The sequence below is a fragment of the Burkholderia sp. Bp8992 genome (assembly GCF_003853705.1).
Taxonomy (GTDB): Bacteria; Pseudomonadota; Gammaproteobacteria; order Burkholderiales; family Burkholderiaceae; genus Burkholderia.
Window position 1 is genome coordinate 1 of the sequence record NZ_QTQI01000001.1, and the last position, 56495, is coordinate 56495.

Annotated in this window: 50 protein-coding genes, 2 pseudogenes and 1 riboswitch (1 of these 53 running past the window's edge); of the genes and pseudogenes, 29 read left to right on the top strand and 23 right to left on the bottom strand. The window is 67.4% G+C overall.

The features are described 5' to 3' along the window. Nucleotides 1–1202, bottom strand: a pseudogene (locus tag DIE03_RS39030) (hemagglutinin); the annotation flags it as partial. Between DIE03_RS39030 and DIE03_RS39035 the strand changes: the two are divergent. Continuing rightward, nucleotides 1165–2322 (top strand): hypothetical protein, encoded by a 1158-nt coding sequence (locus DIE03_RS39035; protein WP_409364407.1) that lies wholly within the window; start codon nt 1165–1167, stop codon nt 2320–2322. The pseudogene DIE03_RS39030 and the gene DIE03_RS39035 overlap by 38 nt on opposite strands. A 428-nt stretch (nt 2323–2750) precedes the next feature. Here the strand turns inward: DIE03_RS39035 and DIE03_RS39040 are convergent. The 7 genes and pseudogenes from DIE03_RS39040 to DIE03_RS00035 form a co-directional block, all read right to left on the bottom strand. Further along, nucleotides 2751–2885 (bottom strand): annotated as a pseudogene (locus DIE03_RS39040) (ESPR domain-containing protein); the annotation flags it as partial. An 18-nt stretch (nt 2886–2903) separates the two neighbouring features. Then, a complete protein-coding gene (locus tag DIE03_RS00010) occupies nt 2904–3584 on the bottom strand; it encodes a tetratricopeptide repeat protein (RefSeq protein ID WP_185658070.1) in 681 nt (226 codons plus the stop codon). 718 nt (nt 3585–4302) lie between these two features. Continuing rightward, on the bottom strand, nt 4303–5739 hold the full coding sequence (locus DIE03_RS00015; protein ID WP_124446293.1) for an efflux transporter outer membrane subunit: 1437 nt from the start codon (nt 5737–5739) through the stop codon (nt 4303–4305). Between the two features lie 17 nt (nt 5740–5756). Then, on the bottom strand, nt 5757–7331 hold the full coding sequence (locus tag DIE03_RS00020; RefSeq protein ID WP_124446295.1) for a DHA2 family efflux MFS transporter permease subunit: 1575 nt from the start codon (nt 7329–7331) through the stop codon (nt 5757–5759). 13 nt (nt 7332–7344) lie between these two features. Beyond that, nucleotides 7345–8439, bottom strand: a complete 1095-nt coding sequence (locus DIE03_RS00025; protein ID WP_124446297.1) for an HlyD family secretion protein — start codon at nt 8437–8439, stop codon at nt 7345–7347. Between the two features lie 64 nt (nt 8440–8503). Further along, complete coding sequence (locus DIE03_RS00030) at nt 8504–8935, bottom strand: MarR family winged helix-turn-helix transcriptional regulator (RefSeq protein ID WP_124446299.1); 432 nt, start codon at nt 8933–8935, stop codon at nt 8504–8506. A gap of 81 nt (nt 8936–9016) precedes the next feature. Next, nucleotides 9017–9937: a LysR family transcriptional regulator gene (locus DIE03_RS00035; RefSeq protein ID WP_124446301.1), complete on the bottom strand. Its 921-nt coding sequence runs from the start codon at nt 9935–9937 to the stop codon at nt 9017–9019. 91 nt (nt 9938–10028) lie between these two features. Between DIE03_RS00035 and DIE03_RS00040 the strand changes: the two genes are divergently transcribed. From DIE03_RS00040 to DIE03_RS00050, 3 genes are all read left to right on the top strand, one after another. Beyond that, nucleotides 10029–10457 (top strand): MarR family winged helix-turn-helix transcriptional regulator, encoded by a 429-nt coding sequence (locus DIE03_RS00040; protein WP_124446303.1) that lies wholly within the window; start codon nt 10029–10031, stop codon nt 10455–10457. 173 nt (nt 10458–10630) lie between these two features. Beyond that, on the top strand, nt 10631–11878 hold the full coding sequence (locus DIE03_RS00045) for an aconitase X (protein ID WP_124446305.1): 1248 nt from the start codon (nt 10631–10633) through the stop codon (nt 11876–11878). Further along, nucleotides 11871–12320 carry an aconitase X swivel domain-containing protein gene (locus DIE03_RS00050; RefSeq protein WP_124446307.1) on the top strand — a complete coding sequence of 150 codons (450 nt, stop codon included), beginning with the start codon at nt 11871–11873 and terminating at the stop codon, nt 12318–12320. The genes DIE03_RS00045 and DIE03_RS00050 overlap by 8 nt, the downstream gene beginning before the upstream one ends. A 21-nt stretch (nt 12321–12341) precedes the next feature. On the opposite strand, the gene DIE03_RS00055 is transcribed toward DIE03_RS00050, so the two are convergent. From DIE03_RS00055 to DIE03_RS00065, 3 genes are all read right to left on the bottom strand, one after another. Further along, a complete protein-coding gene (locus DIE03_RS00055; protein ID WP_124446309.1) occupies nt 12342–12944 on the bottom strand; it encodes a hypothetical protein in 603 nt (200 codons plus the stop codon). After that, complete coding sequence (locus DIE03_RS00060) at nt 12941–13402, bottom strand: hypothetical protein (RefSeq protein ID WP_260434765.1); 462 nt, start codon at nt 13400–13402, stop codon at nt 12941–12943. The genes DIE03_RS00055 and DIE03_RS00060 overlap by 4 nt, the downstream gene beginning before the upstream one ends. Before the next feature lie 178 nt (nt 13403–13580). After that, nucleotides 13581–14663 (bottom strand): AraC family transcriptional regulator, encoded by a 1083-nt coding sequence (locus DIE03_RS00065; RefSeq protein ID WP_124446311.1) that lies wholly within the window; start codon nt 14661–14663, stop codon nt 13581–13583. A 75-nt stretch (nt 14664–14738) separates the two neighbouring features. Here DIE03_RS00065 and DIE03_RS00070 point away from each other — a divergent pair, with 75 nt between their 5' ends. Continuing rightward, on the top strand, nt 14739–16772 hold the full coding sequence (locus tag DIE03_RS00070) for an NADPH-dependent 2,4-dienoyl-CoA reductase (protein WP_124446313.1): 2034 nt from the start codon (nt 14739–14741) through the stop codon (nt 16770–16772). 184 nt (nt 16773–16956) lie between these two features. Here DIE03_RS00070 and DIE03_RS00075 read toward each other — a convergent pair whose 3' ends face one another. Together DIE03_RS00075 and DIE03_RS00080 are read right to left on the bottom strand one after the other, a co-directional pair. Continuing rightward, entirely contained in the window at nt 16957–17361 is a 405-nt protein-coding gene (locus DIE03_RS00075) for a DUF2471 family protein (protein ID WP_124446315.1), read from the bottom strand. Nucleotides 17362–17498: 137 nt separating this feature from the next. Beyond that, a complete protein-coding gene (locus DIE03_RS00080; RefSeq protein WP_124446317.1) occupies nt 17499–18392 on the bottom strand; it encodes a LysR family transcriptional regulator in 894 nt (297 codons plus the stop codon). A gap of 86 nt (nt 18393–18478) precedes the next feature. Here DIE03_RS00080 and DIE03_RS00085 point away from each other — a divergent pair, with 86 nt between their 5' ends. Further along, a complete protein-coding gene (locus DIE03_RS00085) occupies nt 18479–19258 on the top strand; it encodes an NAD(P)H-dependent oxidoreductase (RefSeq protein WP_124446319.1) in 780 nt (259 codons plus the stop codon). Between the two features lie 140 nt (nt 19259–19398). Here the strand turns inward: DIE03_RS00085 and catC are convergent, their stop codons facing one another. From catC to DIE03_RS00100, 3 genes are read right to left on the bottom strand one after another with little or no spacing between them, the layout of a single operon-like run. Then, nucleotides 19399–19689, bottom strand: a complete 291-nt coding sequence (gene catC, locus DIE03_RS00090; protein ID WP_057924112.1) for a muconolactone Delta-isomerase — start codon at nt 19687–19689, stop codon at nt 19399–19401. Between the two features lie 43 nt (nt 19690–19732). Continuing rightward, nucleotides 19733–20635 (bottom strand): catechol 1,2-dioxygenase, encoded by a 903-nt coding sequence (gene catA / locus DIE03_RS00095; RefSeq protein ID WP_124446321.1) that lies wholly within the window; start codon nt 20633–20635, stop codon nt 19733–19735. 32 nt (nt 20636–20667) lie between these two features. After that, nucleotides 20668–21801, bottom strand: a complete 1134-nt coding sequence (locus DIE03_RS00100; RefSeq protein ID WP_124446323.1) for a muconate/chloromuconate family cycloisomerase — start codon at nt 21799–21801, stop codon at nt 20668–20670. Nucleotides 21802–21892: 91 nt separating this feature from the next. Between DIE03_RS00100 and DIE03_RS00105 the strand changes: the two genes are divergently transcribed. Next, on the top strand, nt 21893–22783 hold the full coding sequence (locus DIE03_RS00105; RefSeq protein ID WP_124446324.1) for a LysR family transcriptional regulator: 891 nt from the start codon (nt 21893–21895) through the stop codon (nt 22781–22783). Between the two features lie 105 nt (nt 22784–22888). Here the strand turns inward: DIE03_RS00105 and andR are convergent, their stop codons facing one another. Continuing rightward, nucleotides 22889–23854, bottom strand: a complete 966-nt coding sequence (gene andR, locus DIE03_RS00110) for an anthranilate 1,2-dioxygenase regulatory protein AndR (protein ID WP_124446326.1) — start codon at nt 23852–23854, stop codon at nt 22889–22891. Nucleotides 23855–24067: 213 nt separating this feature from the next. Between andR and andAc the strand changes: the two genes are divergently transcribed. The 5 genes from andAc to DIE03_RS00135 all read left to right on the top strand — a co-directional run bounded on the left by andAc (nt 24068) and on the right by DIE03_RS00135 (nt 28768). Beyond that, nucleotides 24068–25339: an anthranilate 1,2-dioxygenase large subunit AndAc gene (gene andAc / locus DIE03_RS00115; protein ID WP_124446328.1), complete on the top strand. Its 1272-nt coding sequence runs from the start codon at nt 24068–24070 to the stop codon at nt 25337–25339. A 15-nt stretch (nt 25340–25354) separates the two neighbouring features. Beyond that, complete coding sequence (gene andAd, locus DIE03_RS00120; RefSeq protein WP_006479528.1) at nt 25355–25831, top strand: anthranilate 1,2-dioxygenase small subunit AndAd; 477 nt, start codon at nt 25355–25357, stop codon at nt 25829–25831. Between the two features lie 16 nt (nt 25832–25847). Next, nucleotides 25848–26174, top strand: coding sequence for an anthranilate 1,2-dioxygenase ferredoxin subunit AndAb (andAb, locus tag DIE03_RS00125; protein WP_124446330.1), 327 nt, complete (start codon nt 25848–25850; stop codon nt 26172–26174). Then, entirely contained in the window at nt 26164–27384 is a 1221-nt protein-coding gene (gene andAa, locus DIE03_RS00130; RefSeq protein ID WP_124446332.1) for an anthranilate 1,2-dioxygenase system ferredoxin--NAD(+) reductase, read from the top strand. Before andAb ends, andAa begins: the two co-directional genes overlap by 11 nt. A 97-nt stretch (nt 27385–27481) precedes the next feature. Further along, entirely contained in the window at nt 27482–28768 is a 1287-nt protein-coding gene (locus DIE03_RS00135) for a DUF445 domain-containing protein (RefSeq protein ID WP_124446334.1), read from the top strand. A gap of 48 nt (nt 28769–28816) precedes the next feature. On the opposite strand, the gene DIE03_RS00140 is transcribed toward DIE03_RS00135, so the two are convergent. Both DIE03_RS00140 and DIE03_RS00145 read right to left on the bottom strand, forming a co-directional pair. Then, entirely contained in the window at nt 28817–29116 is a 300-nt protein-coding gene (locus DIE03_RS00140) for an addiction module antidote protein (RefSeq protein ID WP_124446336.1), read from the bottom strand. A 3-nt stretch (nt 29117–29119) separates the two neighbouring features. Then, the gene (locus tag DIE03_RS00145) at nt 29120–29437 is read right to left on the bottom strand and encodes a type II toxin-antitoxin system RelE/ParE family toxin (RefSeq protein ID WP_409364405.1); all 318 of its coding nucleotides are present in this window, start codon (nt 29435–29437) and stop codon (nt 29120–29122) included. A gap of 367 nt (nt 29438–29804) precedes the next feature. Between DIE03_RS00145 and DIE03_RS00150 the strand changes: the two genes are divergently transcribed. The 12 genes from DIE03_RS00150 (at nt 29805) to DIE03_RS00215 (ending at nt 46262) form a co-directional block, all read left to right on the top strand. Continuing rightward, nucleotides 29805–31445, top strand: a complete 1641-nt coding sequence (locus tag DIE03_RS00150) for an acetolactate synthase large subunit (protein WP_124446340.1) — start codon at nt 29805–29807, stop codon at nt 31443–31445. A gap of 29 nt (nt 31446–31474) precedes the next feature. Then, nucleotides 31475–32908 (top strand): aldehyde dehydrogenase family protein, encoded by a 1434-nt coding sequence (locus DIE03_RS00155; RefSeq protein ID WP_124446342.1) that lies wholly within the window; start codon nt 31475–31477, stop codon nt 32906–32908. 234 nt (nt 32909–33142) lie between these two features. Further along, nucleotides 33143–34726 carry a Na+/H+ antiporter gene (locus DIE03_RS00160; protein WP_124446344.1) on the top strand — a complete coding sequence of 528 codons (1584 nt, stop codon included), beginning with the start codon at nt 33143–33145 and terminating at the stop codon, nt 34724–34726. 481 nt (nt 34727–35207) lie between these two features. Further along, nucleotides 35208–36341, top strand: coding sequence for a hybrid sensor histidine kinase/response regulator (locus DIE03_RS00170; RefSeq protein ID WP_124446348.1), 1134 nt, complete (start codon nt 35208–35210; stop codon nt 36339–36341). Nucleotides 36342–36464: 123 nt separating this feature from the next. Beyond that, the gene (locus DIE03_RS00180) at nt 36465–38141 is read left to right on the top strand and encodes a methyl-accepting chemotaxis protein (protein WP_124446350.1); all 1677 of its coding nucleotides are present in this window, start codon (nt 36465–36467) and stop codon (nt 38139–38141) included. Further along, nucleotides 38138–38650: a chemotaxis protein CheW gene (locus DIE03_RS00185; protein ID WP_124446352.1), complete on the top strand. Its 513-nt coding sequence runs from the start codon at nt 38138–38140 to the stop codon at nt 38648–38650. Before DIE03_RS00180 ends, DIE03_RS00185 begins: the two co-directional genes overlap by 4 nt. Then, nucleotides 38647–40047: a protein-glutamate O-methyltransferase CheR gene (locus DIE03_RS00190; protein WP_124446354.1), complete on the top strand. Its 1401-nt coding sequence runs from the start codon at nt 38647–38649 to the stop codon at nt 40045–40047. Before DIE03_RS00185 ends, DIE03_RS00190 begins: the two co-directional genes overlap by 4 nt. A 46-nt stretch (nt 40048–40093) precedes the next feature. After that, nucleotides 40094–40801: a chemotaxis protein CheW gene (locus DIE03_RS00195; RefSeq protein WP_124446356.1), complete on the top strand. Its 708-nt coding sequence runs from the start codon at nt 40094–40096 to the stop codon at nt 40799–40801. Further along, the gene (locus tag DIE03_RS00200) at nt 40798–43107 is read left to right on the top strand and encodes a hybrid sensor histidine kinase/response regulator (protein ID WP_124446358.1); all 2310 of its coding nucleotides are present in this window, start codon (nt 40798–40800) and stop codon (nt 43105–43107) included. Before DIE03_RS00195 ends, DIE03_RS00200 begins: the two co-directional genes overlap by 4 nt. Next, a complete protein-coding gene (locus DIE03_RS00205; protein ID WP_124446360.1) occupies nt 43104–44123 on the top strand; it encodes a chemotaxis response regulator protein-glutamate methylesterase in 1020 nt (339 codons plus the stop codon). Before DIE03_RS00200 ends, DIE03_RS00205 begins: the two co-directional genes overlap by 4 nt. A gap of 49 nt (nt 44124–44172) precedes the next feature. Beyond that, nucleotides 44173–44276, top strand: a riboswitch (Fluoride riboswitch). A gap of 79 nt (nt 44277–44355) precedes the next feature. Then, on the top strand, nt 44356–45597 hold the full coding sequence (locus tag DIE03_RS00210; protein ID WP_124446362.1) for a voltage-gated chloride channel family protein: 1242 nt from the start codon (nt 44356–44358) through the stop codon (nt 45595–45597). Nucleotides 45598–45677: 80 nt separating this feature from the next. After that, a complete protein-coding gene (locus DIE03_RS00215; RefSeq protein ID WP_124446364.1) occupies nt 45678–46262 on the top strand; it encodes a hypothetical protein in 585 nt (194 codons plus the stop codon). An 18-nt stretch (nt 46263–46280) separates the two neighbouring features. Here DIE03_RS00215 and DIE03_RS00220 read toward each other — a convergent pair whose 3' ends face one another. Then, a complete protein-coding gene (locus tag DIE03_RS00220) occupies nt 46281–46994 on the bottom strand; it encodes a riboflavin synthase subunit alpha (RefSeq protein WP_124447247.1) in 714 nt (237 codons plus the stop codon). A gap of 211 nt (nt 46995–47205) precedes the next feature. Further along, on the bottom strand, nt 47206–49068 hold the full coding sequence (locus DIE03_RS00225) for an ABC transporter ATP-binding protein (protein ID WP_124446366.1): 1863 nt from the start codon (nt 49066–49068) through the stop codon (nt 47206–47208). Nucleotides 49069–49567: 499 nt separating this feature from the next. Between DIE03_RS00225 and DIE03_RS00235 the strand changes: the two genes are divergently transcribed. Then, nucleotides 49568–50449 (top strand): Dyp-type peroxidase, encoded by an 882-nt coding sequence (locus tag DIE03_RS00235; RefSeq protein WP_124446368.1) that lies wholly within the window; start codon nt 49568–49570, stop codon nt 50447–50449. Nucleotides 50450–50553: 104 nt separating this feature from the next. Here the strand turns inward: DIE03_RS00235 and DIE03_RS00240 are convergent, their stop codons facing one another. Together DIE03_RS00240 and DIE03_RS00245 are read right to left on the bottom strand one after the other, a co-directional pair. Further along, a complete protein-coding gene (locus DIE03_RS00240; RefSeq protein ID WP_124446370.1) occupies nt 50554–50955 on the bottom strand; it encodes an OsmC family protein in 402 nt (133 codons plus the stop codon). 58 nt (nt 50956–51013) lie between these two features. Further along, nucleotides 51014–51961: a LysR family transcriptional regulator gene (locus DIE03_RS00245; protein WP_124446372.1), complete on the bottom strand. Its 948-nt coding sequence runs from the start codon at nt 51959–51961 to the stop codon at nt 51014–51016. A 485-nt stretch (nt 51962–52446) separates the two neighbouring features. Here DIE03_RS00245 and DIE03_RS00250 point away from each other — a divergent pair, with 485 nt between their 5' ends. The 4 genes from DIE03_RS00250 to DIE03_RS00265 form a co-directional block, all read left to right on the top strand. Further along, a complete protein-coding gene (locus DIE03_RS00250; protein WP_124446374.1) occupies nt 52447–53511 on the top strand; it encodes a helix-turn-helix domain-containing protein in 1065 nt (354 codons plus the stop codon). Continuing rightward, nucleotides 53460–54776 (top strand): Nramp family divalent metal transporter, encoded by a 1317-nt coding sequence (locus DIE03_RS00255; RefSeq protein ID WP_124446376.1) that lies wholly within the window; start codon nt 53460–53462, stop codon nt 54774–54776. The genes DIE03_RS00250 and DIE03_RS00255 overlap by 52 nt, the downstream gene beginning before the upstream one ends. A gap of 81 nt (nt 54777–54857) precedes the next feature. Beyond that, the gene (locus DIE03_RS00260) at nt 54858–55448 is read left to right on the top strand and encodes a phosphatase PAP2 family protein (protein WP_124446378.1); all 591 of its coding nucleotides are present in this window, start codon (nt 54858–54860) and stop codon (nt 55446–55448) included. A gap of 427 nt (nt 55449–55875) precedes the next feature. Then, on the top strand, nt 55876–56495 hold the 5' portion of the coding sequence (locus tag DIE03_RS00265; RefSeq protein ID WP_185658072.1) for an SDR family oxidoreductase. The gene runs 169 nt beyond the window's last position; only the first 620 of its 789 coding nucleotides appear in the window; its start codon is at nt 55876–55878; its stop codon lies beyond the right edge, outside the window.

The window sequence follows — 56495 nt, forward strand, 5'->3', positions numbered from 1 at the left end:
GCCCCGAGGGTACTGTTGGTCGTGGTCAGGCTTGTCGACAGCGAGCTCACGCCGCTTTGTACCGTGCTGATACCGACCGCAGCCGACGTCGACAGACTCGCCACGTTGCTGTTCGTGATGTTCAGGCCCGTCGACAACGAGCTGACGTTGCCGTTGGTCGCATTCAAGCTGGTCGACAGCGATCCGACGTCGGTCGACTCCTGCGTCGACAGTGCACCGAGGGTGCTGTTGGTCGTGGTCAGGCTCGTCGACAGGGAACTCACGCCGCTTTGCGCCGTGCTGATGCCGGCCGCGGCCGACGTCGACAGACTTGCCACGTTGCTGTTCGTCGTATTCACGCTGGTTGACAGCGATCCCACGTCGGTCGATTCCTGAGTTGACAGCGCCCCGAGGGTGCTGTTGGTCGTGTTCAGGCCAGTAGACAGGGAGCTCACGCCGCTTTGTGCGGTGCTGATACCGACCGCGGCCGAGGTCGACAGGCTTGCCACGTTGCTGTTGGTCGTGGTCAGGCTTGTCGACAGGGAACTCACACCGCTTTGTGCGGTGCTGATACCGACCGCGGCCGAGGTCGACAGGCTCGCCACGTTGCTGTTCGTCGTATTCACGCTGGTCGACAACGAGCCCACGTCTGTCGACTCCTGAGTCGACAGCGCACCGACGGTGCTGTTAGTCGTGGCAAGGCCCGTCGACAGGGAGGTCACACCGCTTTGCGCCGTGCTGATACCGACCGCAGCCGAGGTCGACAGACTTGTCACGTTGCTGTTCGTGACGTTCAGACCCGTCGACAACGAGCTGACGTTGCCGTTGGTCGTATTCAGGCTGGTCGACAATGAGCCCACGTCTGTCGACTCCTGCGTCGACAGCGCACCGAGGGTGCTGTTGGTGGTGTTCAGGCCCGTAGACAGGGAGCTCACGCCGCTTTGCGCGGTGCTGATACCGGCCGCGGCCGACGTCGACAGACTCGCCACGTTGCTGTTGGTGGTATTCACGCTGGTCGACAGCGATCCGACGTCGGTCGATTCCTGGGTCGACAGTGCACCGAGGGTGCTGTTGGTCGTGGTCAGGCTCGTCGACAGGGAGCTCACGCCGCTTTGTGCGGTGCTGATGCCGGCCGCAGCCGAGGTCGACAGGCTTGCCACGTTACTGTTGGTGGTGTTCAGTCCCGTGGACAACGAGCTGACGTTGTCGTTGGTCGCATTCAAGCTGGTCGACAACGATCCGACATCAGTCGATTCCTGGGTCGACAGTGCCCCGAGGGTGCTGTTGGTCGTGTTCAGACCCGTCGACAGCGAGCTGACGCCGCTTTGCGCCGTGCTGATGCCGGCCGCGGCCGACGTCGACAGACTCGCCACGTTGCTGTTCGTGACGTTCAAGCCCGTCGACAACGAGCTGACGTTGCCGTTGGTCGTATTCAGGCTTGTCGACAGGGAGGTAACGCCGCTTTGTGCGGTGCTGATGCCGGCCGCAGCCGAGGTCGACAAGCTCGTCACGTTGCTGTTCGTGGCGCTCAGGCCCGTCGACAACGAACTGACGTTGCCGTTGGTCGCATTCAAGCCGGTCGACAACGAGCCCACATCGGTCGACTCCTGGGCCGACAGCGCTCCGAGGGTACTGTTGGTCGTGTTCAGACCCGTCGACAGCGAGCTGACGCCGCTTTGCGCCGTGCTGATGCCCGCCGCGGCCGACGTCGACAGACTTGTCACGTTGCTGTTGGTGGTGTTCAGGCCCGTCGACAACGAGGTCACACCGCTTTGTGCCGTGCTGATACCGGCCGCGGCCGAAGTCGACAGGCTTGTCACGTTGCTGTTCGTGGTGCTCAGGCCTGTCGACAACGAGGTCACGCCGCTTTGCGCCGTGCTGATCCCCGTCGAGGTCGAAGTCGACAGGCTGGTCAACTTTCCGTTCGTGGTGCTCAACCCCGTCGACAACGAGGTTACGCCGCTTTGTGCCGTGCTGATCCCCGCCGAGGCCGAAGTCGACAGGCTCGTCACGTTGCCGTTCGTCGTGCTCAACCCCGTCGACAGCGAGTTCACGCCGCTTTGCGCCGTACTGATCCCCGCCGCAGCCGAAGTCGACAAGCTCGTCACGTTACTGTTCGCCGTACTCAACCCCGTCGACAGCGAGTTCACTCCACTTTGCGCCGTGCTGATGCCGGTCGAAGCCGACGTCGACAAGCTGAAAAGCTGCGAGCCGTTAACCGCATCCGTTGACGTCGATGTCACGGTCCCGGCCGTAACATTGATGATCTTGCGCGTTGCCAGCGTACCGCTGCCAGCGCCCACGCTCACCACGTTACTCTGCCCCCCGTCGGTGCTACCGTAACCCAAAGCAACGCTGTTTGACCCAGTGGCCGTCACACTGCCGCCGATTGCCACCGAGTTTTGCCCAGCGCCGGTCGCACCGTAGCCGATCGCGACGGTGTTGGACGCACTGACTCCAGCGCCGGCATTCACGCCCAACGCCACGTTTCCGTTTCCGGTCAAGTTCTGCCCGGCGCCTGCTCCAATGGCCGTGTTGTAGTCCCCCGCGAGACCGTTCCCCGAATTGGCCCCGACTGCCGTGTTGTAACCGGCGCTGACTACGCTACTGCCTTGTCCGCTGTGATATCCGTAGAACGTGCTGTTGCTCCCGCTTGCCCCAACGCCGTTGCTCACACCACTTCCACAAATGTTGCTGTTGCTGCCGTTCTGGCAGGTGCCGTCCGCCCACCCCACCTGCGACAAAGACATGCACGCACCGGCCACCAACGCCGCAGCCGCCGCCGCACGCACCCGCCGCACCGCCCGGGTTCGCCCGCCTGACTTCCCCTGTCCGGCCACGCACTCCGCGACAGCAATCATCTGATTCAGCCGCTTGCTGAAAATGCACTTGTAAATCTTGTTCATGTTGTCCCCCAGTTCTCATCAGCGCCAGTTCGCGGAGAGCGCTTGCAGACAGGTTCCCCAGTCCGCGCGCGCTTCTTGCCTGTATGTCACGACATCGGGATACCAGGCGGTGTCGCCAAACCACCGCCAATCGGCATGCTTTTGCAAAAGCACATGTGTCTTCAGTCCAAGCGCACCCGCAAGATTGGCGCTCGACGTACACACCGACACGATTTCATCCAGACACTGCATTGCCGCTGCAGTCCGGCTGAAGTCGGTCAAGAAATGAGAAAGATCGGTAACGGGCAAATCGGGCACGCCGGCGAGAACTGCGCCATGTTCGGCGGGCATCAGCGAATAGAAGTGCACACAGCCAATGACTTTCAGATGCGCAACGGCCAGGTCGTAGCGAATCTGCGGATCAAGAGGCGCGAGCGCGGCGGCCCGCGTGAACTCATCGAGCGCCTCGCGTGGTCGGCCACCTTGGTTCAATGCCACGCCCAGGAGCAGATGCAGGAAGCCACAGCCCTGATCGACAGAGATGGCCTGCCTCGCGCACTCGGCACTTTGCTCGAAGTGCCCGTCATTCAAAAGTTGCAACGCTCGCTGCGACAGTGCCGCGGTGCGCGTTGACCGGCCGGGCTCGACTTCCGCTGTCGCACCAGAGGGAAGCGGCAATACGCCGGTGATGCACGCCAGCCTTGAAGGTGGCGAATGCAAGTCTTCTCTGCATTTCATACGTCCCCCCGAACACGTCGTGAAGCGAGTTCTCACCGCGCGCGTGAGCGCGGCTCAATCAACGTGTGCGGAGGGGTGATACGAGAAGGCAGCCGCAAGGCAGCCATAGCGTACTTGGACATGATTTCCCCGATCTGCGTTTTGGTCGTTCGTTGCCTGCACTGGGCTCTACGGCCGTGCGGCTTGGATGTGTGCGAAACACGTGAGCAAGGAGTGGACCAGCACGCGGTGGCTCAATGACCACGAGGCCGAGCGATCGACAGGCGATGTGAGACAACGTTCGGACCCCAGCGTTGTTTCAGTTCTGAAACGCCAGAAGGACGCACCGATTCGCCAAGTCCCGCGCGCAGCAAGGAAACACACGTACGGCGCGGCTTTGCGTCGACGGCAGGCATGGGATTCCTGTGTACCCCGTTGCTGTGATTTATCTAGGAATGTTTCAATCGTGCAACCTGCGGCCGGGAACGATGCCGTGTGGGGTAATCGTCCTGTCCGGGCATGTGTGTGACCCGCCCGGGGGAATTTTCGGACCGGTTGAAACCGAGAGAATGGCTTCCAATGGGGAAAAGGAAGTCATGAGGAAGAGCCGGTTGCCGAGGAACAGATGGTCGCCAGGAATGTGCTCGGCCCGATCCTCATCGGGCGGCTGGCGAGCGGCGCGCCGGCAAGTGTCGAAGCCGGCGCCGTATCGTGATTCCGCTCAGTTCTTCGCCACGGCCTCCACCTCCGGCCCGCCCGCCGCGTCATTCCGGCTCCACCCACCCCCAAGCGACCGATACAGCGCCACCGCCGCCAGCGCATGCTCGCGCTTGACCTGATTGAGCGAATCCGAATCCTGCAGATACACTTCCTGCGCCGACAGTACATCCAGAAAATCCGTCGCGCCGCCCTTGTAGAGCTGATTCGCCAACCCGAGCGCCTTGTCCGACGCGGAAAGTGCGCTACCCAGCTTCCGCGTCGCCTCATCGGAGCTGACGAGATTCGCGCGCGCGTCCTCGACTTCCCGCAGCGCCTGCAGCATCGTCTGCCGCAACCCGAGTTCCGACTCGCGCATCCGGCTTTCGCTCTGCGAGATATCCGCCGTAATCCGCCCCGCATTGAAGATCGGACTCGTCGCGCTCAACGCCGCGCTGAACAGGTTATCGGTCAACGTCGGCAAGCCGAGATACGACGCCGCCAGAATCCCGTCCGTCAGGTTCAACGAGAACTTCGGATACCGCTCGGCCCTCGCCACGCCCACTTGCGCCGCACGCCGCTCGACTTGAGCGTAGGCAGTCAGCACATCGGGCCGCCGCAGCAACGCCTGCGAAGGCAACGTCCCCGGCGCGCCGACCGGCGGTGCGGGAATCTCGCCAGCCTGCGCCAACACGAGCCGATCGACCGATTCCGGCGTGCGCCCCGAATACACGGCAATCAGATTGAGCTGATGCGAGATCTGCGCCTGCGTCGGCGGAATCCGTGCTTCGAGCGCATCGAGCTGGTTCTGCGCACGGGTCACGTCGAGCTCAGTCGACAACCCGAACGCCTGCCGCTTGCGCGTGAGCTCGAGCGCATGCTGCCGGATCTTCACGTTGTCCTGCAGGATCTTCAATTCCTGCTGCGCCCAGCGCAGATCGACATACGCGGATGCCGCATCGGCCGCGAGCGCGAGCCGCATCGCATCTTCCGCATGCTTCTGTCCGACAAGCTCCGCCTGAGCGGCCAGCAGATCGAGCCGTTCACCGCCGAACACATCGGGCGACCAGCTGAGCGCGAGCCCGGCGCCAGCCTGCCGCACATAACCGAGCGGCGGCGGCGTGTTCTGCCGCGCGTCGGCCGCATGCGCGGTCGCGTCGAGTTCGGGCAGCAGCACCGCGCGCTTCTGGACGGTCAGCGCCTGCGCCTGCTTCACGCGTTCGGCGGCGGCCTGCAGATCGAGGTTGCCGTCGAGCACGGTCGCGATCAACTGGTCGAGCACGGGGTCGTGGAATTGCGCCCACCACGCGGCCGCGTCGATGCCCGCGCGCGGCACGTCGGTATCCCAGGCAGCAGGTGCGAGCGTTTGAACGGATTCGTTCAGCGCCGGATGCTGCGCGGGCTGCACCGCGCACCCGGCGGCGAATGCACTGACAGCCAGCGCGAGAAGTAGCTTTTTCATGATGAAGGACCTTGACCTCAGTGCGCGTCCGGCGGCGGCGCGTTGAACGTAATGGGTTTGGAAAACACGACGGCAAGCAGCGCGACGACGAAGCACAGCGACAGCGCGTAATACGCGTCGGCATAAGTGAGCGTCAGCGCTTCGCGATAGATCAGCCGATGCAGGTTCGCGAGCCCGGCCTGCGCGGTATTCAGCGTGTTGCCGGCCACCGAGCCCCAGTAGGCGGCCTGGCGATCGAGCAGCGACGCGACCTGCGGTTCGCCGGCGCTCACGTGCTCGTTCAGCCGCAGGTAGTGGAAATTCAGCCGGTCGTTGAGCATCGTCGCGCTTACCGCGATGCCGATCGCCCCGCCGAGGTTGCGCATCAGGTTGAACAACCCGCTCGCCGATTTCAGCCGCGACTGCGGCAGCGAGCCGAGCGCCATCGTCACGATCGGCGGCACGCTGAATTGCTGGCCGATGCCGCGCAGTGCCTGCGGCAGCAGCAGTTCGCGCCAGCCCCAGTCATGCGTGATCGGCGTGTACAGATAGCAGCCGAGGCCGAAGCAGATCAGCCCGAACACGAGCAGCGCACGCAGGCTGAAGTAGCGCGCGGCGAATGCATACGCACAGAGCGCGAGCAACTGGAACGCCCCGACCGACAGCAGCGCGATACCGATCTGCAGCGAGCTGAACGCCCGCACCTGCGCGAGAAACAGCGGCGTGAGGAACACGGTCACGAAGATCCCGATGCCGGTTACGAACGACAGCAGGCTGCCGATCCCGAAGTTGCGCACGGCGAGGGCGCGCAGGTCGACGATCGGATCTTTCGCGGTCAGCGCATGCACGATGAACAGGAAGCCGCAGATGCCGGAGATCCACGCGCAAATCACGATCGCATCGTCGCCGAACCAGTTCTTGCGCGGGCCTTCCTCGAGCACGTATTCGAGGCAGCCGAGGAAGCCCGACATCAGCACGATGCCGAGATAGTCGCCGCGCTTGATGAGGCTGAGGTCGGGCTCGTCGATATGCACGTAGCGCGGCACGAGCGCGGCCACCGCGATACCCGGCACGAGGTTCAGGTAGAACAGCCAGTGCCACGACCATTGGTCGGTGATCCAGCCGCCGATCACGGGGCCGATCGCCGGCGCGAGCGACGCGAGCGCGCCGATCGTCGTCGACGCGATCAGCCGCTGCTTGCCGGGAAACAGCACGAACGCGGTAGTGAACACGGTCGGGATCATCGCGGCGCCGAGCGCGCCCTGCAGCCCGCGAAACAGGATCATCGAGTTGATGTCCCACGCGAGCCCGCACAGCATGCTCGTGATCGTGAAGCCGACGGCCGATGCGACGAACAGCCAGCGCGTCGACATCACCTTCGACAGCCAGCCCGACATCGGGATCACGATGATCTCGGCGATCAGGTAGGCCGTCTGCACCCACGACAGCTCGTCCTGGCTCGCGGACAGCCCGCCGCCGATGTCGCGCAGCGACGACGCGACGATCTGGATGTCGAGCGTCGCCATGAAGAAGCCGACGCACATCAGCGCGAACGCGAAGACGCGCTGCCGGGTCGGTTGCGACGCGGGGTCGCCGGAAAACGCGGTGGTCATCGTCGGCTCCCGCTCAGTTCTTGTGATCGGTATGCACGGTCACGACCGCGGACAGGCCGGGGCGCAGCACGTGCTCGATGCCGGGCTGCGGATCGAGGTGCACGCGCACGGGCACGCGCTGGACGATCTTCGTGAAGTTGCCGGTCGCGTTCTCGGGCGGCAGCACGCTGAAGGTCGCGCCGGTCGCGGGCGCCAGGCTGTCGACGCGACCGTGCAGTTTCGTGCTCGACGCATCGAGCGACACGTCGACGCGATCGCCCGCATGCATCTTGCGCAACTGGTCTTCCTTGAAGTTCGCATCGATCCACAGCCCGGAGGCCGGCACGACCGTCAGCAGCGGCACGCCGACGTTCGCGAGCATGCCGACGCGGCCCGTGCGGTTGCCGACGTAGCCGTCGACCGGCGAGCGGATCGTCGTGTATTCGACGTTGAGCGCCGCGACGCGCTGCGCGGCCAGCGCGGTGTTCACGCGGGCCTGCGCATCGGCGAGCTGCGCGCCGAGCACGTCGAGTTGCCGCTTCGCTGCAAGCAGCGCGGCGTCGCTGCGTTCGACGGCCGCGCCGGCCTTCGAATAGTCGGCGTCCGCGCGCTCGACGATCTGGTTCGACACGGCGTCGGATTTGACGAGCTCGCGGTAGCGCACGCGGTCCGATGCGGCGCGCGTCAGTTCGGCCGACGATGCGTTCTTGTCCGCCGCATGCTGGCCGATCACCGCGAACTGCAGTTGCTGCTTCGCTTCGAGTTCGATCACGGCGGAGCGCGCGCTGTCGACTTCGGCGGTCGCCTGTGCGAGCTTCGCGTCGTAGTCGCGCGCATCGAGCTGCACGAGCACGTCGCCGGCCTTCACGCGCTGGTTGTCGGTCACGAGAATCCTGTCGACGAAGCCGTTGACCTTCGGCGCGAGCACCGTCACGTCGCCGCCGACATACGCATCGTCGGTGCTCTCCTGGAAGCGCAGCACGAACAGCCAGTCGAGCATGGCCGCGGCCACGACGACGACGGTGACGCCTACCGCGATGCGCATCCACGGCACGCGCCGCAGCTGCTTCGCGGGCCGCTCGGTTGTGGCTGCTTCGCGTGACGAGGCAGCGTCTTGGGTCGTATCCATCGATTCACCTATGTATATGCACTTATCAAAACGATCGACGGCATCGCGTCGATCGGGGAAGGGGCTAGCGTTCCGGCAGGTTGTGCGTGATCCGGAACAGTTCGTCTCTGAGGCGGGCCGCCTGCGCAGGCCCGAAGCGCCGCTCGAACGCTTCCTGCGCGGCGAGCCATTGCACGTGCGCGTCGGCGACCTTCGTTTCGCCGTGCGCGGTCAGCGCGAACGTCTGGCCGCGGCACGGCGGTTCGGTCCGGCCCGTCACCAGCGCCGCGCCGACGAGCGGCTTGAGCGCGCGCAGCAGCGCGGTGCGTTCGATCACCAGCACGTTCGACAGCGTCGCCATCGTCAGGCCCGGCCGCTCGCGCAGCAGCGCGAGGATGCTGTACTGCGACGGCGTCACGCCCGCCTGCGACAGATAACGTTCGTAGAACTGCGAGATGCGGCGCGCGGCTTGCCGGACCGCAAAGCAATCGTCGTCGGTGAGGGTGATCTTGTGCATGTGCACATGTTAGGGCGCAGGGCGCCGCGAAGCGATGGGCGGGGCAGGATCAGATTGGTGTCGTGGCTGTACCAATCGCCGTCAGGCGGCGGCCGGGACGATCCAGCCTTCGCGGTCGCAATAGGCGGCCGTGTAGTCGATGAACGCCTTGACCTTCGCGGGCAGCAGCAGGCGGTTCGCGTACGCGAGCTTGATCTCGACGGACGCGTCGACGAGGTCGGCGTCGGCCAGCAGCTGCACGAGCGCGCCCGACGCGAGTTCGGTCTCGACGAGCGTTTTCGGGACGACGCCGATGCCGAAGCCGTGCATCGCCATTTCGCGGTTGAAGACGGGACTGTTCGACGAGACGTCGAAGCGGAACGGCACGGTCAGCAGGTCGCCGTCGACGCGGAACGTCAGCGCGGGCCGGCGTAGCGACGGCGACATCGGCACGAACAGATGATCGGCGAGATCGGCCGGCGTTTCGGGGCGCGCATGTTCGCGCAGGTAGGCCGGCGTCGCGACGATCACGACCGGAATGCGCTCGACCAGCCGCACGACGGTCGATTCGCTCGTCAGCATGTACGGCACGACGATGCCGATGTCGTAGCCTTCGCCGACGAAATCGACCGGGCGCTCGGTCAGCGTGACGTCGAGGCGCACCTTCGGATGCGCGCTCTTGAAGCCGGCGATCAGCGGCACGAGCCGGTTCAGCGCTGCCGTCGTGTGCGCGACGAGGCGCAGCAGGCCTTCGGGCTCGCGCGTTTGCGTCTGGGCTTCGACTTCGAGCGCGTCGAGTTCGTCGAGCACGGCCGCGCAGCGTTCGTAGATGCGCTCGGCCGTTTCGGTCAGCGACACCTGGCGCGTGGTCCGGTGCAGCAACCGGCTGCCGAAGCGCGCCTCCAGGTCCGCGACCGCCCGCGACACGACCGGCCGCGCGAGGCCGTGCATGTCGGCGGCGCGCGTGAAGCTGCGCATCTCCACCACCGACCGGAAGATCCGCAGCTTGTCGATGTAGTCCATGTCCGTCTCCTTGACGCGATGGCCGGCCGCGAGCCGTGTTACGGCGGAGTGTACATTGACTTTATGCATATGCACATATAAATTGACGAACATGAACGACACCTCGATTGCCCAAGCGTGCCACTGCCTCGCGCTGCGTCAGGCGGCGCGCTTCGTCACGCAACTGTATGAGCGGCATCTGGCCCCGGTCGGCGTCACGCCCGCGCAGTTCTCGATCATGGCGAATCTCACGCGCCAGCCCGGCCTCCTGATGAGCGAGCTTGCCGACATGCTCGTGATGGACCGCACGACCTTGCTGCGCGCGCTGAAGCCGCTGCAGCGCGATGGTTTCGTCGCGACGGCCGCGTCCGAGCACGATGCGCGCGCGCATGCGCTGCACCTGACGAAGCTCGGCGAGCGCACGTTCGCGCAGGCGAAGGTGGCGTGGCAGGCGGCGCAGGACGAATACGAGACGCAGTTCGGCAGCGATCGTGCGAAGGCGTTGCGCGGTGAGCTGTTCAGCCTGACCGCCGAACGCTAGGCGAACTGGAGCGGAATTCGAGCCATTGGCCAGGTTGCAGGCCTTCGATGGCATGAATTGGTTTTCAAACTGTCCGGATCGACGATAATCTGGACAGTTTTTACTTCCAGTTGTAGAGTCCTCTGACGGATTTCACGGGCCGGCGGCGCCGCCCGAGTCACGAGGAGCAACCGATGCTGCAGTTGAGTGACCGCGATGACGCGATGTTGCGCGGGGATTTCGGCGATGGCGTCGCGCGCGCGATGCGGATCGTCGCGCGTACGGCGCAGGTGATGTCCGCGCCGCACCTGATCGACATCACGTCGGCTCATATCGACGGCTGCTTGTATCACGGCCAGACGAGCCTCGACTTCGTCGAGTATTTCGTCGACACCGGCGCGCAGGTCGCGGTGCCGACCACCCTGAACGTCGGGTCGCTCGACCTGATCCATCCCGAGCTGTACCACGGCGATCGCACGATCCAGCGCGATGCGCAGCGCCTGATGGACGCGCACCTGCAGCTCGGCTGCGAATCGAGCTTCACGTGCGCGCCGTATCAGCTGAAGAAACGTCCCGCGAAAGGCGAGCAGATCGCGTGGGCGGAATCGAATGCGATCGTGTTCGCGAACTCGGTGCTCGGCGCGCGTACGAGCCGGTATGGCGACTTTCTCGACCTGGCCGCCGCGATCACCGGGCGCGCGCCGTATGCGGGGCTGCATGTCGAAGCGAACCGCGCCGCGCGGATCGTGTTCAACGCGCCGGACTTCAGCCGCCTGGCATCGCGCGACATCTATTTCGCGGCGCTCGGCCTGCTGATCGGCAGGATCGCGGGCGCGGTCGTGCCGGCGATCGTCGGGCTGCCGGCGGACACCACCGAAGACGAACTCAAGGCGCTCGGCGCGGCGGCTGCATCGAGTGGCGCCGTTGCGCTGTTTCATGCGGTAGGCATCACACCGGAGGCGCCGACGCTCGACGCCGCGTTGCATGGAGGCGCGGCGCAACGCGCGGTCGACGTCGCGATGGCCGATCTCGACGAGATTCGCCGCACGCTGAACCACGGTGCGGCAGGCGACGCACTCGTCGCGGTAGCGCTCGGCACGCCGCATTTCTCGCTGGCCGAATTCCGCACGCTCGACACGTTGCTCGATGCATTCGACGGCAAGCCGGCCTGCGATTTCTACGTGAACACGAGCCGCTTCATCCTGTGGGAGCTGGAGGAGGCAGGCCTCGCCGGCAAGTTCGCCGCGCGCGGCATCCAGATCGTCGTCGATACCTGTACGTACATCACGCCGGTGATGAAGCAATTGTCGGGACTGGTGATGACCAATTCGGGAAAGTGGGCGTCGTATGCGCCCGCGAACATCGGCGTGACGGTCGCGTACGGCAGCATGCGCGAATGCGTGCGGTCGGCGTATGAAGGCAAGGTGCGATTCGATGACTGAAGCGACGGGCAGGCAATTGACGGGCGACACGCTCGTGCCGGGCAGCGCGTGCGCGCGCGCGTTCGTCCTCGACAAGCCGCTCAGCTTCTGGGGCGGCTACGACTCGGGCGCGGGCAGGATCGTCGATCGCGGGCATCCGCAGGCCGGCGCGAGTCTCGCCGGCAAGGTGATGGTGATGCCGCACGCGAAGGGCTCGAGTTCGAGCAGCAGCGTGCTCGCGGAAGCCGTGCGCAACGGCACGGGGCCGGTCGCGATCGTGCTGAAGGAGCGCGACCTGATCATCTCGATCGGCGCGATCGTGGCGGCCGAGCTGTATGCGATCGCGGTGCCGGTGGTGTGCGTGAGCGATGACGTGTACGACACGATCGTCGCCGCGACGGGGGACGTGCGGATCGAGGCGTGCGAGGGGGATGGCGGCGCGCGGATCTGCGTCGACCTCTGACGCGTCGTGCGCCGGATCGTCTCAGATGAAGCGAATGTGCGGCGTTGCTTCGGTCGAGAGCGACAGGGCGCGCCGGGCAGCATTCATCTCGCGCTTGCCGCCTGGCTGCCTGAGCCGCCGGATCTCGGGCCACAAGATCGCGCCGAACACCGTGCGCAGGATCGTGCTCAGCAGGAGGAGGGCGATCGTGGCGCCGCCGAACCATGTGGCTATTTCCAGCACGCTGTCCGTGCTGCGTTCCATCGCGGACACGAGGCAGGCGGTGGTGGCCATGGCGACCAGCATGCCGATCGTGACGACAACATCCATGCGGGCAGCCGCGACTTTCGCGGGGCGAACGAGATACACCGAGCCGTCGGTTGCGTTGCGGATAGCGTAGATGGCGCGGCGATCACGACCTTGCGTGTAGGCGACGGTCAACCGGTCGCCCGCGACGATGAACACGCTTTGCGTGCTGTTCGTCCTGAGCGTGAGCGGTACGTCGACCGTGTCGAGCTGGAGCGCAATTTCCTCGATGCTTTGCTTGGTCGTGCCGAGATTGTTGCTCCAGACCTCGGTACGGATCGTTGTCTGGCTGACCGACGTCACGCAGCCGGACACAATCTGCATGGTGTGATCGTTCATCCGTTGCTCCGTTCGACTGTGAAGCCGGCCGGTTCGCCTTGCCACTTTTCCTGGGCTTCGCGCCGCTGGGGCCGGAAGGCCAGCTCGCAGAGGCCGGCGATCGCGAGCAGGGTGCCCAGCAGACTGATGATGCCCACGACCAAGGTCACCGCGCCGACGAACGCCCAGCCCGATTTGAAGACGGCGCCGTCGATCAGCAGGCTCAGCATGAAGATGCATGACGCCCACGTGAGCAGCGACAGGTTGCTGCTCTTCTGCCCGAGCGCATCGTAAGGAGCGATTGCCAGATCGTTGCTCCTGATCCACGCGATCTGGTGCCGGCCGCGATCGTCGAAGGTGCACGCGCGCACGGTCATCCCGGGCTTCAATCGACCGATCTGCTTGAATGCCTCTGCGTCGATATCGTCGGCGGCGATGAAGTAGCACGTGCCCTGCATCGTCAGGCGATAAAGCGGCACCTTCTTGGTCTCGGACGCGACACGAATGAGGTTGGTGTCGATACGGTCGATCGTCGATTCGATCAGGGTGGTGTGATTGGGCATGGGACGGGAGAGTAAGCCGGCCGGCGCCGCTTTGGCGTGGGATTGATCATACCGATTAAATCGCAGGTCGACACCACGTACCTGCTGCTGCGCGTCATTCGCGGGCCGGCCCCGCGGCCGCTTCCCGGAACGCGCTCGGCGTCTGCCCGGCCCAGCGCCGGAACGCGCGCGTGAAGTTCGCCGGGTCGGTGAATTGCAGACGTTCGGCGATGGTCTTCAGGTCGAGATCCGACGCCGCGAGCAACTGCTTCGCGTCGCGAAACCGCGCTTCGTCGAGCAGCTGCCGATAGCTCGACCCGGCTTCTTCCAGCCGGCGCCGCAGCGTGCGCGTCGATACGAGCAATGCATCGGCGAGCGTGTCCGGCCCCGGGTAATCGCCGGCGGCGCGCGCCAGCTCCGCACGCACGCGCTCGACCAGATCGCCTTCCTCCTGCCGCACCTGCGCATATTCGCGTTCGACCTGCACCAGCGCCTGCCGGTGCGCGACTTCGTCGGCGAGCGGCAGCGGCCAGTCGAGCACGTCGTGCGCGATCCACAGCGCGTTGGCCGCGCAGCCGAATTCCACCGGCGGCAACTGGTCGCGATAGCGCGCGAAATACACGGGCTCCGGCCACGCGAACTGCAGCCTGATCGGCGGCGACGTGCGCCCGGCCCATTGCGAGATGTTCTGCGCGAGCCCCGTCAGCACGAATTCGAACATCACGTGATGCTGCAGCACGGGGCTGGCCTGCACGCCATGCAGTTCGAGCGTCGCACCGTGTTCGTCTTCCGCATAGGTCAGCCGGTACTGGCGGTTGCGCATCCGGAAGTAGCGCTGCGTGACGGACAGCGCTTCGCGGATGTCTCGCGCGGTCAGCGTCGCGTAGCCGAGAAAGCCGTGCACGGTCGGTTTCAGCAGCAGCCCGAACGCGAGCCCGATGCCCGGATCGCCGCCGATCTCGATCGCATTGAGCACGAGCCGCCCCCATTGCGACGGCGCGACGCGCGCGTCCGGTTCGGCCAGCACCGCATCGCGCAGGCCCGTGCCGGCGCGCACGGCGGCCAGGTCGACGCCGCGCGCGGCCAGCGCCTGCAGCAGCAGGCGCGTATAGGCAACCGGAATCGTCGGCCGGCGCAGCCCGAGGCGGTCTTTGGCGAGGGGGGAGGTCATGTCGTCTTGGCCGGAAATGACAAGCATTATGGCTGTTTGCCCCCTCACGCTCAAGGCGGCGCGCGCCTACGATGGCAGGCATCGCTTATGGGCTCGACCATCATGACAACCGCCTTTCCCCACCTGCTCGCGCCGCTCGATCTCGGCTTCACCACGCTGAAGAACCGCGTGCTGATGGGCTCGATGCACACGGGCCTCGAAGACAGCCGCAAGACGCTGCCGCGCCTCGCCGAATATTTCGCCGAACGTGCGCGCGGCGGCGTCGGCCTGATCGTGACGGGCGGCTTCGCGCCGAACGTGGCCGGCTGGACCAAGCCGTTCGGCGGCACGCTGATGACGTCGGCGGCGGCGCGCCGGCATCGCGAGATCACGGAGGCCGTGCACGCGGAGGACGGCAAGATCGCGCTGCAGATCCTGCATACGGGCCGCTACGGCTACCACCCGTTCGCGGTCGCGCCGTCGAAGATCAAGTCGCCGATCTCGCCGTTCGCACCGCACGAGCTGAGCGCACGCGGCGTCGAGCGGCAGATCCGCGCGTTCGTGCGCTGCGCGAAGCTCGCACGCGAAGCCGGCTACGACGGCGTCGAGATCATGGGCTCCGAGGGCTACCTGATCAACCAGTTCATCTCGATGCATACGAACAAGCGCACCGACCAGTGGGGCGGTTCGTACGAGAACCGCATCCGCCTGCCGATCGAGATCATCGAGCGCACGCGCGAAGCGGTCGGCCGCGATTTCATCCTGATCTACCGGCTGTCGATGCTCGACCTGATTCCGGACGGCAGCGACTGGAGCGAAACCGTGCAGCTCGCGAAGGCCGTCGAGCGCGCGGGTGCGACGATCATCAACACGGGGATCGGCTGGCACGAGGCGCGCGTGCCGACGATCGCGACGTCGGTGCCGCGCGGCGCGTTCGCGTGGGTGACGAAGAAGATGAAGGGCGAGGTCGGCATTCCGCTCGTGACGACCAACCGGATCAATCGGCCGGAAGTGGCCGAGCAGATTCTCGCGGACGGCTGCGCGGACATGGTGTCGATGGCGCGGCCGCTGCTCGCCGACGCCGAATTCGTCGTGAAGGCCGCGCAGGGCCGCGCCGACGAGATCAACACCTGCATCGGCTGCAACCAGGCGTGCCTCGATCACGCGTTCAAGAACCGAATCGCGTCGTGCCTGCTGAATCCGCGCGCGTGCCACGAGACGGAGCTGAAATACACGCCCGCGCAGCAGCCGAAGCGCATCGCGGTGGTCGGCGCGGGACCGGCCGGGCTTTCGTGCTCGACCGTGCTCGCGCAGCGCGGCCATCACGTCGACCTGTTCGACGGCGCAGCCGAGATCGGCGGCCAGTTCAACATGGCGAAGCAGGTGCCGGGCAAGGAAGAGTTTCATGAAGCGCTGAGCTACTTCGGCCGCCAGGTCGAGCTGACCGGCGTGAAGCTGCACCTGAACCGCCGCGTCGACGCGAGCGACCTGATCGCGGGCGGCTACGACGAGATCGTGCTCGCAACCGGCGTCGCACCGCGCGACCCGAAGATTCCGGGGCAGGACGGGCCGAACGTGCTCAGCTATATCGACGTGCTCGCGGGCAAGCAGCCGGTCGGCCGGCGCGTCGCGGTGGTCGGCGCGGGCGGGATCGGCTTCGATGTCGCCGAATATCTGGTGCAGGACGGCGAGTCGCCGGCACTCGACCTGGACGAATGGAAAGCCGAGTGGGGCGTGACCGACCCGGCCGCGACGCGCGGCGGCGTGACGCGTGCGCAGGTGTCGGCACCGGCGCGCGAAGTGACGCTGCTGCAGCGCAAGCCAGCGCCGCTCGGCAAGGGGCTCGGCAAGACGACCGGCTGGATTCACCGCGCGACGCTGAAGATGAAGCAGGTGAAGATGATCGGCGGCGTGAACTACGAGCGAATCGATGCGCGCGGGCTGCATGTGTCGTACGGCGAACAGCGCACCGATCACAAGGTGATCGAAGCCGATACGATCGTGCTCTGCACGGGGCAGGAGCCGCAGCGCGCGTTGCTTGCGCCGCTGCAGGCGGCCGGGCGCTCGGTGCACCTGATCGGCGGCGCGGAACTGGCGGCCGAACTCGATGCGAAGCGCGCGATCGATCAGGGCGCGCGGCTGGCGGCGCGGCTGTAACGGGCGGTCATTGCGAGGGTCGCTCGGACGGTAGTCGCGTGGTGATGACCGGCTTGAGCGACGGTTCGCGGCTCGCCGCCGGATGCGCCGATTCACGCGTGCCGGACTGCAGCGGTTCGCAGCGCCACCGCGCAACGTGGCGGCGCGAACCTCGCACATCGCGACCGCGTTCGACCGGCGCGGCTCAGGCCGCTTCGGCCCGCTCTTCCTCTTCCGCCTCGAGCATCGCCTTGACGATCAGGTAGACGGCCGGCAGGTCGTCGTCGTCGCGGCGCCAGTCGACCGGTTCCTCGACGTCCGCGGCGACCAGCCTGCTGTCGCGCAGCCGGATGAACGCGTCGACGACGGTCGGATCGTTGCGGTTCAGGAAACCGGCGTTCGAGAACGCCAGCTCTTCGACGTTCAGCAACGCCTGCCAGCTCATCGTGCGGACGGCCGCCGGATGGGTGCGGCGGCGCAGGCCCAGCGCCCGCTGCGCGGGGCCGCCGACGACACGCTGCAGATCGACGACCGCCCGCTGCGCGGCGCGCTCGAAGTGGACGGGATTGAAGCCGGGTTGCTCGGGATCGAATGCGGATGACTGGAACATGGTCGCCTCACTAAAGACCGTCTCGGGATGACGGAATTCGGGTCAAATGACGCAGAAACACTGTAAATATATACAGTGATTGGCGGACTTTCAAGCCCCCGATGACAGTAAATGTCAGCCGCGTCGCGACCGGCGTGTCAGACCGCCGCCGCGATCGTCTCCCGCAGCCACCGATGCGCCGGATCGCGATGCACGCGCTCGTGCCACAGCATGGACATTTCATAGCCGGGCACCTCGACCGGTGCGTCCACCACGCGCAGCGCGGGCACGTCGCGCACCAGCCGCTCGGGCAGCATCGCGACGAGATCGGTGCTCGCGACGGCCGACATCACGAACAGGAAGTGCGGTACCGACAGCACGACACGCCGCGCGGCACCGACCTTCGCGAGCACTTCGTCCGTCACGCCGAAGAAGCCGCCGCCGTCGGGCGACACGATCACGTGCTCGAGCGTGCCGAATTGCGCGAGCGTGGGGCGCCGCTTCAGCTTCGGGTGACCGGCGCGGCCGATCAGCACGTAGCGCTCGATGAACAGCGGCAGGCGCCGCATGCCCGGTGGCGACCCTTCGGTCGTATGAAAGGCCAGGTCGATGCCATTTCGTTCGGCATCCTGCTCGATGCGCGGCGGCACGAGTTCGACGACGGCCAGCCGCGTGCCAGGCGCGGTCGAACGCAGCGTGCGCAGCGCGGGCAGCACGATCGTCGATTCGCCGTAGTCGGTCGCGGCCACGCGCCACGTGTTCGTCGCGGTGGCGGGATCGAACTGCGTGGCCGGAACCACCGCGCGCTCGACGGCTTCGAGCGCATCGCGCAACGGCTCGCGCAGCGCTTCCGCGCGCGCGGTCGGCCGCATTCCGCGCGGCCCGGGCAGCAGCAGCGGATCGCCGAACACGTCACGCAGTTTCTGCAGCTGCACGCTGACCGACGGCTGCGACATGTTCAGCTTCTCGGCCGCGCGCGTGACGTTGTGCTCGGCGAGCAGCACGTCCAGCGTGACGAGCAGGTTCAGATCGAGCCTTCTGAGATTATTCATGGCTATACCTGGAATATCAGGAATTCATTTCAAATATACCGTCGGAGGCCGCATCCTGCAGTCATTCAATCCACGGAGTGACGAAGATGAATGTGCTGATCGTGTATGCCCATCCCGAACCGCGTTCGCTGAACGGCGCGCTGCGCGATTTCGCCATCGCGCATCTCGAAGCGGCCGGCCACACGGTGCAGGTGAGCGACCTGTATGCGATGAACTGGAAGGCGGTGCTCGATGAGAACGACGTGACCGATCGCGCGCCCGACGCGCGGTTCGATCCGTCGCTCGATTCGAAGCGCGCGTTCGCGGCGGGTACGCAAAGCGAAGACATCGCGCGCGAGCAGGACAAGCTGAAGTGGGCCGACGCGGTGATCCTGCAGTTCCCGCTGTGGTGGTTCTCGATGCCCGCGATCATGAAGGGCTGGTTCGAGCGCGTATATGCGTACGGCTTTGCGTACGGCGTCGGCGAGCATTCCGATACGCACTGGGGCGACCGCTACGGCGAAGGGATGCTGGCCGGCAAGCGGGCGATGATCGTCGTCACGACGGGCGGGTGGGAGCCGCACTACAGCCTGCGCGGCATCAACGGGCCGATCGACGACTTGCTGTTCCCGATCCAGCACGGCGTGCTGTATTACCCGGGGTTCGACGTGCTGCCGCCGTTCGTGATCTACCGGACGGGCAAGATGAACGGCGCGCGCTTCGACGAAACACGCGCGGCGCTCGGCCGGCGGCTCGACGATCTGTGGACCACGCCGCCGATTCCGTTCCGCCGGCAGAACACGGGTGACTACGAGATTCCGGCGCTGACGCTGAAGGACGAGATCGCGCCGGGGAAGGTGGGGTTTGCGGCGCATCTGGCCGCATGACGGTTGCCGTGTACGCCGATGCGCGGCGACACGGATGACCGTCGCCGAATGCAAAGCGGCACGGGCGGCCTGCGAGACATCGCCGGCCGCCCGTGTCGTGCTGTTCGCGGCCGCTGGTCACGGCCGCGCTTCATCGTTGCTCAGCGATCGTCTTCCCGCACCGACGACGGATGCCGGCACAGCGCCCGCACCTCCATCTCCATGTACGGAAACAGCGGCAGCTGGCTCAGCAGGTCATGCAGTTGCTGCACGCTCTCGACGTCGAAGATGCTGACGTTCGCATACTGCCCGGCGATTCGCCACAGATGGCGCCAGACGCCTTCGTTCATCAGTCGCTGGCACATCGCCTTTTCTTCCGCCTTCAGCGTGGCTGCCTTGACCGGATCCATGTCCGCCGGCAGGCGAACGGTCATTTCCACATGAAACAGCATCCTGCACTCCTTGAGTTGTCGAGTCGTCGAACGGGAAGGGCGCTCAGGCCTGTGCGCGTGCCCGCTCGACTTCGCTGCCCGGCACGTCCTGCTTTTCCTTGATCAGCGAGAAATCGAAGTCGATCAGCGCGAACTGCCCGTCGACGCCATACGGCTTGCCTTCCGCGCCTTCCGCTTGCTTGACCGGCGGGATCAGCCCGTCGCGCGTCGCGAACGCGAAGTCGTCCCACAGATGCGGATCGCCGTCGATGTTGATCTGCGTCGTCAGCTTACGATAACCGTCCGCCGAAACGAAGAAGTGAATGTGCGCCGGACGATGGCCGTGGCGGCCGAGCTGGTCGAGCAGTTGCTCGGTCTTGCTGCCCGGCGGCACGCTGTAGCCGACCGGCAGCACGCTGCGGAAGCTGTAGCGGCCGTCGGCATCGGTGCGGATCGAGCGGCGCAGGTTGAACGCGGGCTGCGATTGGTCGAAATACGAATAGTTGCCCAGATGGTTCGCATGCCATACCTCGACGAGCGCGTTCGCGAGCGGCGCGCCGTCATGGCCGAGCACCCGGCCGCGCATGACCAGCGTCTGGCCCGGATCGGTGCCGTCGTCGAGACGCGCATGGCCGACCGATTCCGGCGCACCGGCCACGTACAGCGGCCCTTCGATCGTGCGCGGCGTGCCGCCCTGGATGCCGGCCTTCTCCTCGGCTTCGTCCATCCGCACGTCGAGGAAGCGCTCGAGGCCGAGGCCCGCGGCGATCAGCCCGAATTCGCGGCCGGCTTCGTTCAGGTAGTTCAGCGCGGTCCAGAACTCGCTCGGCTGCACGTCGAAGTCCTCGATCGTGTAGCAGATGTCCTTCACGATCCGGTTGACGATCGCGCGCACGCGCGGGTTGCCGGGTTTCTCCGCGGCGTCGTCGAAGGTCTTCAGCAGTGCGTCGATGGCTTGCTTGTTCATCTGTGTCTCCGGTTTCGGTTGTCGTGTGGGGATCAGCGGGCGTCGCGTCGCATCCGTTCGATGCGGGCCCAGTCGAAGGTGATGCCGAGGCCGGGCGTCGCCGGCAGATGCAGCTTGAAATCCTGGTAGCGCAGCGGCTCGACGAGGATTTCCTCGGTGAGCAGCAGCGGGCCGAACAGCTCGGTGCCCCATTTCAGCGAGTCGAACGTGCTGAACAGTTGCGCGGACGCCATCGTGCCGGCCGCGCCTTCGAGCATCGTGCCGCCGTACAGTTCGATGCCGGCCGCCGCCGCGATCGACGCGACGCTCGCCGCGCCCTGCAGGCCGCCCGACTGCGCGATCTTCACCGCGAACACGTCGGCCGCGCGGTCCTGCGCGAGCGCGAACGCATCGACGGGGCCGTGCAGCGCCTCGTCGGCCATGATCGGCACCTGCGCGAGCTGCGTGAGTCGCTTCAGCCCCGCGCGGTTGGTCGCGGCGATCGGCTGCTCGACGAGGCTCACGCCGGCTTCCGCGAACCGCGCACCGGCCCAGATCGCGTCGGTTTCGCTCCACGCCTGGTTCACGTCGACGCGCACGTCGCCGCGCTCGCCGAGCGCGCGCTTGATCGCGACCACGTGGGCTACATCGTCGGCGACCGCGTTCGAGCCGATCTTCAGCTTGAACGCGCGGTGGCGGCGCGCGTCGAGCATCGCTTCGGCTTCTGCGATGTCGCGCTGCGTGTCGCCGCTCGCGAGCGTCCACGCGACATCGACCGCATCGGTCCGGCGGCCGCCGAACAGTTCCGACAGCGGCACGCCCAGGCGCTGCGCCTGCGCGTCGAACAGCGCGGTTTCGAGCGCGCACTTCGCGAAACGGTTGCCCTGGAACAGCTTGCGCGCACGCGCCAGCGCGGCACCCGGACGCGTCGCGTCCATGCCTTGCAGCAGCGGCGCGAAGTAGGTGTCGATGTTGACCTTGATGCTTTCGGGGCTCTCCTCGCCATAGGCGAGGCCGCCGATGGTCGTCGCCTCGCCGACGCCTTCGATACCGTCCGTGCATCGAACACGAACCAGCACGAGGGTCTGGCAGTTCATCGTCGCGACCGACAATTTGTGGGGCCGGATCGTCGGAACGTCGACGAGCAGCGTGTCGATGCGTTCAATGGTGGCGGCAGTTGCTATCATGCGATTCCTCCTGTTGGTGCACATGGTAGGAATTCCCGCCCCGCGTCGTCCAACACTCTTTTCGACTACTTCCATACCTTTGAGGCATGAAATGGAATTGCGTCAGCTCCGCTACTTCATCGCCGTCGCCGAGGAAATGAACATCACGCGGGCGGCGGAGCGGCTGCACATGACGCAGCCGCCGTTGAGCCGCCAGCTTCAGGCGATCGAGGACGAGATCGGGTTGCCGCTGTTCGAGCGCGGCGCGCGGCCGCTGAAACTGACGGATGCGGGGCGCGTGTTCTATGCGCAGGCGAAGCGCCTCGTCGACCAGGCCGACGAGCTCGGCCCGCTGACGCGGCGGCTCGCGCAGCTGTCGGAGCGGATCGTGATCGGCTTCGTGCCGTCGACGCTGTACGGCGCGCTGCCGGACGTGATCCGCGCGTTTCGCGAGGCGCAGCCGGACGTCGAGCTGTCGCTGATCGAAATGTTCACGCTCGAGCAGCTCGGCGCGCTGAAGGGCGGGCGGATCGACGTGGGGTTCGGCCGCCTGCGCTTCGACGACGACCAGCTGGTGCGCGAGGCGCTGATCGAGGAAAAGCTGATCGCGGCGCTGCCGGTCGGGCATCCGCTCGCCGATCCGGACCGGCCGCTGACGCTCGCGGATCTCGCGAACGAGACGATGATCGTCTACCCGAGCACGCCGCGGCCGAGCTTCGCCGATCAGCAGCTGTCCGCGCTGCGCGACGGCGCGGTCGTGCCGGCGGCCGTTCACGAGGTGCGCGAGCTGCAGACGGCGCTCGGGCTCGTCGCCGCGCAGGTGGGCGTGTCGCTGGTGCCGGAGAGCGTGGAGGGCGTGCGCGTGCGGGGCGTCGTCTACCGGCGGCTGCCGGAGCCGGCCGCAACGTCGCCGATCATCATGAGCCGCCGGCTGCACGGCGAAAGCGCGGCCACGGCGGCGTTCTGCGCGATTGCGCGGGAGATGATCGTACCGGCAGCCTGAATTGCAACTAACGGCCTATTTCGGCGTGCACCGCCGAATTCGGAAAGGATGGTGCGACTAGATGGCCTTCCGGCTTCTGCCGCAGCCGGCTGGCAAGCCTGACGGTCAAGGCTGGCGCTGCGCGTCGAGCGTCTCCGACGGCGATTCACCGAATTTCTCCCGATACGCGATCGCGAACCGCCCGAGGTGCGTAAACCCGCAATCGAGCGCGACATCGGCGATCCGGCGGTCGGACGCCGCGCCGCGCAGCAGTTCGCGCGCATGGTCGAGCCGCGTCGCGCGCAGGTATTGCATCGGGCTCATCCCGCGGAACTGCAGGAACGCGTCGCGCAGCGTGCGTTCGGGCACGTTGGCGGCCTGGACGATATCGGCGAGCTGCAGCGGTTGCGCGTAGCACGCGTTCACGAACTCCTGCGCACGCCGGACGAAGCCCGGCGCCGGGTCGCGGTGCGACGCGTGCGGCACGGACGGCGGATGGCCTTCGATCAGCAGGTCGATCAGCAGATGCTCGAGCTGCGACGCGACACGCGGGTTCGCGTTCGCGCGTTCGAGCAGCTCGGGCGACCGCGCGACGAGCATCAGCTGCTGGCGCCACGCGGAAAGCGCGGCGTCGCTGACGTGCAGCACGGGGTCGAGCATCGCGCGCGGGTCGCCGGTCAGCGAACCGACGGTCGCCGCGTCGATGCGCAGCACGAATTGCTCGCAATCGGCCGACAGCACCGCATCGAAGCGCTCGCCGGGCGCGCACAGCACGCCGGTCTGGCCGTCGACGCCGAGCTGGCGCCCCATCGCGCGCACCTCGGCCTGGCCGGACAGGCAGAACATCAGCAGGTAATAGCCGTCGACCGCGTCGACCTGCACGCGCATCGCGTCGCCGAACGCGATCGTGCCGATTCCGAGCCCGCCCAGCTTGACGAAATCCATGTGCGACGCGCCGTGCACGCGGCCGTTCGGCAGCAGCGCATGCGGCTGCATCACGCGCGAGATGCGCTCGCGCGTCTCGTCGAGATCGCGGGATTCGAACAGCCGGTGCGCGCGCAGCGCGAGCGGCTCGAACGACGTTGGGGACATGGGCCTCAGCCTTGGTATGGGCGACGTGCGCTTCGATCCGACGAATGGGTCGCGATCGTGCGCCGGGTCGCGTGTGCCGTCATGCTAGCGCAGAAATCCGCCGAAAGTGGATATTGCGCCGCCGCAATCGCACTTTCCGGATAGACGGCGAATATTAGCTTTTCAAAAATCGGCTCCATGCATTCAACGCAACGGATCGACAAGGAGTCCGACATGGAGCAGACAGAATCGCCCGTCGTTTTCGCCGCGCGCGGCGACACATCCGACGTGACCTTTCCGCACGACGACGGTTCGCGCGTGCCGTACAAGGTGTTCAGCTCGCGTGCGGTCTACGATCGCGAGCAGGAGCGCATCTTCCGCGGGCCGACGTGGAACTTCGTCGCGCTCGAAGCCGAAATCCCGAAGGCCGGCGACTTCAAGAGCACGTTCGTCGGCGACACGCCGGTGGTCGTCACGCGCACCGAGGACGGCACGCTCTCCGCGTGGGTGAACCGCTGCGCGCACCGCGGCGCGCAGGTATGCCGCAAGTCGCGCGGCAACGCGAGCTCGCATACGTGCGTGTATCACCAGTGGAGCTTCGACAACTCGGGCAACCTGCTCGGCGTGCCGTTCCGGCGCGGCCAGAAGGGGATGACCGGGATGCCGGCCGACTTCGACCCGAAGCAGCACGGGCTGCGCAAGCTGCGCGTGGACAGCTATCGCGGGCTCGTGTTCGCGACCTTCAGCGACGAGGTCGCGCCGCTGCCAGAGTATCTCGGCGAGCAGATGCGCCCGTGGATCGACCGCATTTTCCACAAGCCGATCGAGTATCTCGGCTGCACGCGCCAGTATTCGAAGTCGAACTGGAAGCTGTACATGGAGAACGTGAAGGACCCGTATCACGCGAGCATGCTGCACCTGTTCCATACGACCTTCAACATCTTCCGCGTGGGGATGAAGGCACGCTCGATTCCGGATGCGAACCACGGGCTGCACAGCATCATCACGGTGACGAAGACGAACGACGACACGTCGGCCGCGTACAAGCAGCAGAACATCCGTTCGTTCGACGAGGGCTTTCACCTGGAGGACGAATCGATCCTCGATCTCGTGTCGGAATACGACGAGGACTGCACGAACCATATCCAGCCGATCTTCCCGCAGCTCGTGATCCAGCAGATCCACAACACGCTGGTCGCGCGCCAGATCCTGCCGAAGGGCCCCGACAACTTCGAGCTGATCTTCCACTTCTTCGGCTACGCGGGCGACACGCCCGAGCTGCGCGCGCTGCGCATCAAGCAGGCGAACCTCGTCGGGCCGGCCGGCTACATCTCGATGGAAGACACGGAAGCGACCGAGCTCGTGCAGCGCGGCACGGTGCGCGATGCCGATGCGACGTCGGTGATCGAGATGTCGCGCGGCAATCCGGACCAGCAGGACACGGTGATCACCGAGAGCCTGATCCGCAAGTTCTGGGTCGGCTACCAGAAGCTGATGGGCTATTGAGGCGGGAGCGAAAAAATGACGGAAGACATGAAGACGTGGTTCGAGATTTACATGCTCCAGAACCGCTACATCGGGCACCTCGACAACGACCGGCTCGAACACTGGCCGGAGATGTTCACCGAGGACTGCACGTACGAAATCGTGCCGAAGGAGAACGCCGATCTCGGGCTGCCGGTCGGGATCGTCCACTGCACGAACCAGCGGATGCTGCGCGACCGCGTGGTGTCGCTGCGGCACGCGAACATCTATGAAGAGCACACGTACCGGCACATGACGTCGGGCCTGACGATCGTCGCCGAACGCGACGGCGAGTTCGACACCGAGAGCAACTACGTCGTCGTGCAGACGCGCAGCAACGGCGAGTCGAACGTGTACCAGGCCGGCAAGTACTACGACACGGTCGTGCGCACGCCCGACGGGCTGCGCTACAAGACCAAGCGCGTGATTTACGACACGTCGCGCGTGCAGACGCTGCTCGCGACGCCGATCTGACAGCCAGGGAACCGACATGACCGAAGCAACGCTGGCCGAGTGGCATCCGCTCGGCGCTTTCGACGAATTCTCCGAAGACGAACCGGCGGCGTGCGTCGCCGGCCAGAAGCCGATCGCCATATTCCGGATCGGCGACGAACTGTTCGCGATGCACGACCTCTGCACGCACGGCCATGCACGGCTGTCCGAAGGCTATGTGGAAGACGGCTGCGTCGAATGCCCGCTGCACCAGGGGCTGATCGACATCCGCACCGGTGCACCGAAATGCGCACCGATCACCGAGCCGGTGCGGACCTATCCGATCCGGATCGTCGACGGGCAGGTGGAAGTCAATGTCGGCTGATCCGTTCGTGATCGTCGGCGCCGGCCACGCGGCGCGGCGCACGGCCGAAGCGCTGCGCGAACGCGATGCGGCGGCGCGCATCGTGATGATCGGCGCGGAGCGCGAGCTGCCGTACGACCGCCCCGCGCTGTCGAAGGATGCGTTGCTGACGGACGGCGGCGAGCAGCGCGCGTTCATCCGCGATGCGGCGTGGTACGACGCGCAGCGCATCGAACTGCGGCTCGGCACGCGCGTCGACGCGATCGAACGCGATGCGCAGCGCGTGCGGCTCGACGACGGCACGACGCTGCCCTACGCGCGGCTCGTGCTCGCGACGGGTTCGCGCGTGCGCACGTTCGGCGGGGTGATCGACGAAGGTGTCGTGCCGCACTACGTCCGCACGGTCGACGATGCGCGTGCGTTGCGTGCACGGCTTGCGCCGGGCCGCCGCGTGGCGGTGCTCGGCGGCGGTTTCATCGGGCTCGAGGTGGCGGCTGCCGCGCGCCAGCTCGGTTGCGACGTGACGGTGATCGATCCGGCGCCGCGCCTGTTGCAGCGTGCGTTGCCGGAAGTTGTCGGCACGTATGCGCGGCAGATGCACGACGCACGTGGTGTGGTCTTCCAGATGGCGACGCTGCCGCGTGCGATCCGTCGCGCATCGGGCGGCGGCGCGGTCGTCGAGACCGATCGCGGCGACGTCGAGGCCGATATCGTCGTGGTCGGCATCGGCGTGGTGCCCAACGTCGAGCTGGCGCAGGCGGCCGGGCTCGACGTCGACAATGGCATTCGTGTCGACGCGGGCTGCCGCACGGCCGACGCCGCGATCTTCGCGGCGGGCGAGGTGACGATGCACTTCAATCCGCTGCTCGGGCGTCACGTGCGGATCGAGTCGTGGCAGGTGGCGGAAAACCAGCCGGCCGTCGCGGCCGCGAACCTGCTCGGCGGCGACGACGCCTATGCCGAGCTGCCGTGGCTGTGGTCCGATCAATACGACTGCAACCTGCAGATGCTCGGGCTGTTCGGCAACGAACGCACGATCGTCGTGCGCGGCGATCCGGCGAGCGGGCCGTTCACGGTGTTCGGGCTCGGCGACGACGGCAGGATCGTCGCGGTGGCCGCGGCGAACCTCGGGCGCGATATCGGCGCATCGCGCCGGCTGATCGCGGCAGGGGCCGTACCCGATCCGGTGAAGCTGGCCGATCCGGCGGTGAATTTGAAGTCGTTCATGTAGCGGCGGGCTGTGCGGCGCGCATGCGCCGCCAGCCGCGCGTTTGTCGGCTGCGGCGAAATCGGGGATATTAGCGGCATCGCCGATCCGCCGGTCCTCCATGACGCCCGACAAAGCCCTCGAACTGAAACGCAGCAAGCGCCGCGCGCTGTGGCTGCTGCTGGCCGCCGTCGCGGTGTTCGTCACCACGATCCTGCTGCCGCGCGGCCCGTGGGTCGACGGCGTCAAGGCCGTGGCCGAAGCCGCGATGATCGGCGCGCTCGCCGACTGGTTCGCGGTCGTCGCGCTGTTCCGCCGCGTGCCGATTCCGTTCGTGTCGCGCCATACCGAGATCATTCCGAAGAACAAGGACAAGATCGCCGACAACCTCGCGGTGTTCGTGCGCGAGAAATTCCTCGGCCCCGACGCGCTCGCCGCGCAGATCCGCCAGCACGATCCCGCGCGGAAGCTCGGCGCGTGGCTCGGCGAACCGGCGAACACCGACGCGCTCGGCAGCTACGTGACGAAGCTGATGAGCTTCGCGCTCGACATGACCGACGACGCGCGGATTCAATCGTTCGTGCACGACGCGTTCCGCGCGGTGATCGATCGGGTCGACCTGTCGCAGTCGGCCGGCGCGATCCTCGACACGCTGACGAAGGACGGCCGCCACCAGGCGCTGCTCGACGACGCGATCGAACAGGTGGTCGACGTGCTCGACAAGGAGGAGAACCGCGAGGTGATCGCGGGCTTCATCGTCGAATGGCTGAAGACGCAGTACCCAAAGGTCGAGAAGATCATGCCGACGCAGTGGTTCGGCGAGAACGGCGCGCGGATGCTCGCGAGCGCGGTGAGCCGCGTGCTCGAAGGCGTGGCGGCCGACCCCGAGCACGAACTGCGGCAGCGCTTCGACCGAACGGTCGCGCGGCTGACCGAGCGGCTGAAGCACGATCCGGCGTTCATCGAGAAGGGCGAGGAGATCAAGCGCTATATCCGCGACGGCGACGCGTTCAACGAGTATGCGCGCGACCTGTGGGACCAGTTGCGCGCGTGGCTGAAAGCCGATCTCGCGCGCGCCGATTCGACGCTGCACCGGCAGGCCGCGACGCTCGGCGGCTGGCTCGGCGCGCGGTTGTCGGAGAGCCCCGCGCTGCGGGCATCGCTGAACGAGCACGTGGAGAAGGCCGTGCACGAGATGGCGCCGGATTTCGCCGATTTCCTGATGCGGCACATCCGCGATACGGTGCGCAACTGGGATGCGCGCGAGATGTCGCGGCAGATCGAGCTGAACATCGGCAAGGATCTGCAATACATCCGCATCAACGGCACGCTGGTGGGCGGGCTGATCGGGCTCGGGTTGTACCTGGTGTCGCTGGTGCCGCGCTGGGCGGCCGGGTGGCTGCATTGACGCGGCCGGGCGCATTGCGGGCCGCGTGCGGCACCGGCGGCGCACGCATCACGCGTGCGCTTTCGAGCCGTGCAGTTGCAGGCCGAGCGCCTTGATGACTTTCAGGATCGTGCCGAAGCTCGGGTTGCCGTCGTGCGACAGTGCCTTGTACAGCCCTTCGCGCGACAGGCCGGCATCGCGTGCGACCTGCGACATGCCGCGTGCGCGGGCGATCACGCCGAGTGCGTGCGCGATGAAGGCCGGATCGTCGCCGGCCTCCTGCAGGCAGGCCTCGAAGTAGTCGGCCATGTCGTCTTCGGTTTTCAGGTGTTCGGCCGAATCCCACGGCCGCGTGCTGATCTTGTCCATCGATCACTCCATGTCGAGGCGCGCGAGCATCGCGTGCGCGGCGCGTATGTCGGCCTGTTGCGTCGATTTATCGCCGCCGCAGAGCAGGATGACCCAGATCGGCCCGCGCCGGACGTAGTAGACGCGGTAGCCGGGGCCATGGTCGATCCGCATTTCGACGACCGGCGAGCCGGCGGACTTCCAGTCGCCCGGATTGCCCATCGACAGGCGGTCGATGCGGGCCTGGATGCGGCGCTTCGCGACGCGATCCTGCAGGCCGGCAAACCAGGCGTCGAAGACGTCGGTGGTTCGGATGCTGAACGTAGGCGCACTGTAGGGCATCGATTGCAGTATGTCAACCATGGTTCACAGATGAGGTGGGCGGGTGGCAGGTCGATTCGTGGCTGCTACGGTAGGGCCGCCCGCTTCGTTTGTGTGCCGATTGGCCGTTCGGCCGAAGTCGAAATCCGTTGAATCCGTCTACAATCAAACACGTCCTTGCCGCTCGTGCGCGTTTGCCGCGCGCGGGCGGATCCGTTCGTTCTCCGGTGTTGCCGGGGGCGCCGCCGCGCATCGCAATCGCGTATTGCGCGGCGGGAAGTGCCGTGGTTTGTGTCCAGTAGGTAAGCGTCCGCGTGCCGTAGGCCGGCGCGCGTCATGAACGCCGCGTGTCCGTAGGCCGGGCCGGCGGCATAACCGAGAGTCCCCCATGAAAGCATCGGATCTGTTCGTGAAGGCGCTGGAAGCCGAAGGCGTCGAGTACGTGTTCGGTATTCCCGGCGAAGAAAACCTCGATCTGCTCGAATCGCTGCGGCGATCGAAGATCAAGCTCGTGCTGACCCGGCACGAGCAGGCGGCCGGGTTCATGGCCGCCACCTACGGCCGCCTGACGGGCCGCACCGGCGTGTGTCTCGCGACGCTCGGGCCCGGCGCGACGAACTTCGTCACGGCCGCCGCGTACGCGCAGCTCGGCGGCATGCCGATGCTGATGATTACCGGGCAGAAGCCCATCAAGTCCAGCAAGCAGGGCCACTTCCAGATCGTCGACGTGGTCGACATGATGCAGCCGCTCACGAAGTTCACGCGGCAGATCGTGTCGATCGGCAACATCCCGTCGGCCGTGCGCGAGGCGTTCCGGCGCGCGGAGGAGGAGCGCCCGGGCGCCGCGCACCTCGAGCTGCCGGAAGACATCGCGCACGAAGAGGGCGACGGCAAGCCGATCCCGCGCAGCTACAGCCGGCGGCCGGTGGCCGAGGAGAAGGCGGTCGCGCATGCGGTCGACGCGATCCAGGCCGCGCGCCATCCGCTGTTGATGATCGGCGCGGGCGGCAACCGCAAGACCACCTGCAAGATGCTGCTCGAATTCGTCGACAAGACGGGCATCCCGTTCTTCACGACGCAGATGGGCAAGGGCGTGATCGACGAGACGCATCCGCTGTGGCTCGGCAACGCGACGCTGTCCGACGGCGATTTCGTGCACCGCGCGATCGAGCATGCGGACTGCATCATCAACGTCGGCCACGACGTGATCGAGAAGCCGCCGTTCTTCATGCGCACCGATGACAAGACCGTGATCCACGTGAACTTCCTCGGCGCGCAGGTCGATCCCGTCTATTTCCCGCAGATCGAAGTCGTCGGCGACATCGCGAACGCGGTGTGGCAGATGAAGGAGGCCGTGTCGCCGCAGCCGCACTGGGATTTCGCGCGCTTCGCGATGATCAAGGAGCACTTCGACGCGCACCTGGAGAAGGGCCAGCACGACCCGCGTTTCCCGATGTATCCGGTGCGCATCGTCAACGACCTGTACAACGCGATGCCGGTCGACGGCATCGTCTGTCTCGACAACGGGATGTACAAGATCTGGTTCGCACGCTACTGGCGCGCGCACGAACCGAACTCGCTGCTGCTCGACAACGCGCTCGCGTCGATGGGCGCGGGCCTGCCGTCGGCGATCGCGACGAAGATCGTGCATCCGCAGCGCAAGGTGATCGCCGTGTGCGGCGACGGCGGCTTCATGATGAATTCGCAGGAGCTCGAAACGGCCGTGCGGCTGAAGCTCGACATCGTCGTGATGATCCTGCGCGACGACGCGTTCGGGATGATCCGCTGGAAGCAGGAGAACATGAATTTCCCCGATTACGCGATGACGCTGCAGAACCCCGATTTCGTCGCGTATGCGCAAAGCTACGGCGCGCACGGGCATCGCGTCGAATCGGCCGACGATCTGGAGCCGCTGCTGCGCGAGTGCTTCTCGTCGCCGGGCGTGCACGTGATCGACGTGCCGATCGATTATTCGGACAACGAGCGCGTGCTGAACCGCGAGATCAAGCGCCTGTCAGCACAGCTCTGAATTCCCCGTTCACAGGAAGGAGTCGTTCCATGTTGAAGGAAACCTATCCGTACTACCTCGCCAACGAAGCCGTCTACGCGAACACCGATCTGGAAGTGACGGACAAGTTCAGCGGCAAGGTCGCGACGCGCGTCGCGCTGGCCGATGCGAAGGCGATCGATGCGGCCATTGCCGCGGCGGTCGACGCCGCGAAGCCGATGCGCGAGCTGCCGGCCTTCAGGCGACAGGCCGTGCTCGACCATTGCGTCGCGCGCTTTCGCGAGCGCTTCGACGAGCTGGCCGAGGCGTTGTGCATCGAGGCCGGCAAGCCGATCAACGATTCGAAGGGCGAAGTCACGCGGTTGATCGATACGTTCCGCGTGGCGTCCGAGGAATCCGTGCGCATCGACGGCGAGATCATCAACCTCGAGATTTCCGCGCGTGCGCAGGGCTATACGGGCTACACGAAGCGCGTGCCGGTCGGCCCGTGCTCGTTCATCTCGCCGTTCAACTTCCCGCTGAACCTCGCCGCGCACAAGGTCGCGCCCGCGCTCGCGGCCGGCTGCCCGTTCGTGCTGAAGCCCGCGAGCCGCACGCCGATCGGTGCGCTGATCATCGGCGAGGTGCTCGCGGAAACCGATCTGCCGAAGGGCGCGTTCTCGGTGCTGCCCGCGCATCGCGACGGCGCCGATCTGTTCACGACCGACGAACGTTTCAAGCTGCTGTCGTTCACGGGTTCGCCGGCCGTCGGCTGGGCGCTGAAGGAGAAGGCCGGCAAGAAGAAAGTCGTGCTGGAACTCGGCGGCAACGCGGCCGCGATCGTCGATGCCGATCAGCGCGACCGGCTCGACTACGTGGTCGAGCGTCTCGCGTTCGGCGCGTACTACCAGTCGGGCCAGAGCTGTATCGGCGTGCAGCGGATCCTCGTGCATGCCGATCTTTACGACGCGCTGCGCGAGAAGCTGATCGCGAAGACGCGCTCGCTGAAGATGGGCGATCCGAAGGATCCGTCGACGTTCGTCGGCCCGATGATCTCCGAATCGGAGTCGCGCCGGCTGTCGGGCTGGATGGACGCGGCCGTCGCGGCGGGTGCGAAGATCGTCGCGGGCGGTAAGGTCGACGGCGCGATGTTCGAGGCGACGCTGCTGGAAAACGTCGGGCACGAGCAGGACCTGTACCGGAAGGAGGCGTTCGGCCCCGTCGCGATCCTCGAGAAGTTCGACCGCTTCGACGACGCGCTCGCACGCGTGAACGACAGCGACTTCGGGCTGCAGGCCGGCGTGTTCACCGATTCGCTCTCGCACGCGCAGCGCGCATGGGATGAACTGGATGTCGGCGGCGTCGTGATCAACGACGTGCCGTCGTTCCGCGTCGACAACATGCCGTACGGCGGCGTGAAGGATTCGGGTCTCGGTCGCGAAGGGGTCCGCTACGCGATCGAGGACATGACCGAACCGCGGCTGATGGTCGTGCGGCGCCGGTAACGCGCAGGCACGCGGCGCGGGTCCGCGACGGCACGCAGGTGGGCGATCGGGCCGGCCTGCGTGCCGTTTTTCATTGCGGTGCGCGCATCGGGCCGGCACGGCGCGCGCACCGCGCTTGGCAGCCAGCCCGGCGCGCGCTCGACTGCGGGCCTCGCCTCGTGATGTAATCGCGCCAAACTGCGGACCGCGGTACGACGCCGGAACGCGCGAATTCATTCTTCACGAGGTCGATTCATGTCCCCCGTCTCGGCATTCAAGCTGGTCCTGTTGTCATTCCTCGCGATCGTCGCGCTCGAATGCATCGCCAAGCGGCTGCGGCTGCCGCCCGCGGCCGCGCTGCTGATCGGCGGCATCGGCATCGCGTTCATTCCCGGCCTGCCGCCGATCAACCTCGATCCCGACCTGGTACTGCTGGTATTCCTGCCGCCGCTGCTGATGGACGGCGCGTACTTCTCCGTGTGGGAGGAGTTCAAGCGCAACGTCGGCGGCATCCTGATGCTCGCGATCGGCGCGGTCGTGTTCACGACGTTCGCGGTCGGCTTCGCCGTGCACTGGGTCGTGCCGGCGCTGCCGTGGGCCGCGTGCTTCGCGCTCGGCGCGATCGTGTCGCCGCCCGACGCGGTTGCCGCGAAAGCCGTGCTCGAACGCGTCGCGCTGCCGCGCCGGCTGATGGTGCTGCTCGAAGGCGAGAGCCTGCTGAACGACGCGGCCGGCCTCGTGCTGTTCCGCTTCGCGGTCGCGGCCGCGCTCACCGGTGCGTTCAGCCTCGAGCACGCGGTCGTGCGTTTCGCGGAACTCGGGCTCGGCGGCGTGGTGGTCGGCTTCGTGGTCGGCAGGCTCGTCGTGTGGTTCCTGAAGCTGCTCGACGACGACTATCTCGTGATCACGGTCGCGGTGATCACCGGCTGGATCGCGTACATCGCAGGCGAAATGGTCGAGGTGTCGGGCGTGATCGCGACGGTCACGGCCGGCATGATCGTCGGCTGGCATCAGCACGAGGTGTTCTCGGCTGCCGTGCGCACGCGCGGCACGGCGTTCTGGCAGGTCATCGTGTTCCTGCTCGAAGCGATGGTGTTCGTGCTGATCGGGCTGTCGCTGCGCGGCGCGATCCACCGGCTCGGCGGTTTCGAGCAGGTGCTCGCGACGATGGTGCCGCCGGTAGTCGCGGTGCTGGCGGCGGTGATCCTGTCGCGCTTCGTGTGGATCTACGCGGTCGAGGCGCTGAAGTGGCCGGTGCGCGGGTTCGCACGGCGCGGCGAAGCACCCGACTGGAAGGCCGCGACGATCATGAGCTGGGCCGGGATGCGCGGGGTCGTGACGCTGGCGATCGCGCTGTCGCTGCCCGAGGCGCTGCCCGGTCGCGACGTGATCCTGGTCGCGTCGTTCGCGGTGATCCTCGTCACCGTGCTGCTGCAGGGCACGACGATCGGGCCGCTGATCCGGCTGCTGCGCGTGCCGCAGCGCGAGGAGCGCGCCGCGCACCATCTGACCGAGCCGCAGACGTGGGCGCATGTCGAGGCTGCCCAGCTCGCGGCGATCCAGCCGCTCGTGCGCGACGAGAACGGCGTCGTGATCCACCCGCGCCTGCTCGAGCAGTACACGTATCGGGCGGAGCTGACCGAACGCGCGAAGAACGAACCCGAATACCCGGCGGAAGTGCGCACCGCGCACTACGACGTCGTGCTGGCCGCGATCCGGGCCGGGCGCGCGGAGCTGTTGCGCCTGCATCGGTCGGGGCGCATCCACGACGAGATGCTGCATACGCTCGAACGCGATCTCGACCTGCAGGAAGTGTCCGCGCAGCACGCGCGCGGGTAAGCCGCCGCGACCCGCCATCGCACGGGCCGGCGTCCTGCCTGCGCCGCCGAACCGCGCGCCGGCCGATCCTGGCCGGCCGCGCGCTTTTTGCACCTGTCTAACGGCCGATGTGGCGTATCGGCATCTGGCCCTCAATACGTCCGGCAAACAGCCTTGCAGCCCATGCAATCCTTATGGGACCGGTCTCGCAAACGTTATCGTCTTTCGAATCCGGAAATGATCCGATTTATCTGATTCCGTCTCTTTCGGCATATTTGGCAAAACTAAACCGGAAGGAGATAGATGCTGTGTTCTAATTTCATTTAGAATCAGCCGGTTATCTTTATTGAGAGAAAGAATGCGGAGGTAATGCGGTCGCCAATGAAGAAGGAATCGGTGTCCGAAGCCCCGCAAGGCAGTGCCGACAGGCCAAATCGGCGGAATCAGGCGGGTTTTTCAACCGCCAAAATAAGATAGTGTCCAAGTCGGATAAACAACTCCTATGAAAGAATCGATTGGAGATTCGGCGTTTGAAACTGTATTTATGAAAGAATCGAGCAGTGATAATGCCTCGGATTGTCTCGAATCGGGGTTATCGGTCCTCCTGGTCGACGATCAACCGTTCGTCGGCGAGGTGATCCGTCGCGCGCTGCGCAGCGAACACGACATCAACCTGCACGTGTGCACCGACGCGCACCGGGCGATGGCGGTCGCGCGCGACGTGAAGCCGACGGTGATCCTGCAGGACCTCGTGATGCCGGAGATCGACGGCCTCGATCTCGTCCGCGCGTGGCGCGCGGACGCCGGCACCGCACGCGTGCCGATCATCGTGCTGTCCGCGAAGGAGGAGCCGATCGTCAAGCGCGAGGCGTTCATTGCCGGCGCGAACGACTATCTGGTGAAGCTCCCCGACGCGATGGAGCTGACCGCGCGCATCCGCTATCACTCGAATTCGTACCTGATGTCCCGGCAGCGCGACGAGGCGCTCGATTTCCTGTCGCACGACATGCGTTCCCCGCAGACGTCGATCCTCGCGCTGCTCGACGTCTACCGCACCGAACACGGCGACATGCCGGCGATCATGGAGCGCATCGCCGGCCATGCGCGGCGCGCGCTTGCGCTCGCCGACGGTTTCATCCACCTGACCCGCGCGCAGTCCGAGCGCCGCGCGCACGAGGTCGTGAGTCTCAACGAGATCGTGCTCGACGCCGTCGACCAGCTGTGGGAGAAGGCGGCCGGGCTCGGCTGCCGGGTCGTCGCGCACGTGCCCGACACCGAGTGCGTGACGATGGGCGACCGCATGATGCTCACGCGCGCGGTCGCGAACCTGATCGACAACGGGCTGAAGTACGGCCCGGCCGGCACCGACGTGCACTGCACGCTGGGCAGCGAGGACGGCGCCTGGCTGATCGGCGTCGAGGATACCGGCGCTGGCATCGCACCGGAGCAACGTACGGCCGCGACCGAGTCGTTCGTGCAGCTCGAATCCGCACATGGCGCGGCGCGCGGCGGCTTCGGCCTCGGGCTCGCGTTCGTCCGCGCGACGGCGGCGCGGCACCGCGGCCGGATCCTGATGCGCAATACGGCGCGCGGCTTCATGGTCGCGCTTCGGCTGCCGGCGCAAGCGGAGCGGTGATGGTGCGGCGCGGCCTGCCGGCGCCGCGTCGTCCGCAGACCCCGATGCGCTCGCGGCGCGCCTTCCGGCGCGCAGGCGGGCGCGGATTTTTTCAACGCTGATTTTAGAAAGCCCATAACGAACATGGCCACCGTGACGCCCCGCGCGACCAATGAAAGCTTGCATCCGACGATCGGCGCCGCCCGGCTGACGCTCGGCAATCGCATCCTGCTCAGCTTCGGCGTGCTGTTCGTGCTGATGCTGGTGACAGCCGGCGTGTCGTACGAGCGACTGCGCGCGATCAATGCCGAAGCCGTCAGCATCGAGCGCGACTCGCTGCCCGGCGTCTACCTCGCGTCGTCGCTGCGCGCAGCGGTCAACGAAACGTTCGTCATGCTGCAGCAGGCGACCTTCGTCGAGACCGATCCCGACGCCGCGCAGCGCGATCTCGCGAAGATCGCGGACGCGACGAAGCAGGTCGAGTCGCTGTCGGTCGACTACCAGGCGTCGATCTTCCGCGACGACGACCGCGCGCGGTTTGCGACGTTCCGCGGCGCATACGATCGCTACCTGCCGCTGTTGACCGACGCGGTACAGAAGCACCACGGCTCGCGCGACGAAGCGATCGCCGCCTACGCGAAGGTGTTGCCGGGGTGGACCGAGGTCGTGCAGGACGCGAACATCATGGTCCAGGAGAACCGCAAGTTCGCCGACCAGTCCGCGAGGCTGATCCGCGAATCCGTGCAGGACACGGAAGTCGTGCTCGTCGGCGCGCTGACGATCATGCTGCTGTCGGCGCTCGGGCTCGGCTACCTGCTGTACCGTTCGGTCACCGTACCGATGGCGCGGCTCGTCGAGGTGCACGACGTGATGCGCACCGGCAACCTCACGCGCCGCCTCGACCTGCGCCGCCGCGACGAATTCGGCACGCTCGAGACGGGCTTCAACCGGATGGCCGACGAGCTGACCGAACTCGTCGCGCGTGCGCAGCAGTCGTCGCTGCAGGTGACGACGTCGGTAGCCGAGATCGCGGCGACCTCGCGCGAGCAGCAGGCGACCGCGAACGAAACCGCGGCGACGACGACCGAGATCGGCGCGACCTCGCGCGAGATCTTCGCGACGTCGCGCGACCTGCTGCGCACGATGAACGAGGTGGCCGGCGTGGCCGAGCAGTCGGCGACGCTCGCGGGCGTGAGCCAGAGCGGGCTCACGCGGATGGGCGAGACGATGCGCAGCGTGATGGACGCGGCCGGCTCGGTGAACGCGAAGCTCGCGATTCTCAACGAGAAGGCGCTGAACATCAACCAGGTGGTCGCGACGATCACCAAGGTGGCCGACCAGACCAACCTGCTGTCGCTGAACGCGGCGATCGAGGCCGAGAAGGCCGGCGAGTACGGCCGCGGCTTCGCGGTCGTCGCGACCGAGATCCGCCGCCTGGCCGACCAGACGGCCGTCGCGACCTACGACATCGAGCAGACGGTGAAGGAAATCCAGTCGGCCGTGTCGGCGGGCGTGATGGGAATGGACAAGTTCTCCGAGGAAGTGCGCCGCGGGATGCTCGACGTGCAGCAGGTCGGCGGGCAGCTGTCGCAGATCATCGCCGAGGTGCAGACGCTCGCGCCGCGCTTCCAGATGGTCAACGAAGGCATGCAGACGCAGGCGAACGGCGCCGAGCAGATCACGCAGGCGCTGTCGCAGCTGTCGGAGGCCGCGCAGCAGACGGCCGAGTCGCTGCGCCAGTCGTCGCAGGCGATCGACGACCTGACGCTGGTGGCGAACCAGTTGCGCACCAGCGTGTCGCGCTTCAAGGTCGACGCGTGACGCGCGCCGATCCGCAGAACGGCGCGCATGCGCTGTTCCTGATGTTCGAGCTCGACGGCGAGCGCTATGCGCTCGACGCGGCCGGCATCGACGAGGTGCTGCCGCTCGCGGACACGAAGGCCGTGCCCGGCGCACCCGACTGGATCGCCGGGCTGCTGATGCGCGGCGGCCAGCCGGTGCCGGTGATCGACGTGCCGATGCTGGCGCTCGGCCGGCGCGCGCATGCGCTGCGCTCGACGCGGCTCGTGATGGTCCGCTACCGCGCGGGCGACACGGGCGTCGAGCGCACGCTCGGCCTGATCGTCGAGCGTGCGACGCAGACCATGCGGATCGACCGCGCGGCGTTCCACGCAAGCGGCATCTCGACCGCGCGCACGCGCTGGCTCGGGCACGTCGCGGATACGCCTGACGGCGTCGTGCAGCAGGTGTCGGTGTCCGACCTGATCGACGATGTCGCGCGCCAGTATCTGTTCGACGGCCTGACGGGCCACGGGGGGGAATTCGCATGAAAGCGTCCGAATCGCGATTTCGCGGCTGGCTGTTGCGCGAGACCGGCATCGACGCCGATTCGCTCGGCAACGATTTCCTGACGCGGGCGCTGACGGAACGCGTGCATACGCTGCAGGCGGACGGCGAGCGCATGCCGTCGGCGGCGCGGCCGCCCGTCACGCAGGAAGCGCTCGACGCGTACTGGCAGCAGCTGAACGCATCGGCCGACGAGCGGCGCGCGCTGATCGAGCTGTTCGTCGTGCCCGAGACGTGGTTCTTCCGCGACCGCGAGGCGTTCGCGACGCTCGCGCGGCTCGCGACCGAGCGGCTTGCCGCGATGCCCGGCCGCGTGATCCGTGTGCTGAGCGCGCCGTGCTCGACGGGCGAGGAGCCGTATTCGGCGGCGATGGCGCTGCTCGACGCGGGGCTCGACCCGGCCAGCTTCGCGATCGATGCGATCGATCTCAGTGCGCGCGCGATCGAACAGGCGCGGCTCGGCTGTTACGGGCGCAACGCGTTTCGCGGGACGGCCACCGAGTTTCGGTCACGGTACTTCACGCCGGCGAGCGACGGCTGGCTGCTCGACGAGCGCGTGCGCGCATGCGTGCAGTTCCGTCACGCGAACCTCGTCGAACCGGCCGCGGATACGGGTATCCGCTACGATTTCGTGTTCTGCCGCAACGTGCTGATCTACTTCGACCGCGACGCGCAGGATCGCGTGATCCGCTCGCTCGACGCGCTGCTCGTCGACGACGGCATGCTGTTCGTCGGGCCGGCCGAAACGGGCGTCGCGATGCGGCACGGGATGCGCTCGGCGCGCGTGCCGCTGGCGTTCGCGTTTCATCGCGAGCCGGCCGGCACGGCGATCGACGCGGGCGCGGCCCGGTCGGCGACGCCGCTGTCGGCGGCGGCGCCGTACCGGTATGCGGAGCGCCTCACGGTCGCGCCGCTCGCGGCGACGCGCCCGGTGCTGGCCGTCGCGCCGCCGGCCTGGCGTGGCGACGCGGGGCAGCCGATCGCGGTGCCGCCGCCGGCCGTGAACACGGCCGCCTTCGACGCACGGGCCGACCTGCCGGTCGCGACGGCCGACGCGGCCGCGCCGGTTGCCGAAGGCCTCGCGCCGACGCTCGAGGATGCGCAGGCGCTCGCGAACGCGGGCGCATTCGACGAGGCCGAGCGCGTGCTCGCGCAGTTCTCGGCGCGCGTCGGGCCGCATGCCGATGCGTTCTACCTGAACGGATTGATCGCGGATGCGCGCGGGCGCGCCGCGGAAGCGGGCGACTTCTACCGGAAGGCGCTGTACCTGCGACCCACGCACCACGAAGCGCTGACCCATCTCGCGACGCTGCTCGACGTCGGCGGCGATCGTGCGGGGGCGCAATGGCTGCTCGAGCGCGCACGGCGCTCGGCCGGCTGACACGAGGACGGGAACGGGACCGACACCGCGATGACCAGAGAAACTCATGAACCGCGCCGCCGCTGCCATTGACGACACGACGATCGACGTCGACGATTGCTGGAACCGGATCGGCACGCGCGGCGACCGCTCGTGCGAGCGGCTGAACGACTGCCTGCGCTGCCTGAACTGCCCGGTCTACGCGTCTCACGCGGCGAAGCTGCTCGAGCGTCCGCTCGACGCCGCCGAGCGGGCCGACGCGACGCGCCGGATCGGTGCGTTCGGCGCCAAGCACGCGGGCGGCGACGACGGCGACACGCACCATGCGGCGCTGGCGTTCCGCGTGGCCGACGAATGGCTCGCGCTGCCGATCGGCGTGCTGCGCGAGATCGCCGGCACGCGCCCGATTCATTCGCTGCCGCATCGCCGCAATTCGGCCGTGCGCGGTGTGGTCAACATTCGCGGCACGCTGCGCATCGCGATCTCGATCGGCGCGTTGCTCGGGCTCGATGCAGGCAAGGGCGGCAACCGCGATGGCGACGGCCGTTTCACGCGGCTGCTGGTCGCTGCGCACCAGGGCGAACCGGTCGTGTTCCCGGTCGACGAAGTCGAAGGCGTGCTGCGCTTCGGCGCATCCGACTGGGTGCCGGTGCCGGCGACCGTCGGGCGTGCGAGCGCCGGCCTGTCGCGCGGCGTGCTGTCGTGGCGCGGCAAGTCGGTGGGCCTGCTCGACGACGATCGGCTGTTCGACGCCGTGACACGGAGCATGCGATGAGCGGCGATGACGACCTGAGCCACCTGTCGCTGCTCGAGCTGTATCGCGAGGAGACGCGCACGCAGACCCAGGCGCTGTCCGAGCGGCTGCTCGCGCTCGAATCGGGCGAGCCCGACTCCGTCGCGCTCGAAGCCTGCATGCGCGCCGCGCATTCGCTGAAGGGCGCCGCGCGCATCGTCGGCGTGCCGCTCGGCGTCGACATCGCGGGGCGGATGGAGGAGTGCTTCGTCGCCGCGCAGGCCGGCACGATTTCGCTGACGGCCACGCACGTCGACGTGCTGCTCGCCGGCGTCGATTTGCTGGTGCGCGTCGGCGATCCGCAGGCGCAGCCCGTCACGCCGACCGAGATCGACGTGTTCGCGGCCGCGCTGACGGGCGCTGACGGCGCACAGACGATGCAGGCGCCCGTCGCGATGCCGCCGCCGGCGCCGCCGTCGGTCATGCCGTATCGCGACCACGACGGCGCCGCGAACGAGCCGGTCGGCGCGAGCGCCGCGGTGCCGCCGCTCGCCGTGTCGGGCGCGGTGCCCGATCCGGCGCAGGCCGGCCGCGTGGCCGGTGCCGGCGCGATGCGCCGCGTGCGTGCCGATACGCTGAACCGGCTGCTGAGCCTGTCGGGCGAATCGCTGGTCGAATCGCGCTGGCTCAAGCCGTTCGCCGAGTCGATGCTGCGCGTGAAGCGGGCGCAGCGCGACGCGGCCCGCTCGCTCGACCTGATGGTCGAACAGTTCGCCGATGAGCTCGACGCGGGCATGCTCGCGTCGATGAACGAAGTGCGGCACATGCTCAACGACCTGCAGCGCTCGCTGGCCGAGCGCATGGACGAATTCGACCGCTTCGAGCGGCGCAGCACGCATATCGCCGAGCAGCTGTACGACGAGGCGCTGCAGTGCCGGATGCGGCCGTTCGGCGACGCGACGCGCGCGTATCCGCGCATCGTCCGCGATCTCGCGCGCTCGCTCGGCAAGCAGGTGCGCTTCTCGATCGTCGGCGAGGGCACGCAGGTCGATCGCGACATCCTCGACCTGCTCGATGCGCCGCTCGGCCATCTGCTGCGCAACGCGATCGACCACGGCGTCGATTCGCCCGACGCGCGGCGCGCGCGCGGCAAGCCGGCCGAGGCCAGCGTGACGCTGGAGGCACGCCACAGCGCCGGCTCGCTGCTCGTCAGTGTGATCGACGACGGGCCGGGCGTCGACATGGACGCGCTGCGCGCGGCCGTCGTGCGCCAGCGCCTGACCGACGACGAGACCGCCGCGCGGCTGTCCGACCCCGAGCTGCTCGAATTCCTGCTGCTGCCGGGCTTCTCGATGCGCGATGCGGTGACCGACGTGTCGGGGCGCGGCGTCGGCCTCGACGCGGTGCAGGAGATGGTGCGCGGCGTGCGCGGTGCGGTGCGGATCTTCAACGAGCCGGGCGCGGGCATGCGCTTCGTGCTGCAGTTGCCGCTCACGCTGTCGGTGATCCGCAGCCTGCTCGTCGAAGTCGGCGGCGAGCCGTATGCGTTCCCGCTCGCGCACGTGCGCCGCACGCTCGAACTCGCGCACGCCGACATCGACGTGCTCGAAGGGCAGCCGCATTTTCCGTTCGACGGCCGGCGTGCGGGCCTGGTTGCCGCGCACCAGCTGCTCGACGCGGGCGAGCCCGACGCCGCGCGCACCAGCACGGCCGTCGTGGTCGTCGGCGCCGAGCCCGAGCTGTACGGCGTCGCGGTCGACCGCTTCCTCGGCGAGCGGATGCTCGTCGTGCAGCCGCTCGACAGCCGCCTGCACAAGATCCAGAACATCGCGGCCGGCGCGCTGCTCGAGAACGGCGACCCGGTACTGATCGTCGACGTCGAGGACCTGATCCGCTCGGTCGACAAGCTCGTGCGCGGCGGGCAGCTTGCGCGGCTCACGCGCGACCCGCAGCTCGCGCTCGCCGATCGTCGCCGCCGCGTGCTCGTCGTCGACGATTCGCTGACGGTGCGCGAGCTCGAACGCAAGCTGCTGGAAAAGCGCGGCTACGACGTGACCGTCGCGGTCGACGGGATGGACGGCTGGAACGCGGTGCGCAGCGACGTGTTCGATCTGGTCGTGACCGACGTCGACATGCCGCGCATGGACGGCATCGAACTCGTCACGCTGATCAAGGGCGACCCGATGCTCAAGCGCGTGCCGGTGATGATCGTGTCGTACAAGGATCGCGACGAGGATCGCCGCCGCGGGCTCGATGCCGGCGCCGACTACTACCTCGCGAAAAGCAGCTTCCACGACGAGGCGCTGCTCGACGCCGTGCACGACCTGATCGGAGGCGCGCGCGGATGAACATCGGCATCGTCAACGACCTGCCGCTGGCCGTGGAGGCGCTGCGCCGCGTGATCGCGCTGCGCGCGGACCACCGCGTGCTGTGGGTTGCGACCGACGGCGACGAGGCGGTGGATTTCTGCGTCGCCCATCCGCCCGACGTCGTGCTGATGGATCTCGTGATGCCGAAGGTCGACGGCGTTGCCGCGACGCGCCGGATCATGGCGCGCGCGCCGTGCGCGATCCTGATCGTGACGGCGAGCGTCAGTGCGAACACGTCGTCGGTGTACGAGGCGATGGGGGCCGGCGCGCTCGATGCGGTCGACACGCCGACACTCGCGCTCGGGCTGTCGGCCGACGGGTCGCCGCAGGCGCTGCTCGCGAAGATCGACCAGATCGGCCGGCTGCTGGAAAGCCGGACGGCGGCGCTCGTCCCGCCGGGGCCGGCGCCCGCGCGCGGCCAGCCGACGCTCGTCGCGATCGGTGCGTCGGCGGGCGGGCCGACCGCGCTCACCGCGCTGCTGCGCGCGCTGCCGGCCGATTTCCCGGCCGCGCTCGTGATCGTCCAGCACGTGGACCAGGCGTTTGCGTACGGAATGGCCGAGTGGCTCGACGGCTATACGCGGCTGCCGGTGCGCGTCGCGCGGCAGGGCAGTGTGCCGCAGGCCGGCGAGGTGCTGCTCGCGGCGACCAACGACCACCTTTACCTGTCGCCGCGCGGCGTGCTCGGCTATACGCGGCATCCGGTCGAGACGCCGTACCGGCCGTCGATCGACGTGTTCTTCAACAGCGTCGCGGACGGCTGGCAGGGCGACGCGCTCGGTGTGCTGCTGACGGGCATGGGGCGCGATGGTGCGCTCGGGCTGAAGGCGATGCGCGCGAAGGGCTGCTACACGATCGCGCAGGACGAGGCGACCAGCGCCGTCTACGGGATGCCGAAGGCGGCCGCGGCGATCGGCGCGGCGTCGGCGATCCTGCCGCTCGAGCGGATCGCGCCGCAACTGGTTTCGCGCATCACGCGCCCGCTGCGCGACTGACGGCGCGCCGCGGTTGCGTTGCCGGCGAGGTACGGCGTCGCTTACAATGGCGGCCTGCGGAGATGGCATGCCTCCCTGCGGTCGTTCCCGGCGCGTTGCGCGCGGTGCGGCCCTCAACCGCCGGTTTGCCCGGCTGATGATGCCTGCGTGTTCCTGGGTCGTCAGGAGGTCGCAGGCCGTCGATGCGGTATTCTGCCGCCCAGGTTTGGATGTTCCGTCGAATCTGGAAATCATGTTTTTCACGACTTCTGCCGATCTTCTCGCGACCGTGCGCTACGTGTGCCGCTGGCTCGCGCTCTCAGCCCTGCTCGGCGCGCTCGCCGGCACGGCGTCCGCGCTGTTCCTGATCGCGCTCGACTGGGCGACCGGCACGCGCATCGCGCATCCGTGGCTGCTGTGGGGGCTGCCGGCCGCCGGTTTTGCCACCGGCTGGATCTATCACCGTTTCGGCCAGTCGGTCGCGCGCGGCAACAACCTGCTGATCGACGAGATCCACGACCCGAAGGCGCTCGTGCCGAAGCGGATGGCGCCGCTCGTGCTCGTCGCGACCGTCGTCACGCACCTGTTCGGCGGCTCGGCCGGCCGCGAGGGCACGGCCGTGCAGATGGGCGGTGCGCTGGCCGATCGCATCACGCACGTGTTCCGCCTCGATCGCGAGCATCGCCGCGTGCTGCTGATGGGCGGCATCGCGGCCGGTTTCGCGTCGGTGTTCGGCACGCCGCTCGCGGGCGCCGTGTTCGGGCTCGAGGTGCTCGCGATCGGGCGCGTGCGGTACGACGCGCTGCTGACCTGCGTCGCGTCGGCGATCGTCGCGGACGTCGTGTGCCGCGCGTGGGGCGTGCATCACACGGCCTATGCGATTCCGCTCGTGCCGGCCGTGTCGTCGACGGGGCTGGCCGTGACGATCGTCGCGGGCGTCGCGTTCGGCGTCGTCGGGCGGCTGTTCGCGTTCGCGACGCATGCGCTGACCGCATGGTTCCGGCGCGTCGTCCGCCATGCGCCGCTACAGCCGGTGCTCGGCGGCCTGCTCGTCGCGGCGGCCGCCACCGTGCTGAACGTGCCGCAGTATCTCGGCCTCGGCATCCCGACGATCGAAGCCGCGTTTCACGGCCCGCTGCCGCTGTACGATTTCGCGGGCAAGTTCGCGTTCACGGTCGTCACGCTCGCGTCGGGGTTCAAGGGCGGCGAAGTGACGCCGCTGTTCTACATCGGCGCGACGCTCGGCAACGCGCTTGGCCAGGTGCTGGCGCTGCCGGTGCCGGTTCTCGCCGGGCTCGGGTTCGTCGCGGTGTTCGCGGGCGCGGCCAACACGCCGATCGCGTCGACGATCATGGCGATCGAACTGTTCGGCGCGGACATCGGCGTGTACGCGATCGTCGCGTGTGTCGTCGCTTATCTGTTTTCGGGGCACGCGGGGATTTACCGCGCGCAGCGCGTGGCGGTGGGGAAGGGGACGCAGGCCGAGGTGGAATGAGGCGGGGGCGAACGTCCGTCCCCATCGGCCGAGCGGTGTTTCCGTTCACTGCATGCCGGACATCAACCGAGAGACATTCGATGACGCTGGACGACTTTCTGACCGAAGCGAAGCGCCTTGCCAGGCCATGCCGCCTCTACCGCTTCGCGGACGACGGCGAACCCGTCACCGGCTACTGGCATGGGGTCGACGACGGCGCGTTGTGTATCTCCGTCGAGCGCGACGGAACCTGGCTGAACGTGTACCTCGACGAAAACGGCACGGGCGGCCGCGCGGAGGCTTCCGCGCAACCCGTGCGCGCCGGCCGCCCGCTGTGCCGATCCGACGCGATGTCGCTTCCGCCGGTCGACGCGCTGTTCCGCTTCGGCTCCGCCGCGATCGGCGCGTACCTCGCTGCACACGGCTGGCAGCGCGACTGGGGATTCAACGGCAACTTCAAGGGCGCGGCCGCGCACGACTACGAGCGCGAGTGGATGGCGCAATGCCCGCTCTACACGGGCGGCGTGGTGGCCGTCGCGGGCGGGTGGAACATGCCATGGCCCGACGACGACTGGAATGAACTGACGGATCTCGAGTTCGTTCTCTGGACGTTCGAGGATTCGGAACCGTGGGTCGAGGTGTTTTTCGACGGCAGCCGGTACTCGGTGATCCAGCGGATCACCTAGCACGCGGGTAATCGGCCTTTACTGCTTCGGCAGCCGCGCGACATTGCGCGCCAGCAGTTCTTCGATATCGATGCCTTTTTCCGCCAGCAGCGCGGTGACGACGCCGTTCAATTCGCCGAGCGTTTCCTTGACCGATTCGCGGATCGTATCGACGACGACCTGGGTGCTGCGCTCGATCTCGATGTTGACCTTGTCGTTGACGCCCTTTGCATCGAACGTGGTCGCGCGGCGCGTTTCGGGAATCAGCCAGACGTCGAACCAGCCTTCGTCGCGATTGACGTCCGATACGGTGAGGCTGCAGCCGTTGATCGCGATGTAGCCTTTCGCGAACACATAGCGCTTGAACTCGGCAGGCACGCCGATGCGGATCATCCGGTTGTGCTCGGACGATGCGATGTGCAGGATGGTCCCCGGGAAATCGACGTGACCGGACAGCGGATGCCCGCCGATCTCCGCGCCGTCCTTCGCGGCCCGCTCGACGTTGACCCGCGCGCCGGTCGTGAGGTCGGCCAGCGTGGTGATCCGCAGGCTCGGCAACATGATGTCGAAGTCGATCAGCTCCGGCGAATGGATGGTCGTCACCGTCAGGCAGACGCCATCGACCGACACGCTGGCGCCGATCTCGATCTCGTCGGTGAAGCGCTCGGGGAATGCGATGCTGAACGTCCTCAGTTCGCCGTGATCCTTGATGGCGTTGATGGTGCCAACACCCTGAACAATGCCTGTAAACATGGTCTGCCTTTCGTCGCGAATTGCCTGGCCGACATGATAAGTGATCCCGGCGGCGGACACTTGCGCGGCGCGCGGTTCGGCGCCGCCGTGCACGTGTCGCGAGCAAAAAAAGCCGTGCGCATGGCACGGCCTCGATCCAGAACCGATTGTCGCCGACATGGCCCGGGCGGCGCTGACCACGCCGCCCGGGCCGTGTCGCGACACGCTTGCGTCAAGCCTCCGCCGGCTCCCCCAGCGGCCCGGCTTCATCGTTTGCCACGCGCCGCGGCGTATCCGCGAGCCCCTTCGCGAGCTCCAGCGCCTGCCGCTCGAACAGCCGGCGGTAGATGCCGCCGTCGATGCGGATCAGCGCGTCGTGGTTGCCTTCCTCGATCACCTTGCCGCGATCGAGCACGAGCAGCCGGTCGAGCGCGCGCACGGTCGACAGCCGGTGCGCGACCACGAGCGTCGTGCGGCCGACCATCAGCCGCTCCATCGCCTGCTGGATCAGCAGCTCGCTTTCGCTGTCGAGGCTCGACGTCGCTTCGTCGAGAATCAGGATCGGCGCATCGGCGAGGAATGCGCGCGCGATCGCGACGCGCTGGCGCTCGCCGCCCGACAGCTTGATCCCGCGTTCGCCGACGAGCGTGTCATAGCCGTCCGGCAGCGCGGCGATGAAGTCGTGCGCGCTGGCGAGACGCGCGGCGCGCTCGATGTCGGCGCGGCTTGCATCGGGGCGCGCATACGCGATGTTCTCGGCCAGCGTGCGGTGGAACAGCACGGGCTCTTGCTGCACGATCGCGATCTGGCTGCGCAGCGAATCCTGCCGCACGCGCGCGATGTCCTGGCCGTCGATCGTGATGCGGCCGCCCGACACGTCGTACAGGCGCTGGATCAGCTTGATGAACGTCGTCTTGCCCGATCCCGAATGGCCGACGAGGCCCACACGTTCGCCCGGCGCGATGCGCATCGAGAAGTCGTCGTACAGCGGCACCGGATGGTTGCCGTAGCGGAACGTCACGTGCTCGAAGCGGATCTCGCCTTGCCCGATGCGGATGGCCGGCGCGTCGGGGCGATCGTCGATGCCGAGCGGCTGGCGTTCGAGCGCGACGAGTTCCTCCATGTCGTTCACCGAGCGCTGCAGGTTGCGGATGTGCATGCCGACGTCGCGCAGGTAGCCCTGCAGCATGAAGAACATCGTCAGCGCGAACGCGATGTCGCCGACGCTCGCCTCGTCGTTCACCCACAGCCGCAGTGCGACGCCGATCATCGCGGCCTGCATCGCGACGAGCATCGCACCCTGCAGCCCGCCGTTGAACGTGCCGCGCACCCACGTGCGGCGCGTGCGCTGCCGCCACTTGCCGATCACGCGTGCGAGCCGCGCTTCCTCGCGCGTTTCCGCGCCGAATGCCTTGACCACGGCATTGCAGCTCACGGCGTCGGCGAGCGCGCCGCCCATGCGCGTATCCCACAGGTTGCCGAGCCGCGCGGCCGGCGCGACGATGCCAAGCGACACCGCGACCGTCACCGAGATGTACAGCAGCGACCCCGCGCCGACGACGAGCCCCATCACGGGCCAGTGAGTGCCGAGCAGCACGGTGGCGCCGACCAGCATCGCGACCGACGGCAGCAGCGCGATCAGCACGGTGTCGTTCAGCAGGTCGAGCGCCCAGATGCCGCGCGTGATCTTGCGCACGGTCGAGCCCGCGAAGCTGTTCGCGTGCCAGTCGGTCGAGAAGCGCTGCACGCGGTGGAACGACGCGGCGGCGATCTCGCTCATCATCTTCAGCGTGAGCGTGATGATGTTCAGGTACACGCCCTGGCGCAGCACCGTCGCGCCGAGGCCGAGCGCGGCGAGCGTGCCGAACGCGACGAGGGCCGAATGCCACGCGGCGGCGCGGTCGGTCAGGCCGGTCGACAGCGCATCGACGAGGCGGCCGGCGAACAGCGGCGTGAGGACGTCCGCGAGCGCGGCGAGCAGCGCGAAGCCCGCGACCGTGGCGGTGCGCGCCGGCTGCTTGCGCCAGTAACGAAGGGTGAAGCCGAAGACGGCCTGGAATGCATGGCCGCCCAGATGGGCAGTTTTTCTGGTCATTTATCGTTGCCCGGCGCATCGCGCGACGGGACTTTCCGGTTCGGAGAACGTCGAAAACGCAACAGCCGGGCCGCGCGGAAATCGCGGGCGGAGCGCAAAACGGGCTGTCGGGAAAAGCGCGGCTGACGGGTTAGCGGAAAACTCGGGAGCCGGCGCGGACGGCGGGCTGGATCAGCTGCGCCGTGGGACCACGTTCGAGAAGGTGGCTGGCATTCGGAACATCTGCACCTCCTCTGAAGTGAACGTTGAAAGGACGCCGAAAAGACGTGAAAAGATTCTATCAGCAGTGTACGGCGCGCTGCAACGTCTGACGAATGCGGCGTTGCGGCGTCGATACGGTTAGTATTCAGGGTTTCGGCCCTGCTTTCGCGGGCGTTCCGCGGCGCGGCAGCGCAGGGGCCGGCAGGGGCATCGATTACACTTCGGCGTCCACGGCGCACCATGGTGCGGCCCCGCAGATTCACCCCGGATTCACCCCCGATACACACCTGAGGAAACGATGAGCGACGTTCAGCAAGGCATCCTGGCTCCGATCGACACGGCAGCCCGATACCTCACTTTCACGATTTCGAATGACGGCAACGTGGCAGCGGCGCTGGCCGCGCTGCGCGAGATCGTCGACGGACGCGACACGGTCGTCGGGTTCGGACAGTCGCTGGCCGCACACCTCGGGCGTCCGGTGCCGGGCCTGACCGAGTTCCCGGCGTTCACGGTGAAGGACCGCACGCTGCCGGCCACGCCGACCGACGTGTGGGTCTGGCTGCGCGCCGACGACCGCGGCGAGATCGTGCTGCGTGCGCGGGCGATCGAACGCGCGCTCGCGCCAGCATTTGCACTGCAGGATGCCGTCGACGGGTTCCGCTACTCGAACGATCGCGACCTGTCCGGTTACGAGGACGGCACCGAGAACCCGGAAGGCGACGACGCGGTGGCCGCGGCGATCGTGACGGGGCAGGGCGCGGGGCTCGACGGTGCGAGCTTCGTCGCCGTGCAGCAGTGGCTGCACGACTTCGACCAGATGGAGCGCATTCCGTCGGGCGACATGGACAACATCGTCGGGCGCCGCCGTTCGGACAACGAGGAGCTCGACGACGCGCCCGAGTTCGCGCACGTGAAGCGCACCGCGCAGGAAAGCTTCGAGCCCGAGGCGTTCATGCTGCGCCGTTCGTCGCCGTGGTCGGACGCGCGCCGCGCGGGCCTCTACTTCGTCGCGTTCGGCTGCTCGTTCCGCGCATTCGACGTGCAGATGCGCCGGATGAGCGGCGCGGACGACGGGATCGTCGACGGCCTGTTCCGCTTCACGCGGCCGCTGACGGGCGCGTATTTCTGGTGCCCGCCGATGAAGGGCGGCAAGCTGGACCTGTCCGCGCTCGGACTGTAAACGCCAGGCGGCAACGACGAACGGGCGGGTCGCGCATCGTGCGCGGCCCGCCCGTTTTGCATGTCACGCGGCGATCGCATGCCGCGTGGCGCTTGCGGCCTGTATCAGTTCAACGTCGTTTCGATCCGCGTGCCGCGCTTGATGAACTGCGTCACCGGCGTCTTCTCGCAGATTTCCGCGAGCCGCTGGCGTTGCGCATCGTCGAGCGGGCCGTCGAGCGTCACGACGCGGCGCACGTACTGCACGCCTTCGCGATCCGCATGCAGCTCGGTGCGCACGGCGATGCGCGTGGCCGGCCACGTCTTGCGCTGCATATACATGCGCAGCGTCGCGGCCGTGCATTGCGCGAGACCGGCCAGCACGAACTCGTACGGCGCCGGCCCGCGATCCTGGCCGCCTTCGCGCGGCGCTTCGTCGCCGGTCAGCGCGTGCGTGCCGGCCTGCAGCTGGACGACGTAGTCGGGTGCGTCCGCGTCGAGCACGGCGGCGGCATGGATGAGCGACATGGCAAGTCTCCGGTAAGCGGGAAGTAGAAAGCGGGCGCCGCACGGCGGCGCGCAGCCGTCAGCATACCGTCCCGGCGTGCGGCGATGCGTCGGCGGCGCCGGCGCTGCTGCGCACGAGCGCGGCGATGCGTTCGCGTACCCACTGGTGCGCACGATCGGTGTCGCGCGATTCGTGCCAGTACGCGAGGAGCGGGAACGGCTTGAGCCGCAACGGCAGCGGCCGCACGTCGATCGGCAGCAGCGCGGCCATGCGCAGCGCATAGGTGTGCGGCAGCGTGACCAGCAGGTCGCCGGTCGCGGCGATCTGGCACGCGGCGAAATAGTGCTGGCAGGTGAGACGGATATCGCGGAAGCGTCCGTCGTTGCCGAGCAGCACGTCGAGCGATTGCGGTTCGCCGAGCGACGACACCGCGATGTGCCGCGCCGCGAAATAGTCGCTGCGCCGCAGCGGCTCGCATGCCAGCGGATGATCGCGCCGCAGCGCGACGACGAGCGAATCGTCGAGCAGGTGCTCGGTCGCGATGCGGGGGCCCGTCTGCACGCGACGATCGACGACGAGGTCGGTATTGCCCGACGCGAGTTCGCGCTCGATGTCGGGTACCGCGACACGGCGGCTCACGAGCCGCAGGCCCGGTGCTTCATCGGCGAATGCCGCGACGATCCGCGGCAGCGCAATCGATTCCAGCACGTCGCGAATGCCGACGGCGATGCTCAGGTCGAGCGTCGCGGGATCGAATGCCGACGGATCGCGCACGGTGCGTTGCAGGCCCTTCAGGTGCAGTTGCACGTCCGCGATGATCGCGCGCGTGCGTTCGGTCGGCACGACGCGATTGCCCTGGCGCACGAACAGCGGATCGTCGAAATGCGCACGCAGCCGGTTGAGTGCATGCGTGACGGCCGGTTGCGTGAGATGCAGCGCGCGGGCGGCCGCGCCGATGCCGCCGTGCACGTAGACGGCGTCGAGCACGCGAAACAGGTTCAGGTCGAGACGATGATCGGCGGGCACGGAGCGCGGCTGGCGTGGTGAACGGTGGATCGATTCTAAAGGATGCACGGACAACGGATGCGCGGCGTGTCGTGCGTGCCGATCGAGTGCGTTCGATGCGTATCGATACCGTTCGAACCGGTACGTGAATGCAGCGTCATCCGGTGCGCGGTGCATCACGGCGCGTGCATCGCCACGCAAGACGGCCGCAATGATCGACCGCATCGCACGCGTGATTCTGTGCCGGCATACCGGCAATGCGCGACAGCCTGTAGTAATCCGCCATCATGCTGTCCGCGTCGGCCATTTCGTGCCAAAGGCGCTACCCGTTCGGCTAAGATGCCGTCGCTTCATATTTCGGGATAGCCGTCCTGTCGCACGCATTCAAACCAAATATAAGCCTGACAGTTCGACGGTATTAGAAGAAGTCGAACAAGTCGGGGGCTTGGCCAGTGAATGCAGCAGATGAGCGGTGGGTCGTTATCTATTTGAGTACGGGTTTTTCGTTGGCCCAGGCCGCGCGTCTCGGCGAGGCGTTCAACCTGGCGAATCGCCTGCAGCCGTACAGTGCGGATTACCAGCTGAAATACGTATCGGAAAGCGGGGGACTGTTGCAGTCGTCGTCCGGCGTGAGAATTGCGGCCGATCCGCTCGGTGACGAGCACGGTCGTCGCGCACTCGCGTTCTTTCATCTTCACGGCGACCGTGCGGCCGTCAACTGGGATGACGCGTTGCAGCGGCGCCTGACCGACATTCGCCGGCATGCGCGCTGGATCGTCGATGCGATGGACCTGCCCGCGCTCGCGGCCACGCAGCGGCCGTCGTCGGCGATCGACGTGCGGCCCGGCCGCGGCGGGCGCCGTGCCGCGACGACGGTCGAACTGCAGGCCGGCGAGACCGACGTGTTCGCGGCCGCGCTCGACATGTTCCGTGCCGATCTCGGCGACAGCGCCGCGCAGGAGATCGCCTGCAACATGATGCGGCCGGTCGAGCAGCGCTATGCACAGTCGATGTGGGCGTTTCGCGAACTGAGCGCGAGCCCGCCGATCCGGATGTCGGCACAGCGGCTGCGCGCGCAGAGCGTGAACCGCATCTCGATCGCGAGCGCCGCGCAGGCCGCCGCGATGAGCGAGCGCAATTTCCTGCGGCGCTTCAAGAAGGAGATCGGCGTGACGCCGACCGAGTTCGTCCAGCACGTGCGGCTCGAGCGTGCGTGCCACATGCTGATCCATACGACGCTGCCGGCCGACAAGGTGGCACGGCGTACCGGGTTCGGCAGCGGCGAGCGTCTCGCGAAGCTGTTTCGCCAGCGCCTGCTGATGTCGCCGACCGAATTTCGCGTCGCCGAGCGGGAGCGGATACTGAATTACGGCACCGTGCCGCGCGATGCGGACGACGCGTCCGGCGCCGCGTCGTGCGACAGCGAGGGGATGAGTTGCGACGCGTGCATCGACGCGCACGAGAAAACGGGACGGATACCCGTAAAATCGGCCTGTCGCGATCTCGATTCCCGGTTTCCATGCCTTTCCTCCCCACTACCGCCACCGCCCCTTTCTGCCCGTCGGAAGTAAAGGGCAGCATCACGATCGACGCCGGCGCGCCGCGCTGGCAGAAGCTCAAGCGTTTCTTCGGCCCCGGCCTGCTCGTCGCGATCGGCTACATGGATCCCGGCAACTGGGCGACCGACATCCAGGCAGGCTCGCAGTTCGGCTATTCGCTGCTGTGGGTCGTCGCGTTCTCGAGCCTCGCGGCGATCTTCCTGCAGATGCTCGCGGCGCGGCTCGGCCTCGTTGCGGGCAAGGATCTCGCGCAGGCCAGCTATGACCGCTACGGCCGGTTCGGCCGCGTCGTGCAGTGGGTGACCGCCGAAGTGTCGATCATCGCGTGCGACATCGCGGAAGTCCTCGGCTGCGCGCTCGCGTTCAAGCTGCTGCTCGGCGTGCCGCTCGCGTGGGGGATCGTGCTGACCGCGCTCGACACGATGATCGTGCTCGGCCTGCAGGGCAAGGGCTTCCGGCAGATCGAGGCGATCGTGCTCGGGCTGATCGCGACGATGGCGTTCTGCTTCGTCGCGCAGGTCGCGATCACGCCGCCCGACTGGCATGCGGTGGTCGGCGGGCTCGTGCCGGGCGATCCGGGCCACGACCGCAAGGACGCGATCGTGCTCGCGCTCGGCATCGTCGGCGCGACGATCATGCCGCACAACCTGTACCTGCATTCGTCGGTCGTGCAGACGCGGCGTGTCGTCGGCGGCGCGCGCGGGACGATCCGCGACACGCTCGCGCTCGTGCGCATCGATACGATCGTGTCGCTGTTCGTCGCGATGCTCGTCAACGCGGCGATCCTGATCGTGGCCGGCGCGGCGTTTCATGCGACCGGCCAGCACAACGTGACCGATATCGAGCAGGCCTACAAACTGATTACGCCGATCGCGGGCGGCGCGGCCGCGCTGCTGTTCGGCATCGCGCTGCTCGCGTCGGGGCAGAGCTCGACGCTGACCGGCACGATCGCCGGCCAGGTGATCATGGACGGCTTCCTGCATACGAAGATCCCGTGCTATCAGCGCCGGCTGATCACGCGCGGCCTCGCGCTCGTGCCGGCGCTGATCGGCGTGCTGTGGCTCGGCGACGGCTCGGTCGGGCAACTGCTCGTATGGAGCCAGGTGCTGCTGAGCCTGCAGCTGCCGTTCGCGATGTGGCCGCTGATCCGCTCGGTCAGCGATCGCAACACGATGGGCGAGCACACGATCGGCCGCGGGATGCAGGTCGCCGCGTGGGCGCTGTTCGTCGTCATCACCGGCACGAACCTGTTGTTGATTACCGGCGTCGCGGGCTGATACAGCCTGTCACAGGCTGACACAGCCGCGGTGCGCGCATGCGGTAAACTGCGGCCTTTCCATCGTTGTCCGAAGTCCGTTATGTGGAGTGAAATCAGCAACCTCGGCGATGCCGCGCTGACCTTGCCGATCGCGCTGACGTGCGCGGCATGGCTGGCGTTGACCGACTGGCGCCTTGCCGTCCGCTGGGGCGTGCTGCTGGCTGCCGGCATGGGCCTCGTCGGCGCGACGAAGATCCTCTATGCCGGGTGCGGCATCGAGCTGCCGCAATTCGATTTCCGCGTGATCAGCGGCCATACGATGCTGTCGACGTCCGTGTGGACGGTCGCGCTGTCGATGCTGTGGCAGGCGTTCCGGCCCGGCAAGGCGCCCGGCATCGCGGCGGGGCTGGCCGTCGGCGCGGTCACGGCCGTCGCGCGCGTGTTCGACCACTCGCACACCCTGCCTGAAGTCGTCGTCGGCTGGATGCTCGGCGCGCTGGTCGCGCTGGTATTCCTGCGCGGCTACGACGGCGCGCGGCAGCGTGCGTTCTCGCCGCGGATCGCGGCGGTCTGCCTGCTGCTCGTGTCGGGCATCGCGTACGGGCACCGCGCACCGTTCCAGCAGATGATCGACACGCATTCGCCGCAGCTCTGCGCGTTCGTGCACGCGCCGTCGGGCGACGGATTCTGACGGTTGACCGTTTCCCGCCGGCGCGCGTCCGGCGGTTGCCTGATTTCTGATCCTGAACGCGTCCCGCGTCGCGGAACGCCCTCCTTGCCACTCCCCGAATCGACGAATCGGCCGATCCACCGGATCAGCCGCGCCCGCTCGTGCGTTCGCGCAGGTGCGGGAGGGTCATGAACGATGTCTATGACTGGGCATAACGAATATTCATTTCATCGATTGGCGGCATTCGCGTACGCTGGCTGACGTTCAACCGGGGCCAGCGGCCGGGATTGCGCGGCAGGCTTCACGGTCATCTCGATATACTCGGGGAAACCGTGCTGCGCGCCGTCACGACGACGCACGCTCGACCGGCCTGCGTTGGCCGGGGTACGCACGGAAAACCCGTCGCGGCAGCGTTCCGCGACGACGATTCATGACAGGAGCCAGTCACATGACAGCCGTTTCATCGCGCCTCGCAGGCAAGTGCGCATACATCACGGGCGCCGCGGGCGGCCTCGGCCGTGCGATTGCGCGCCGGATGGTCGAGCAGGGCGCGCGCGTGTTCCTGACCGACATCGCCGACGCGGCGGTGCTCGACGCCTTCGCACAGGAACTCAACGCCGGGCATGCCACGCCGGTCGCATTCGCCGCGACGCAGGACGTGCGCGACGAAGCGCGCTGGCAGGCGCTGCTCACGCAGGCGGTCGACGCGATGGGCGGGCTGTCGGTGCTCGTCAACAACGCGGGCGTGGGCTCGATCGGCTCGCCCGCGCAGATCGAGCTGGACGAGTGGCGTCGCGTGATGGCGATCAACGTCGAGAGCATCGTGCTCGGCTGCAAGCATGCGCTGTCGTACCTGGCCGAGAGCCATCCCGCGTCGATCATCAACATCTCGTCGGTCGCCGCGTTCAAGGTCGAGCCGGATTTCACCGCGTACAACGCGTCGAAGGCGGCGGTCGCGTCGCTGACGAAGTCGGTCGCGATCGACTGCGCGCGCCGCGAGATCGACGTGCGCTGCAATTCGATTCACCCCGCGTTCATCCGCACGGGGATCGTCGAGCCGCTGTTCCA

Excerpts from the sequence above, each read along its gene's own strand:
- DIE03_RS00015 (WP_124446293.1), bottom strand. The coding sequence starts at position 5,739 with ATGAAAAAGCTACTTCTCGCGCTGGCTGTCAGTGCATTCGCCGCCGGG.
- DIE03_RS00020 (WP_124446295.1), bottom strand. The coding sequence starts at position 7,331 with ATGACCACCGCGTTTTCCGGCGACCCCGCGTCGCAACCGACCCGGCAG.
- DIE03_RS00025 (WP_124446297.1), bottom strand. The coding sequence starts at position 8,439 with ATGGATACGACCCAAGACGCTGCCTCGTCACGCGAAGCAGCCACAACC.
- DIE03_RS00030 (WP_124446299.1), bottom strand. The coding sequence starts at position 8,935 with ATGCACAAGATCACCCTCACCGACGACGATTGCTTTGCGGTCCGGCAA.
- DIE03_RS00035 (WP_124446301.1), bottom strand. The coding sequence starts at position 9,937 with ATGGACTACATCGACAAGCTGCGGATCTTCCGGTCGGTGGTGGAGATG.
- DIE03_RS00040 (WP_124446303.1), top strand. The coding sequence starts at position 10,029 with ATGAACGACACCTCGATTGCCCAAGCGTGCCACTGCCTCGCGCTGCGT.
- DIE03_RS00045 (WP_124446305.1), top strand. The coding sequence starts at position 10,631 with ATGCTGCAGTTGAGTGACCGCGATGACGCGATGTTGCGCGGGGATTTC.
- DIE03_RS00050 (WP_124446307.1), top strand. The coding sequence starts at position 11,871 with ATGACTGAAGCGACGGGCAGGCAATTGACGGGCGACACGCTCGTGCCG.
- DIE03_RS00055 (WP_124446309.1), bottom strand. The coding sequence starts at position 12,944 with ATGAACGATCACACCATGCAGATTGTGTCCGGCTGCGTGACGTCGGTC.
- DIE03_RS00065 (WP_124446311.1), bottom strand. The coding sequence starts at position 14,663 with ATGCTTGTCATTTCCGGCCAAGACGACATGACCTCCCCCCTCGCCAAA.
- DIE03_RS00070 (WP_124446313.1), top strand. The coding sequence starts at position 14,739 with ATGACAACCGCCTTTCCCCACCTGCTCGCGCCGCTCGATCTCGGCTTC.
- DIE03_RS00075 (WP_124446315.1), bottom strand. The coding sequence starts at position 17,361 with ATGTTCCAGTCATCCGCATTCGATCCCGAGCAACCCGGCTTCAATCCC.
- DIE03_RS00080 (WP_124446317.1), bottom strand. The coding sequence starts at position 18,392 with ATGAATAATCTCAGAAGGCTCGATCTGAACCTGCTCGTCACGCTGGAC.
- DIE03_RS00085 (WP_124446319.1), top strand. The coding sequence starts at position 18,479 with ATGAATGTGCTGATCGTGTATGCCCATCCCGAACCGCGTTCGCTGAAC.
- catC (WP_057924112.1), bottom strand. The coding sequence starts at position 19,689 with ATGCTGTTTCATGTGGAAATGACCGTTCGCCTGCCGGCGGACATGGAT.
- catA (WP_124446321.1), bottom strand. The coding sequence starts at position 20,635 with ATGAACAAGCAAGCCATCGACGCACTGCTGAAGACCTTCGACGACGCC.
- DIE03_RS00100 (WP_124446323.1), bottom strand. The coding sequence starts at position 21,801 with ATGATAGCAACTGCCGCCACCATTGAACGCATCGACACGCTGCTCGTC.
- DIE03_RS00105 (WP_124446324.1), top strand. The coding sequence starts at position 21,893 with ATGGAATTGCGTCAGCTCCGCTACTTCATCGCCGTCGCCGAGGAAATG.
- andR (WP_124446326.1), bottom strand. The coding sequence starts at position 23,854 with ATGTCCCCAACGTCGTTCGAGCCGCTCGCGCTGCGCGCGCACCGGCTG.
- andAc (WP_124446328.1), top strand. The coding sequence starts at position 24,068 with ATGGAGCAGACAGAATCGCCCGTCGTTTTCGCCGCGCGCGGCGACACA.
- andAd (WP_006479528.1), top strand. The coding sequence starts at position 25,355 with ATGACGGAAGACATGAAGACGTGGTTCGAGATTTACATGCTCCAGAAC.
- andAb (WP_124446330.1), top strand. The coding sequence starts at position 25,848 with ATGACCGAAGCAACGCTGGCCGAGTGGCATCCGCTCGGCGCTTTCGAC.
- andAa (WP_124446332.1), top strand. The coding sequence starts at position 26,164 with ATGTCGGCTGATCCGTTCGTGATCGTCGGCGCCGGCCACGCGGCGCGG.
- DIE03_RS00135 (WP_124446334.1), top strand. The coding sequence starts at position 27,482 with ATGACGCCCGACAAAGCCCTCGAACTGAAACGCAGCAAGCGCCGCGCG.
- DIE03_RS00140 (WP_124446336.1), bottom strand. The coding sequence starts at position 29,116 with ATGGACAAGATCAGCACGCGGCCGTGGGATTCGGCCGAACACCTGAAA.
- DIE03_RS00145 (WP_409364405.1), bottom strand. The coding sequence starts at position 29,437 with ATGCCCTACAGTGCGCCTACGTTCAGCATCCGAACCACCGACGTCTTC.
- DIE03_RS00150 (WP_124446340.1), top strand. The coding sequence starts at position 29,805 with ATGAAAGCATCGGATCTGTTCGTGAAGGCGCTGGAAGCCGAAGGCGTC.
- DIE03_RS00155 (WP_124446342.1), top strand. The coding sequence starts at position 31,475 with ATGTTGAAGGAAACCTATCCGTACTACCTCGCCAACGAAGCCGTCTAC.
- DIE03_RS00160 (WP_124446344.1), top strand. The coding sequence starts at position 33,143 with ATGTCCCCCGTCTCGGCATTCAAGCTGGTCCTGTTGTCATTCCTCGCG.
- DIE03_RS00170 (WP_124446348.1), top strand. The coding sequence starts at position 35,208 with ATGAAAGAATCGATTGGAGATTCGGCGTTTGAAACTGTATTTATGAAA.
- DIE03_RS00180 (WP_124446350.1), top strand. The coding sequence starts at position 36,465 with ATGGCCACCGTGACGCCCCGCGCGACCAATGAAAGCTTGCATCCGACG.
- DIE03_RS00190 (WP_124446354.1), top strand. The coding sequence starts at position 38,647 with ATGAAAGCGTCCGAATCGCGATTTCGCGGCTGGCTGTTGCGCGAGACC.
- DIE03_RS00195 (WP_124446356.1), top strand. The coding sequence starts at position 40,094 with ATGAACCGCGCCGCCGCTGCCATTGACGACACGACGATCGACGTCGAC.
- DIE03_RS00200 (WP_124446358.1), top strand. The coding sequence starts at position 40,798 with ATGAGCGGCGATGACGACCTGAGCCACCTGTCGCTGCTCGAGCTGTAT.
- DIE03_RS00205 (WP_124446360.1), top strand. The coding sequence starts at position 43,104 with ATGAACATCGGCATCGTCAACGACCTGCCGCTGGCCGTGGAGGCGCTG.
- DIE03_RS00210 (WP_124446362.1), top strand. The coding sequence starts at position 44,356 with ATGTTTTTCACGACTTCTGCCGATCTTCTCGCGACCGTGCGCTACGTG.
- DIE03_RS00215 (WP_124446364.1), top strand. The coding sequence starts at position 45,678 with ATGACGCTGGACGACTTTCTGACCGAAGCGAAGCGCCTTGCCAGGCCA.
- DIE03_RS00220 (WP_124447247.1), bottom strand. The coding sequence starts at position 46,994 with ATGTTTACAGGCATTGTTCAGGGTGTTGGCACCATCAACGCCATCAAG.
- DIE03_RS00225 (WP_124446366.1), bottom strand. The coding sequence starts at position 49,068 with ATGACCAGAAAAACTGCCCATCTGGGCGGCCATGCATTCCAGGCCGTC.
- DIE03_RS00235 (WP_124446368.1), top strand. The coding sequence starts at position 49,568 with ATGAGCGACGTTCAGCAAGGCATCCTGGCTCCGATCGACACGGCAGCC.
- DIE03_RS00240 (WP_124446370.1), bottom strand. The coding sequence starts at position 50,955 with ATGTCGCTCATCCATGCCGCCGCCGTGCTCGACGCGGACGCACCCGAC.
- DIE03_RS00255 (WP_124446376.1), top strand. The coding sequence starts at position 53,460 with ATGCCTTTCCTCCCCACTACCGCCACCGCCCCTTTCTGCCCGTCGGAA.
- DIE03_RS00260 (WP_124446378.1), top strand. The coding sequence starts at position 54,858 with ATGTGGAGTGAAATCAGCAACCTCGGCGATGCCGCGCTGACCTTGCCG.